53 protein-coding genes and 2 tRNA genes (2 of these 55 cut by a window edge) are annotated in these 55913 nt (G+C 72.1%); 28 read left to right on the top strand and 27 right to left on the bottom strand.

The window, feature by feature from the left end:
• On the top strand, positions 1-1478 hold the 3' portion of the coding sequence (gene malQ, locus D1350_RS06020) for a 4-alpha-glucanotransferase (RefSeq protein WP_240643917.1). It extends 832 nt beyond the left edge of the window; the window shows 1478 of its 2310 coding nt (coding positions 833-2310); its start codon lies off the left edge, out of view; it ends in the stop codon at positions 1476-1478.
• 61 nt (positions 1479-1539) lie between these two features.
• Here the strand turns inward: malQ and pepN are convergent, their stop codons facing one another.
• On the bottom strand, positions 1540-4101 hold the full coding sequence (gene pepN / locus D1350_RS06025; protein ID WP_125774946.1) for an aminopeptidase N: 2562 nt from the start codon (positions 4099-4101) through the stop codon (positions 1540-1542).
• A 299-nt stretch (positions 4102-4400) separates the two neighbouring features.
• Between pepN and D1350_RS06030 the strand changes: the two genes are divergently transcribed.
• Entirely contained in the window at positions 4401-5552 is a 1152-nt protein-coding gene (locus D1350_RS06030) for a hypothetical protein (RefSeq protein WP_125774948.1), read from the top strand.
• 82 nt (positions 5553-5634) lie between these two features.
• Here D1350_RS06030 and D1350_RS06035 read toward each other — a convergent pair whose 3' ends face one another.
• Entirely contained in the window at positions 5635-7635 is a 2001-nt protein-coding gene (locus D1350_RS06035; RefSeq protein WP_125774950.1) for a M13 family metallopeptidase, read from the bottom strand.
• A gap of 58 nt (positions 7636-7693) precedes the next feature.
• On the opposite strand from D1350_RS06035, the gene D1350_RS06040 reads away from it, so the two are divergent.
• Together D1350_RS06040 and D1350_RS06045 are read left to right on the top strand one after the other, a co-directional pair.
• Positions 7694-8149: a ribose-5-phosphate isomerase gene (locus D1350_RS06040; protein ID WP_125774952.1), complete on the top strand. Its 456-nt coding sequence runs from the start codon at positions 7694-7696 to the stop codon at positions 8147-8149.
• Positions 8150-9196 (top strand): Fpg/Nei family DNA glycosylase, encoded by a 1047-nt coding sequence (locus tag D1350_RS06045; RefSeq protein ID WP_125774954.1) that lies wholly within the window; start codon positions 8150-8152, stop codon positions 9194-9196.
• Between the two features lie 81 nt (positions 9197-9277).
• On the opposite strand, the gene D1350_RS06050 is transcribed toward D1350_RS06045, so the two are convergent.
• The 5 genes from D1350_RS06050 to D1350_RS06070 all read right to left on the bottom strand — a co-directional run bounded on the left by D1350_RS06050 (position 9278) and on the right by D1350_RS06070 (position 13561).
• Positions 9278-10570, bottom strand: a complete 1293-nt coding sequence (locus D1350_RS06050; protein WP_125774956.1) for a GNAT family N-acetyltransferase — start codon at positions 10568-10570, stop codon at positions 9278-9280.
• A gap of 40 nt (positions 10571-10610) precedes the next feature.
• Positions 10611-11012: an MGMT family protein gene (locus D1350_RS06055; RefSeq protein ID WP_125774958.1), complete on the bottom strand. Its 402-nt coding sequence runs from the start codon at positions 11010-11012 to the stop codon at positions 10611-10613.
• A 12-nt stretch (positions 11013-11024) separates the two neighbouring features.
• The gene (locus D1350_RS06060; protein ID WP_125774960.1) at positions 11025-12140 is read right to left on the bottom strand and encodes an LLM class F420-dependent oxidoreductase; all 1116 of its coding nucleotides are present in this window, start codon (positions 12138-12140) and stop codon (positions 11025-11027) included.
• Positions 12141-12212: 72 nt separating this feature from the next.
• The gene (locus D1350_RS06065) at positions 12213-13208 is read right to left on the bottom strand and encodes a DUF1648 domain-containing protein (protein WP_125774962.1); all 996 of its coding nucleotides are present in this window, start codon (positions 13206-13208) and stop codon (positions 12213-12215) included.
• Entirely contained in the window at positions 13205-13561 is a 357-nt protein-coding gene (locus tag D1350_RS06070; RefSeq protein ID WP_125774964.1) for a GntR family transcriptional regulator, read from the bottom strand. Before D1350_RS06070 ends, D1350_RS06065 begins: the two co-directional genes overlap by 4 nt.
• 109 nt (positions 13562-13670) lie before the next feature.
• On the opposite strand from D1350_RS06070, the gene D1350_RS06075 reads away from it, so the two are divergent.
• On the top strand, positions 13671-14096 hold the full coding sequence (locus D1350_RS06075) for a DUF4383 domain-containing protein (protein WP_125774966.1): 426 nt from the start codon (positions 13671-13673) through the stop codon (positions 14094-14096).
• Positions 14097-14164: 68 nt separating this feature from the next.
• Here the strand turns inward: D1350_RS06075 and epsC are convergent, their stop codons facing one another.
• Both epsC and cysK read right to left on the bottom strand, forming a co-directional pair.
• Positions 14165-14770 carry a serine O-acetyltransferase EpsC gene (gene epsC, locus D1350_RS06080; RefSeq protein ID WP_125774968.1) on the bottom strand — a complete coding sequence of 202 codons (606 nt, stop codon included), beginning with the start codon at positions 14768-14770 and terminating at the stop codon, positions 14165-14167.
• Positions 14770-15705 (bottom strand): cysteine synthase A, encoded by a 936-nt coding sequence (cysK, locus tag D1350_RS06085; RefSeq protein WP_125774970.1) that lies wholly within the window; start codon positions 15703-15705, stop codon positions 14770-14772. Before cysK ends, epsC begins: the two co-directional genes overlap by 1 nt.
• 459 nt (positions 15706-16164) lie before the next feature.
• Here cysK and D1350_RS06090 point away from each other — a divergent pair, with 459 nt between their 5' ends.
• Together D1350_RS06090 and D1350_RS06095 are read left to right on the top strand one after the other, a co-directional pair.
• A complete protein-coding gene (locus tag D1350_RS06090) occupies positions 16165-16923 on the top strand; it encodes a carbon-nitrogen hydrolase family protein (protein WP_125774972.1) in 759 nt (252 codons plus the stop codon).
• Entirely contained in the window at positions 16920-17639 is a 720-nt protein-coding gene (locus tag D1350_RS06095; protein ID WP_125774974.1) for a hypothetical protein, read from the top strand. The genes D1350_RS06090 and D1350_RS06095 overlap by 4 nt, the downstream gene beginning before the upstream one ends.
• A gap of 7 nt (positions 17640-17646) precedes the next feature.
• On the opposite strand, the gene D1350_RS06100 is transcribed toward D1350_RS06095, so the two are convergent.
• Positions 17647-18897 carry an amidohydrolase gene (locus D1350_RS06100; protein ID WP_125775380.1) on the bottom strand — a complete coding sequence of 417 codons (1251 nt, stop codon included), beginning with the start codon at positions 18895-18897 and terminating at the stop codon, positions 17647-17649.
• 182 nt (positions 18898-19079) lie between these two features.
• Here D1350_RS06100 and D1350_RS06105 point away from each other — a divergent pair, with 182 nt between their 5' ends.
• Positions 19080-19484 carry a RidA family protein gene (locus D1350_RS06105; RefSeq protein ID WP_125774976.1) on the top strand — a complete coding sequence of 135 codons (405 nt, stop codon included), beginning with the start codon at positions 19080-19082 and terminating at the stop codon, positions 19482-19484.
• 17 nt (positions 19485-19501) lie between these two features.
• The gene (locus tag D1350_RS06110; RefSeq protein WP_125774979.1) at positions 19502-19951 is read left to right on the top strand and encodes an Ig-like domain-containing protein; all 450 of its coding nucleotides are present in this window, start codon (positions 19502-19504) and stop codon (positions 19949-19951) included.
• Between the two features lie 89 nt (positions 19952-20040).
• Here D1350_RS06110 and D1350_RS06115 read toward each other — a convergent pair whose 3' ends face one another.
• Positions 20041-20862, bottom strand: coding sequence for a hypothetical protein (locus D1350_RS06115; RefSeq protein ID WP_125774981.1), 822 nt, complete (start codon positions 20860-20862; stop codon positions 20041-20043).
• Positions 20863-21016: 154 nt separating this feature from the next.
• Here D1350_RS06115 and D1350_RS06120 point away from each other — a divergent pair, with 154 nt between their 5' ends.
• The 4 genes from D1350_RS06120 (at position 21017) to D1350_RS06135 (ending at position 22695) form a co-directional block, all read left to right on the top strand.
• A complete protein-coding gene (locus D1350_RS06120) occupies positions 21017-21256 on the top strand; it encodes a FitA-like ribbon-helix-helix domain-containing protein (RefSeq protein ID WP_125774983.1) in 240 nt (79 codons plus the stop codon).
• Positions 21253-21654: a type II toxin-antitoxin system VapC family toxin gene (locus tag D1350_RS06125; RefSeq protein ID WP_125774985.1), complete on the top strand. Its 402-nt coding sequence runs from the start codon at positions 21253-21255 to the stop codon at positions 21652-21654. The genes D1350_RS06120 and D1350_RS06125 overlap by 4 nt, the downstream gene beginning before the upstream one ends.
• Before the next feature lie 28 nt (positions 21655-21682).
• A complete protein-coding gene (locus tag D1350_RS06130; RefSeq protein ID WP_125774987.1) occupies positions 21683-22243 on the top strand; it encodes a maltokinase N-terminal cap-like domain-containing protein in 561 nt (186 codons plus the stop codon).
• Between the two features lie 158 nt (positions 22244-22401).
• Positions 22402-22695 carry a hypothetical protein gene (locus D1350_RS06135; RefSeq protein WP_125774990.1) on the top strand — a complete coding sequence of 98 codons (294 nt, stop codon included), beginning with the start codon at positions 22402-22404 and terminating at the stop codon, positions 22693-22695.
• A gap of 74 nt (positions 22696-22769) precedes the next feature.
• On the opposite strand, the gene D1350_RS06140 is transcribed toward D1350_RS06135, so the two are convergent.
• Both D1350_RS06140 and D1350_RS06145 read right to left on the bottom strand, forming a co-directional pair.
• Entirely contained in the window at positions 22770-23789 is a 1020-nt protein-coding gene (locus tag D1350_RS06140) for a PQQ-binding-like beta-propeller repeat protein (protein WP_164545048.1), read from the bottom strand.
• Between the two features lie 71 nt (positions 23790-23860).
• The gene (locus D1350_RS06145) at positions 23861-24271 is read right to left on the bottom strand and encodes a Rid family hydrolase (protein WP_125774995.1); all 411 of its coding nucleotides are present in this window, start codon (positions 24269-24271) and stop codon (positions 23861-23863) included.
• A 77-nt stretch (positions 24272-24348) separates the two neighbouring features.
• On the opposite strand from D1350_RS06145, the gene D1350_RS06150 reads away from it, so the two are divergent.
• Positions 24349-24714 carry a winged helix-turn-helix transcriptional regulator gene (locus D1350_RS06150; RefSeq protein WP_125774997.1) on the top strand — a complete coding sequence of 122 codons (366 nt, stop codon included), beginning with the start codon at positions 24349-24351 and terminating at the stop codon, positions 24712-24714.
• Positions 24715-24782: 68 nt separating this feature from the next.
• Here the strand turns inward: D1350_RS06150 and D1350_RS06155 are convergent.
• Positions 24783-24853: transfer RNA gene (locus D1350_RS06155), tRNA-Gly, on the bottom strand.
• 167 nt (positions 24854-25020) lie between these two features.
• Between D1350_RS06155 and D1350_RS06160 the strand changes: the two genes are divergently transcribed.
• Both D1350_RS06160 and D1350_RS06165 read left to right on the top strand, forming a co-directional pair.
• Positions 25021-25094 (top strand) — tRNA-Pro (locus tag D1350_RS06160).
• Between the two features lie 365 nt (positions 25095-25459).
• A complete protein-coding gene (locus tag D1350_RS06165; RefSeq protein ID WP_125774999.1) occupies positions 25460-25792 on the top strand; it encodes a hypothetical protein in 333 nt (110 codons plus the stop codon).
• 618 nt (positions 25793-26410) lie between these two features.
• Here D1350_RS06165 and dnaN read toward each other — a convergent pair.
• The 6 genes from dnaN to D1350_RS06195 form a co-directional block, all read right to left on the bottom strand.
• Positions 26411-27541 (bottom strand): DNA polymerase III subunit beta, encoded by a 1131-nt coding sequence (dnaN, locus tag D1350_RS06170; protein WP_125775001.1) that lies wholly within the window; start codon positions 27539-27541, stop codon positions 26411-26413.
• A 115-nt stretch (positions 27542-27656) separates the two neighbouring features.
• Positions 27657-28151, bottom strand: a complete 495-nt coding sequence (locus D1350_RS06175; protein ID WP_125775003.1) for a GNAT family N-acetyltransferase — start codon at positions 28149-28151, stop codon at positions 27657-27659.
• A gap of 40 nt (positions 28152-28191) precedes the next feature.
• A complete protein-coding gene (locus D1350_RS06180; RefSeq protein WP_125775005.1) occupies positions 28192-28545 on the bottom strand; it encodes a GntR family transcriptional regulator in 354 nt (117 codons plus the stop codon).
• Positions 28546-28576: 31 nt separating this feature from the next.
• The gene (locus D1350_RS06185) at positions 28577-28981 is read right to left on the bottom strand and encodes a RidA family protein (RefSeq protein WP_125775007.1); all 405 of its coding nucleotides are present in this window, start codon (positions 28979-28981) and stop codon (positions 28577-28579) included.
• 51 nt (positions 28982-29032) lie between these two features.
• Complete coding sequence (locus D1350_RS06190) at positions 29033-29992, bottom strand: aldo/keto reductase (RefSeq protein ID WP_125775009.1); 960 nt, start codon at positions 29990-29992, stop codon at positions 29033-29035.
• A gap of 92 nt (positions 29993-30084) precedes the next feature.
• Positions 30085-30951, bottom strand: a complete 867-nt coding sequence (locus D1350_RS06195) for a carbohydrate kinase family protein (protein WP_240643918.1) — start codon at positions 30949-30951, stop codon at positions 30085-30087.
• A 269-nt stretch (positions 30952-31220) separates the two neighbouring features.
• Between D1350_RS06195 and D1350_RS06200 the strand changes: the two genes are divergently transcribed.
• Entirely contained in the window at positions 31221-31922 is a 702-nt protein-coding gene (locus tag D1350_RS06200) for a hypothetical protein (RefSeq protein ID WP_125775013.1), read from the top strand.
• 21 nt (positions 31923-31943) lie between these two features.
• On the opposite strand, the gene D1350_RS06205 is transcribed toward D1350_RS06200, so the two are convergent.
• Positions 31944-32351: a hypothetical protein gene (locus D1350_RS06205; protein WP_125775015.1), complete on the bottom strand. Its 408-nt coding sequence runs from the start codon at positions 32349-32351 to the stop codon at positions 31944-31946.
• A gap of 160 nt (positions 32352-32511) precedes the next feature.
• Here D1350_RS06205 and D1350_RS06210 point away from each other — a divergent pair, with 160 nt between their 5' ends.
• The 5 genes from D1350_RS06210 to clpX all read left to right on the top strand — a co-directional run bounded on the left by D1350_RS06210 (position 32512) and on the right by clpX (position 38154).
• Complete coding sequence (locus tag D1350_RS06210) at positions 32512-33417, top strand: hypothetical protein (protein WP_125775017.1); 906 nt, start codon at positions 32512-32514, stop codon at positions 33415-33417.
• Between the two features lie 178 nt (positions 33418-33595).
• Positions 33596-34963 (top strand): trigger factor, encoded by a 1368-nt coding sequence (gene tig, locus D1350_RS06215; RefSeq protein ID WP_125775019.1) that lies wholly within the window; start codon positions 33596-33598, stop codon positions 34961-34963.
• A 237-nt stretch (positions 34964-35200) separates the two neighbouring features.
• Positions 35201-35839, top strand: a complete 639-nt coding sequence (locus D1350_RS06220) for an ATP-dependent Clp protease proteolytic subunit (RefSeq protein ID WP_276313710.1) — start codon at positions 35201-35203, stop codon at positions 35837-35839.
• Positions 35840-35884: 45 nt separating this feature from the next.
• On the top strand, positions 35885-36610 hold the full coding sequence (locus D1350_RS06225) for an ATP-dependent Clp protease proteolytic subunit (protein ID WP_125775022.1): 726 nt from the start codon (positions 35885-35887) through the stop codon (positions 36608-36610).
• Between the two features lie 251 nt (positions 36611-36861).
• The gene (clpX, locus tag D1350_RS06230; RefSeq protein WP_125775024.1) at positions 36862-38154 is read left to right on the top strand and encodes an ATP-dependent Clp protease ATP-binding subunit ClpX; all 1293 of its coding nucleotides are present in this window, start codon (positions 36862-36864) and stop codon (positions 38152-38154) included.
• An 81-nt stretch (positions 38155-38235) separates the two neighbouring features.
• On the opposite strand, the gene D1350_RS06235 is transcribed toward clpX, so the two are convergent.
• Entirely contained in the window at positions 38236-40086 is a 1851-nt protein-coding gene (locus tag D1350_RS06235) for an AMP-dependent synthetase/ligase (RefSeq protein WP_125775026.1), read from the bottom strand.
• A gap of 150 nt (positions 40087-40236) precedes the next feature.
• On the opposite strand from D1350_RS06235, the gene D1350_RS06240 reads away from it, so the two are divergent.
• Together D1350_RS06240 and D1350_RS06245 are read left to right on the top strand one after the other, a co-directional pair.
• Positions 40237-40572: a chorismate mutase gene (locus tag D1350_RS06240; protein WP_125775028.1), complete on the top strand. Its 336-nt coding sequence runs from the start codon at positions 40237-40239 to the stop codon at positions 40570-40572.
• Positions 40573-40757: 185 nt separating this feature from the next.
• Positions 40758-41957 (top strand): baeRF2 domain-containing protein, encoded by a 1200-nt coding sequence (locus tag D1350_RS06245; RefSeq protein WP_125775382.1) that lies wholly within the window; start codon positions 40758-40760, stop codon positions 41955-41957.
• Positions 41958-42089: 132 nt separating this feature from the next.
• Here D1350_RS06245 and valS read toward each other — a convergent pair whose 3' ends face one another.
• Positions 42090-44846: a valine--tRNA ligase gene (valS, locus tag D1350_RS06250; RefSeq protein ID WP_125775030.1), complete on the bottom strand. Its 2757-nt coding sequence runs from the start codon at positions 44844-44846 to the stop codon at positions 42090-42092.
• Between the two features lie 132 nt (positions 44847-44978).
• On the opposite strand from valS, the gene D1350_RS06255 reads away from it, so the two are divergent.
• Positions 44979-45458 carry an RrF2 family transcriptional regulator gene (locus D1350_RS06255; RefSeq protein WP_125775032.1) on the top strand — a complete coding sequence of 160 codons (480 nt, stop codon included), beginning with the start codon at positions 44979-44981 and terminating at the stop codon, positions 45456-45458.
• 124 nt (positions 45459-45582) lie between these two features.
• On the top strand, positions 45583-46887 hold the full coding sequence (locus D1350_RS06260) for an FAD-binding oxidoreductase (protein ID WP_125775034.1): 1305 nt from the start codon (positions 45583-45585) through the stop codon (positions 46885-46887).
• A gap of 33 nt (positions 46888-46920) precedes the next feature.
• On the opposite strand, the gene D1350_RS06265 is transcribed toward D1350_RS06260, so the two are convergent.
• The 3 genes from D1350_RS06265 to D1350_RS06275 all read right to left on the bottom strand — a co-directional run bounded on the left by D1350_RS06265 (position 46921) and on the right by D1350_RS06275 (position 51266).
• Positions 46921-47139, bottom strand: coding sequence for a helix-turn-helix domain-containing protein (locus D1350_RS06265; protein ID WP_125775036.1), 219 nt, complete (start codon positions 47137-47139; stop codon positions 46921-46923).
• The gene (locus D1350_RS06270) at positions 47139-47636 is read right to left on the bottom strand and encodes a DUF2975 domain-containing protein (RefSeq protein ID WP_125775038.1); all 498 of its coding nucleotides are present in this window, start codon (positions 47634-47636) and stop codon (positions 47139-47141) included. Before D1350_RS06270 ends, D1350_RS06265 begins: the two co-directional genes overlap by 1 nt.
• Before the next feature lie 63 nt (positions 47637-47699).
• Positions 47700-51266 carry an ATP-binding cassette domain-containing protein gene (locus D1350_RS06275; protein ID WP_125775040.1) on the bottom strand — a complete coding sequence of 1189 codons (3567 nt, stop codon included), beginning with the start codon at positions 51264-51266 and terminating at the stop codon, positions 47700-47702.
• 38 nt (positions 51267-51304) lie between these two features.
• On the opposite strand from D1350_RS06275, the gene D1350_RS06280 reads away from it, so the two are divergent.
• Together D1350_RS06280 and cofE are read left to right on the top strand one after the other, a co-directional pair.
• Positions 51305-52336: a TIGR03557 family F420-dependent LLM class oxidoreductase gene (locus D1350_RS06280; protein ID WP_125775042.1), complete on the top strand. Its 1032-nt coding sequence runs from the start codon at positions 51305-51307 to the stop codon at positions 52334-52336.
• Between the two features lie 19 nt (positions 52337-52355).
• The gene (gene cofE / locus D1350_RS06285) at positions 52356-53156 is read left to right on the top strand and encodes a coenzyme F420-0:L-glutamate ligase (protein ID WP_125775044.1); all 801 of its coding nucleotides are present in this window, start codon (positions 52356-52358) and stop codon (positions 53154-53156) included.
• Positions 53157-53222: 66 nt separating this feature from the next.
• Here the strand turns inward: cofE and D1350_RS06290 are convergent, their stop codons facing one another.
• A protein-coding gene (locus D1350_RS06290) for an ATP-binding protein (protein WP_125775046.1) crosses the window boundary here: on the bottom strand, positions 53223-55913 show its 3' portion. It continues 732 nt past the right edge of the window; 2691 of the gene's 3423 nt are visible here — the last part of the coding sequence; its start codon lies beyond the right edge, outside the window — the gene reads right to left on this strand; the stop codon is at positions 53223-53225.

Genomic DNA, 55913 nt, shown 5'->3' on the forward strand with positions numbered 1-55913 from the left:
CGGTGTCGCGCCGGTTCCTCAGCCCGCTCTACATCCGCGTCGAGGACATCCGGGAGACGGCGTACCTGTCCGCCGCCGACCGCTCGCTCGTCGAGTGGGCGGCGGAACCCGTGCGCGAGCTCGCCACCGACCTCGGCCCCATCGACCGCGACGCGGTCTGGGAGGCCAAGCGGGCGGCGCTCGAGGTCGTCTTCACGGCGCCGCGGTCGGCCGCGCGCCAGACCTCGCTCGACGAGTTCGTGCTGGAGCAGGGCCGCGGGCTCGCCGACTTCGCGACGTGGTGCGCCATCGCCGAGCACCTCGACGGCCGCGAGTGGCCGCCGGAGCTCACCGACCCCGGCTCCCACGCCGTGACGCTGCTCAGGCGTTCCCTCTCGGAGCGCGTCCAGTTCTACATCTGGGTGCAGTGGGTGGCCGACGAGCAGCTCCGGGCGGCCCACCGTGCCGGGCTCGACGCCGGCATGCGCGTCGGGCTCCTGAAGGACCTGCCGGTCGGGGTGCACCGCGAGGGAGCGGACGCCTGGGCGAACGCGTCCGTGCTCGCCCGCGGCGTCACCGTGGGCGCGCCGCCCGACATGTACAACCAGCAGGGTCAGAACTGGTCCCAGCCGCCCTGGCACCCGGTCGCCCTCGCGAAGTCGGGGTACGCGCCGTACCGCGACATGCTCCGGACGGTCCTGCGGCACGCGGGCGCCCTGCGCGTGGACCACGTGCTCGGCCTCTTCCGCCTGTGGTGGATCCCGGGCGGCGCGCGGGCGTCAGCCGGCGCGTACGTGCAGTACGACCACGAGGCGCTCATCGGCATCCTCTGCCTGGAGGCCCATCGAGCGGGCGCCATCGTCATCGGCGAGGATCTCGGCACCTTCGAGCCGTGGGTCCGCGACTACCTCACCTCCCGCGGGATCCTCGGCACGTCCGTGCTGCTCTTCGAGCGGGACGACGACGGCGCTCCCCGCGAGCCGGAGTCGTACCGGTCCCTCGCGCTCGCCACCGTGACCACCCACGACCTGCCGCCCACCGCCGGCTACCTCGCGGGCGAGCACGTGGACCTGCGCGAGCGGCTCGGCCTGCTCACGGAGGACGCCCAGGTGCTGCGCGGCAGGGCCCGGGCCGAGCGGGACGCCCTGGTCGACGCGCTGTCCCGCCGCGGTCTCACCACGTTCGACCCGTCGGAGCGCGAGCTCGTCGAGGGGCTGCACCGCTATCTGCGTGACACGCCGTCCGTGCTCGTGGGCGTGCACCTGACCGACGCGGTGGGCGAGCGCCGGGCGCAGAACCAGCCCGGGACGGACCAGGAGTACCCCAACTGGAAGGTGCCCCTGGCCGACTCGTCGGGCAACCTCGTCCTGCTCGAGGACCTGTTCGACAACGCCCGGCTGCGGTCGCTCGTCGCGGTGATGAACGAGGAGCCGCTGCCGGAGGACCTCCCGCGGCTGCCGGAGGACCTCCCGCGGCTGACGAAGAAGAAGACCCGCTAGCCCCCGCCGAGGTAGTGCCTTCGTCGGACGAAGGCACTACCTCGGCGGAGCGGGAGGTGGGTCAGGCGTCCGCCGCCTGCGCGGTCAGCGCGCGCTCCGTGCCCGCGAGCGCCTCGATCACCATCCGGCGCAGCGCGGGGGCTGCGTCGGGGTTCGCGTCGAGCCAGCCACGCGTGGCGTCGGCGAGCTCCTGGGACGCCAGCGGCGCCGGGTAGAAGCCCTCGATGATCTCCTCGGCGATGTGGTAGGTGCGCTCCTCCCAGACGCGCAGCAGCGCGTCCAGGTAGGGCTGCACCAGGCCGGCGAGCACCGACGGGTCGTTGACGTGGAGCACGCCGAGGCCCGTCTGGCGGATGATCGCGTTGGGCACGTCCGCAGTGTCGGCCACCGACGAGAACGCCGCCAGCTTGGCCTCGGTGCTCGGCTTCGTGGCGCGGACGCGGGCGGCCGACTGGCGGCCGGTCGCGGTGTCGTCGTCGGCGAGCGTGGCGTCGATCTCCGCGTCGCCCGCGGCGCCGTTCAGGACGAGCCCCTCGAGGAGCTCCCACCGCAGGTCCGTGTCGATCTCGAGGCCGTCGAGTGAGCCGGTCCCGTCGAGCAGCCCGCGCAGCGCGGCCACGTGCGCCTCGGTGGAGGCGAGGTGCGCGAAGAACTTGACCAGCTGGAACTGGAGGTCCGACCCGGCGGCCGCGTCCTGGGCGAGTGCCCAGAGCGTGTCGCCGGCCTCGGCCAGGACGGCCGCCCGGCGCTCGGGCACGACGTACTGCTTGGCGGCCAGGGCGAGCTGGCCCAGCGTGGTACGGATGGTGGTGGACTCGGTCTCCGAGGCGATGTTGCCGAGGACGAGCCGGACGTAGTCGCTGGCGGGGGTCTCGCCGTCACGGACCGCGTCCCAGACCGAGCCCCAGACGAGCGAGCGGGCCAGCGGGTCGGAGATCTGGGCGAGGTGCTCGATCGCGACGGAGAGCGACCTCGTGTCGAGACGGATCTTGGCGTACGCCAGGTCGTCGTCGTTGAGCAGGACGAGCGCCGGGCGGTCGAGCGCGAGGACGTCGTCGACGTCCGTGCGTGCGCCGTCCACGTCGACCTCGACGCGGTGCGTGCGCACCAGGGCGCCGTCCACCAGGCTGTAGAACCCGATGCCGAGGCGGTGCGGGCGCAGCGTGGGCCACTCGGTGGGCGCGCTCTGCAGCACCGTGAACGAGGTGATGCGGCCCTTGTCGTCGACCTCGACCTGGGGGCGCAGCGTGTTGACGCCGGCGGTCTCGAGCCAGAGGGACGACCAGGAGCTCAGGTCGCGCCCGCTGGTGGCCTCGAGCTCGGTCAGGAGGTCGACCAGCTCGGTGTTGCCCCACGCGTGCTTGCGGAAGTAGGCCGACACGCCCGCGATGAACGCGTCACGGCCCACCCAGGCCACGAGCTGCTTGAGCACGGAGGCGCCCTTGGCGTAGGTGATGCCGTCGAAGTTGACCTGGACGTCCTCCAGGTCGTTGATGGTCGCGACGATCGGGTGGGTGGACGGCAGCTGGTCCTGGCGGTAGGCCCACGCCTTCTCCATCGAGGCGAACGTGGTCCACGCGGCCTCCCACTCGGTGGCCTCGGCGGTCGCCAGGGTGGAGGCGTACTCCGCGAACGACTCGTTGAGCCAGAGGTCGTTCCACCACTTCATGGTCACGAGGTCGCCGAACCACATGTGGGCGAGCTCGTGCAGGATCGTGACGACGCGGCGCTCCCGCACGGCGTCGGTGACCTTGGAGCGGAAGACGTACGACTCGGTGAACGTGACGCAGCCCGCGTTCTCCATGGCGCCCATGTTGTACTCGGGCACGAAGAGCTGGTCGTACTTCGTGAACGGGTACGGCACCCCGAACGTGGACTCGTAGAAGGCGAAGCCCTGACGGGTCTTCTCGAAGATGTAGTCGGCGTCGAGGTGCTCGGCGAGCGACTTGCGCGCGAAGGCGCCCAGCGGGATCTCGCGGCCGTCCGACGAGGTGAGCGACGAGCGCTCGACCGAGTACGGGCCGGCGACCAGGGCCGTGATGTACGACGAGATGCGGGGCGTGGGCGCGAACGTCCACGTCGCGGCCTCGACCGACGGGTCGGTGGAGTGCTGCGCCGGCGCGGGCTCGGGCGTGGGCTCGTTGCTCACGACCTCCCAGTACGCCGGGGCCGTGACCGTGAACTGGAACGTGGCCTTGAGGTCGGGCTGCTCGAACACGGCGAACACGCGCCGGGAGTCGGGGACCTCGAACTGCGTGTAGAGGTACACCTCGCCGTCGACCGGGTCGACGAACCGGTGCAGGCCCTCGCCGGTGTTGGTGTAGGCGCAGTCGGCCACGACGACCAGCTCGTTGTGGGCGGCCAGGCCGTCCAGCGCGATCCGCGAGTCGGCGAAGACGGCCGCCGGGTCGAGCTCCCGGCCGTTCAGCACGATCGAGCGCACGGTCGGCGCCACGAGGTCGACGAACGTCGCCGCCCCCTCGGTCGCCGTGAAGCGCACGGTCGTGCTCGACCCGAAGGTGGTGGGCCCCCCGGTCAGGTCCAGCGCGATCTGGTACGACTCGACAGACACCACGCCGGCGCGCTCGGACGCCTCGGCACGGGTCAGGTTCTCTCCGGGCACGAACTCTCCACTCGTCACGGGCGATGACCGCCCTGTGAGACAAATCAGAGTTGATCATGCCACGGACGGGTGACGCTCCCGGGTGCGACGATGTGGTGGCGCCTCTGTGATCACTTCGTGCCGTCCACGTCCGCTTTCCTCCAGATCAGGCGGAAAACGTCGGATCCTGGTTCGACCTCGCGGCCCCTGACGTGAGACCCTGCCGGGTGGCCTTGGCGCGACTCGTGCGCCTGCCTCGGCTGCCATCCATCGTCGGGATGGTCGCGGCGACCCGCCCGACCGAGAACCAGGGAGACGAGATGTCCGGCACTGTGCCGCCTCCGCCGCCCCCGCCTGGGGGCCCGTCGTACGAGCCGTACGGTGGCGCCGGCGACGAGCCCCGCGCGCCCACCGCACCCACCCAGGAGCAGTCGGCAGTCGCGCCCCAGGCCTACGGCCAGGCGGCGCAGCCGAACGGTGCCGCGCCGGGCCAGCACGCCCCCGTGCCGCCGGCCCCCGCCGCTCACCAGCCTGCCCCTTACGCCCCGGCGCCGCCGGTGCAGCGCGTGTCCACCTCGACGCGCATGCCTCCGGCGATCTCGCCGGGTGCTCAGTTCGCGCAGGCCGTCACCCCGGCCCCGGCCAGGCCCGGCCAGCCCGTGGTGCACTCGGTCCAGGGTCACGGGCACAACCACGCGGGCCAGCCGCAGGGCCAGCCTCCGCAGGACGCGAGCCTGCAGCAGTACTTCCCGGAGCAGTACGGCGACCAGCAGGGCTACCCGCCGGCGCAGTACCCGCCGGCGGCCCCGTACGCGCCGCAGGGGTACGCAGGTCAGTACGACCAGGGACAGCCTGCTCAGTACGCCCCGGGCCAGTACGACCCGCAGTACGCCGCGCAGCCGGCGTACGCCGGCGGCGCGGGTGGTGGCGGGGGGCGTGGCGGGCTGATGTCCCGCCTCACGCCCGGCTGGATCGCGTTCATCGCGTTCGACATCGCGCTCGTGGTCGCGGCGGTCATCTTCGCGGTGAGCCTCTTCGGTGAGGACGAGCCCGAGGACGCGTCCCCGGGCTCGTCGGTCAGCGCGAGCGCGACCCCGGACGCCCCCGCCGGCCCCGCGGCCGACGCAGTGACCTTCAAGTCCCCGACCGGGAACATCACCTGTTCCGTCACGCCCGACGCCGCCCGCTGCGGCATCGCGACGCTGAACAACCAGCCCGTCCCGGCAGAGAGCTGCGACGGCACCATCGGGTACGTGGTGACGGTCGACGACGCCGGCCAGGTGGCGCAGCCGTGCGTCGCGCACGCGGACCAGCCCGTGAAGGCGAGCCCCGACATCCCGTCCCTGGAGTACGGCCAGGAGCAGAAGGCCCACGGCTTCACGTGCACCAGCTCCGACGTCGGCATGAAGTGCGTCTCCGACGCCACCGGAACCGGCTTCTCCATCGCGAAGGCGGGCATCGGCGCCGCCTGACGCGCCACGCCCCGGGCAGACGACGGCGCCCCGGTCACCTTCCGTACGGAAGGTGACCGGGGCGCCGTCGTCGGGCAGCCTGCTACCAGATGCGCACGCGCTCCGCGGGCGGGAGGTACAGCGCGTCGTCGGGGGTGACGCCGAACGCGTCGTAGAACTCGTCCACGTTGCGCACCACGCCGTTGCAGCGGAACTCGTTGGGCGCGTGGGGGTCCGTCGCCAGGCGGCGCAGCACCTCCTCGTCGCGGCCCTTCGACTGCCACACCTGCGCCCAGCCGAGGAAGATGCGCTCGAGGGCGGTGCGGCCGTCGACCACCGGGGCCTCGTCCAGCGGCTTGCCCAGCGCGATCCGGTACGCCTTGATGGCGATCGACAGGCCGCCCAGGTCGCCGATGTTCTCGCCGACCGTGAGGCTGCCGTTGACGGTGGGGCCGTCCTCGGGGAGCTGGGCGGGCCGGAAGGCGTCGTACTGGGCGATCAGGGCGGCGGTCCGCTTCTCGAACTCGGCGCGGTCCGCGTCGCTCCACCAGTCCTCGAGGCGCCCGTCGCCGTCGTACTTGGAGCCCTGGTCGTCGAAGCCGTGGCCGATCTCGTGCCCGATCACACCGCCGATGCCGCCGAAGTTCACCGCGTCGTCGGCCTCCGGGTCGAAGAACGGCGGCTGCAGGATCGCGGCGGGGAACACGATCTCGTTCATGCCGGGGTTGTAGTAGGCGTTGACGGTCTGCGGGGTCATGAACCACTCGTCGCGGTCCAGCGGCCTGCCGATCTTGCCGAGCTCGCGGTCCTGCTCGAACCCGTTCGCCCGCCGGACGTTGCCCACCAGGTCGGTCACGTCCACGACGAGGGCCGAGTAGTCGCGCCACTTGACCGGGTAGCCCACCTTGGGCGTGAACCGCTCGAGCTTGGCCAGGGCCTTCGCCTTGGTCTCGGCAGTCATCCAGTCGAGACCCTCGATGGACTCCCGGTACGCGGCGACCAGCGCCTCGACCAGCACGTCCATGCGCTCCTTGTGCGACGGCGGGAAGTGACGCGCCACGTACTCCTGGCCCACGGCCTCGCCCAGCGCTCCCTCGACGAGGGACACGCCGCGCTTCCAGCGGTCGCGCACCTCCTGGGCGCCGGTGAGGATGCGGCCGTAGAAGTCGAAGTTGGCCTCGACGATCTCCTCCATGAGGTACGGCGCGCGGGCCGTCACCACGTGGTACGTGAGCCAGGCGGTCCAGTCGCCGAGCGCCTGCGACTCCCAGAGGGCCGCGAAGCCGTCGGCGAACTCGGGCTGACGCACCACGAGCTGGTCGAGGGAGCCCGCCGGCGCGCCGAGCGCCTCGGCCCAGGTGTTCCAGTCGAAGCCGGTCGCGCGGGCCGCGAGGTCGGCCAGGGTGGTGGGGTTGTACGTGAGGCCCGCGTCCCGGCTGCGGACCCGGTCCCAGTGGTGGCTCGCGAGCTGCGTCTCCAGCGCGACGACCCGCTCGGCCGCCGCCTGCGGGTCCGCGACCCCGGCGAGCCCGAGCATCCGTGCCACGTGCGGCACGTAGGCGGAACGCACCGTGGCGTACTGGTCGTCGCGGTAGTAGGCCTCGTCGGGCAGGCCGAGGCCGGCCTGCGTGAGGTACACCACGTACCGCTCGGGGTCCTTCGCGTCGTTGTCCACCCAGAAGCCGACGGCGGCCGCGCCGCCCGTGCGCTGAAGGGCACCGAGGGCCCGGGTCAGCGAAGCCTTGTCCGTCGCGCCCGCGATCAGCGCGAGGTCCTCGGCGAGCGGCTGGACGCCGAGCGACTCGATGCGCTCGGTGTCCATGAAGCTCGCGAAGAGGGCGCCCACCTTGGCCTGCGTGCTGGCCGGGTCCGCCCCGGGAGCGCCGGCCGTCGCGGCGGCGTCGCGGATGATCTCGCGGACGTGCTCCTCTGCCGCGTCGTGCAGGGCGCGGAAGGCGCCGTCCATGGCGCGGTCCGCGGGGATGTCGTGGCCGGCGATCCAGCGCCCGTTGACGTGGAGGTAGAGGTCGTCCTGCGGCCGGACGGCCGGGTCGAGGGCGTCGAGGTCGATACCCGACGTGGGGACGGTGGCGTCGGTGGTCATGGCGCCCAGACTACGGCCAGCCCGGCGAGGCACCGCAGGTATGGGAGAAGATGGGGTCATGCGCCTGCACATCGCCGCCGACCACGCCGGGTACGAGCTCAAGGTCCACCTCGTCGAGCACCTGCGTGCCAACGGTCACGACGTCGTGGACCACGGGGCCCACGAGTACGACGCCCTGGACGACTACCCCTCCTTCTGCATCTCCGCCGGTGAGGCCGTCGTGGCTGAGCCCGGGTCCCTCGGGGTCGTGATCGGCGGCTCCGGCAACGGGGAGCAGATCGCCGCCAACAAGGTGGACGGCGTGCGCGCCGTCCTCGCCTGGTCCCTCGAGACCGCGACGCTCGGCCGCCAGCACAACGACGCCAACGTGATCGCCGTGGGCGGCCGCATGCACCCCGTCGACGAGGCCGTGGCGTTCGTCGACGCCTTCGTCGCGGAGCCCTTCTCCGGCGACGAGCGCCACGCCCGCCGCATCGGGCAGCTCGCCGACTACGAGAAGTCGCGCGGGGCCTGAGTGCCCGAGGGACACACCGTCCATCGCCTCGCCCGCACGTTCGGGTCGCTGTTCGGCGACTCGCCGCTGGAGGTGACCAGCCCGCAGGGCAGGTTCGCCGACGGCGCCGCGGTGCTCTCGGGCCGACGGCTCGAGGCAGCCGAGGCCTGGGGCAAGCAGCTCTTCCTCGGGTTCTCCGGCGACCTGTGGCTCCGGACGCACCTCGGCCTGTACGGGGCGTGGACGTTTGCGGGCGACGGGTCCGCCGTGGTGGCGCACGCCATCGGGGCGCCGCGCAAGCGGGTGGGGGAGCGGGAGACGATCGTCGCGCCCCCCTCCGGGTTGCCAGAAGCTCCCCGGGGTGTAGACCGGGGAGGTTCTGACAGCTCGCCCGGTCCGTGGGTGGCGCCGGAGCCTCGGGGCGCCGTGCGCGTGCGCCTGCTCGGCGAGCACGCCGTCGCCGACCTCACGGGACCCGCCGCGTGCGAGGTGATCACGGCGGCCGAGAAGGCCGCCGTCGAGGCACGCCTCGGGCCCGACCCGATCCGGGCGGGCGCCGACCCCGGCCCGTTCCTCGAGCGGGTGGGCCGGTCCCGCACCACCGTGGGCCAGCTCCTCATGGACCAGGCCGTCGTGGCCGGCGTGGGCAACATCTACCGCGCCGAGGTGCTGTTCCGCGCCGGGGTGGACCCGCTGCGGGCCGGGCGCGACGTGCCGCGTGCCGTGGTGCGGGCGATCTGGGACGACCTCGTCGACCTCATGGCCGACGGCGCCCGAACCGGCGCCATCGTGGCGACCCGGCCGGCTGATCGGCCGGGTGATCGGCCGGGTGCGCGCCAGACCGCTTCCAGGCCCGCCAAGGACCTGATAGGCGCGCCTGGAAGCAGTCTGGCGCGTACACAGCGGACCCGGCAGAACACCGACGGGACGCCCGGCGCCGTCGCGGCCGAGGACGCGTTCTACGTCTACCACCGCGACGGGTTGCCCTGCCGGGTCTGCGGCACGCCGGTGCTGGTCAAGGAGCTGGCGGGCCGCAACCTGTTCTGGTGCGGCGTCTGCCAGACGTGACACCCCGCGCACCTCGTCGCCGGTTCGGCAGGTCGACCTGCCGAACCGACGACGAGGTGCCGAGGCGATGTGCGCGGCCGGTCAGAAGATCCAGCTGCAGACCGGCGCCACCGGCCAGCCGAACGCCGCGCTCGCCCGGGCCAGCGCGCCGGGCGTGCGCTCCGTGACGAACCCGGCCGTCGCCATCGCCGCGAGCGACCTGCCGCCGAGGTAGGCGGCGCCGAGCTCCCGCACGTCCAGCGACAGGTCGCCGGGACCGTCGGTGCGCTCGACCGTCGACTGGCCGAACGCCGTCGCGCGCAGCCGATAGGTCCCGGCGTTCTGCGGCAGCCGGGCGTCCGTGACCGCCAGCGTCACGTCCACGTCTGCGGCGTACTGCCGCCCGGCCAGGGCTGCGGCCACGTCGACGATCCTGACCCAGACGTTGTCCGTGGTACGCGGGACCGCAGCGCGCGGGTTCACCAGGAGCTGCATGAGGACGTCGTCGACGGGGAGGACGAACGGCGCGACGTTGCTCATCAGGTCGAGGTCGAGGAGCGTGCCCCAGAGGACGCGGGCGGCGCCGGGGTCGAGCGCCACCGCCTCGCCCACGGAGACCGTGCCGGTCGGGCCGGCGGGCTCCCAGTCGAGCTTGCGGCGGAACGTCGCGTAGGCGCGAGGCTCCCCGTCGCGCTCCACCACGACGATGCGGCGCGACTCCCGGCCGCCGCGGTACGCCGCAGGGTCCGACCAGTAGTTCGCCTGCAGGCCCTCGGTCTCGCGGGTGGCCCAACCGGGCCGGTTGAGGCCCAGGACGCCGGTGGGCGCGGCCCCCGCGGCGCGGTGCACCTGGTCCACGAGCGCGCCGTGCTGCTCCCGGCTCGCGCGCTCGATCCGCACGGTGAGCCCGTCGGCGCCCGCGACCGGGCGCAGGGCAGCGCCGCGCGGCACCGTCATCCGCAGGTCGTTCGTCGCCAGGCCGTAGCCGAACCGGCCGTAGATCGCCGCCTCCGCGGCGAACAGCGCCGAGAGCGGCTCGCCCCGCTCGACGCAGCGGGCGAGGTGCAGGTCGATCATGGCGTTGAGCAGGCCGCGGCGCCGGTGCTGCGGATGGACGCCCACCCACGTGAGGCCCGCCGTCGGCAGCGCCCCGCCCGGCACGGGAAACTCGGCGAACTCGTACGACGAGTGGAGGCCGGCCAGGCCCTCGTGACCGTCGGCCTCGATGCCGACCGTGCGTTCCCAGTCGAGCGGCGACGGGTGCTGGAGGGCGTCGTCGACCTCGACCGAGGACGGGAAGGCCCAGAAGTCGAGCTCGAGCCGGGCGCGGTGGTCGTCGTCGGTCAGCGGGCGGAACCGGTAGCCGGCCGGCAGGGGGACGTCGGGAAAGGTCATGGGACCGATCGTCACCCGCGCCGGTGGCGCCCGCCAGGGATTAACCCGCTCCGCCCGCCGGGGGGAACCAGACGGCGCGCTTGAGGTCCACCCGTCGGCCGTCCTTGCTGAGCGGGCAGGCCTCGGCGCGCAGCGCGTCGAGGGCTGCCGTCAGGTGGTGGGCGGGAGGCGACCCGGCCGCGTTCACCACCCGCCACCACGGCAGGTCGAACGAGTCCTGCGCCGGTCCCACCACGACCGCGTCGTCGGGGAGCAGGTGCGCGTACCGGTCTGCCGAGCCGGAGAGCACGCTGCCGACCTGCCGGGGGCCTCCCCGGTGGAGCGTCTCGGCGACGATCTCGGCGATCAGGCCATAGGTCATCGCACGCCCCGGCGGGATCCGGCGCACCAGGTCCAGCACGGCGGCAGCGTACTCCTCGGCGCCCGTCAGGTCGTCGGCCATGGCGGCATCGTGTCAGACCTTGCGGGGCGCCACCCGGCTCAGCGCCGAGCCGGCGGCCGCGCGGACCCGGCCGGCCGTCGTCGTCGAGTCCTGTGCCGCGGCGAGCACGGTGAGCATGGATGCCGGATCGCCCTGCACGAGCATCGTGTTCAACGCGGTGGACTCCCACCGGGCCAGGTCGCGACGCACCTTCGACGCGGGCCCCACGAGCGCGATCTCCTCGACGAGCGACGTGGGCACGGCAGCCGCCGCGTCGTCCTTGCGACCCTCGAGGTACAGCGCCTGCACCTCGTCCATCGCGTCCTTGTAGCCGAGCCGGTCCAGCGACGCCTTGTGGAAGTTGGCCTCCTTCGAGCCCATCCCGCCTGCGTACAGGGCGATGTGAGGACGGATGACGTCGGCAGCCTGCTCCACGTCGTCGCGCACCACGACCGGGACCGTGGCCATGACCTCGAACGAGCTCGCCGGGGAGCGCTCCTCGGAGCGCGCCGCGAAGCCCTCGCTGAGGAGCGCCCGGAACTCGTCGTCCATGCGCGGGGCGTAGAAGCCGGCCATCCAGCCGTCCGCGATCTCCGCGGCGAGCGCCACGTTCTTGGGTCCCTGGGCTGCGAGCACGATCGGGATCTCGCGCCGGAACGGGTGGACCGTGGGCTTGAGCGCCTTGCCCAGGCCCGTCGCGCCAAGGGCGTCGGCGGGCAGGGGCAGCCGGTAGAACTCGCCGTCGATCGACACGGGGCGCTCGCGCGCCATCACCTGCCGCACCACGTCGACGAACTCCCGCGTGCGGGCCAGCGGCTTGCGGTAGGGCTGGCCGTACCAGCCCTCGACCACCTGCGGCCCGGAGGCGCCGAGACCCAGCACGAACCGGCCCTTGGACAGGTGGTCCAGCGTGATGGCCTGCATCGCCGTGGCGGTGGGCGTGCGGGCAGCCATCTGGGCGATGCCGGTGCCGAGGCGGACACGGCGGGTGCGCGAGCCCCACCAGGCGAGCGGCGTGAACGCGTCGGACCCGTAGGCCTCGGCGGTCCAGACGGAGTCCAGGCCGAGCTGTTCCGCGGCGACGATCGCCTGCTGGATGCCCGCCGGGGGCCTGCGTGACCAGTAGCCGGTCTGGATGCCGATGCGCATGGGGTGTCCTCGTCGTCGAGCGGGCGGGAGGTTTATCCGAGACGCACGGTCCCGGATAACGCTGGCCACACCCTATCGCCCGGGCGTGCGTGCGCGCTCCGCCATCGTGTTGAGCAGGGCGGCGGCGTCCCTGGCGTCGTCCACCGTCACCACGAGGGACCGCCCGCCGGTCTGCTCCACCCGGAGACCTTGCCCGCCACGGAGGACCACGCCGACCTGTCCCGCGAGCCCGACCCGCCAGCCCCAGCCGCCGAACTGGCGGAGCGGGTGGACGTCGACCACGTCCGCCCGGACCACCTCGTCCGCCGGGACGTGCGTCCCGGGCCAGCCGAGCGCCGAGCGGACCGTGAGCCCTTCCGTGTCCACCCGGACGACGAACACGAACGTCGCCACGGTGGCCGGCAGCAGGAGGGCAGGCACGGCCAGCAGCGCCCACGTTCCGGTGACCACGGCGATCACCGTCGTCAGCGCGATCGCCCCGCCGCCGACCACCAGCCCGGAGCCGCCCGTAGCGCGGGCGAACCACACGGCTCGCTCGTCCTGGCTGAGCCCCAGCCGCAGGGCGTCGGCCGGTACGGCGGCCTCCGCGGGTACCGCCCGGTCGCGGGGGACCAGCAGCGCGGCGACGACCCCTGGCACGGCCGGCACGAGCATCGCCAGCACGAGGTCGCTCCCCGAGAACGGGGTCTGCGCTGCGTCCGCCAGCCCGCGCTGCGCCGAGAGGCTGATCAGCGTCATCGCAGAGAGCATGCCGGAGATCCAGACGGTGAGCCCGGCCGCCAGGCGCAAGGTGCTCGCGGACCGGCCGAGAAGCAGCCCGATCGCGCCGAGCACGGCGATGCACAGCGCGCCGGTCCCGAGCATCACGCCCGCGAACGCCTCCACAGGCATGAACTCGTCCGGCGCGCCTCCCGGCCCCCAGTGCGATGCGACCTGGTCGGGAAGCTCGGCTCGCCAGGAGAGGGCGATCGCGAGGCCCGCGAGCAGGATCGCCAGGCCGGCGAGCGCCGACCAGGCAGTGACGCGCCGGGCACGCGGCTTCCAGACGTCAGCAAGGGTGTGAGTCATCGCTTCATTGCCTCCTTCAGGAGTGTCGTCGTGGCCTCCGGGGAGAGGCGTGCCTCCCGGGCGGCCTGAACGAGGGTCTCGAGCGCGCGCTCCACGGCGCTCAGGTCGGCCTTCGCAGGTCCTGTGACCACTGCACCGCGTCCGCGCCGGAGCTCGATCAGCCCCTCGTCGCGCAGCACCTGGTAGGCGTGCAGCACCGTGTGGACGTTCATGTCCAGGGCGGTGCCGAGCTCGCGGGCCGGTGGCAGGCGCTCACCGGCGCGAAGCTCACCTCGGGCGATACCGAGCCGTACCCGTGAGACGAGCTGCTCGAAGAGCGGCTCGTCGCTCGCGGTGTCGATGCGGAAGATCACGTGGCCAACACTACTTGATCTATGGCAACTAGAACAAGTCCCAGATGCTCGGACGACTCGGGCACGGCGCGCCCGGGGCGTACCGCGGGGAGCGCTAGCGTGGCGGCTCGTGGCAACTGTTGCGCCCCCGGCGCGGAACGTCCGGCTCTTCCGCCTCTACTGCCGAGTCGCGGCGTTCCTGTTCGCGGGGTTCACGGTGTACCCGGTGATCACCAAGCTGGTCGACCACCGGCTCGCCCACGACTGGGTGCACAGCGCCCTGCACCTGCTGTTCTGCCTGCTCGCGGTATACGCCGGCTGGTTCGCCCGGGACGTGTGGGCGGCGAGGTGGTTCACCGTGACGGTGGGCGCCGCCTACGGGGTGCTCGGCGTGGTCGGCTGGTTCGTGCCCGGTCTGCTGCTCGGCACCCCGGTGGCGATCCCGCTCGACCCGGTGGCCAACGTCTTCCATCTGGTGCTGGCCGTGCCGGCGATCCTTCTCGTCGCGGCATCGGGCGGCCGCGCCCGGGACGAGAGAACGCCGCCACGGGGCTGATGCCCCATGGCGGCGTCCCGGACGGGCTCCGCCGCGTCGGATCACTGCCTCGTCGGATCACTGCCGCGTCAGATCACGTACTCGATGAGCTCCGACGGGTCCTCGACGTGCGGGCTCTTCGGCTCGCGGGCCTCGGGGAGCCGGATCCTGGCGGGCACGCCCACGGCGACCGCCTTGTTCGGCACGTCCTTGACCACCACGGCGTTGGCACCGACCTGCGCGTCGTCGCCGATCCAGACCGGCCCGAGGATCTTGGCCCCCGCACCCACGAGGACGCGGTCCCCCAGGGTGGGGTGGCGCTTGCCACGGCGCATGGACCGGCCGCCGAGGGTCACGCCGTGGAAGAGCATCACGTCGTCGCCCACCTGCGCGGTCTCGCCGATGACGATCCCCATGCCGTGGTCGATGAACAGCCGGTGCCCGATCCGGGCGCCCGGGTGGATCTCGATGCCGGTGGCGGCTCGCGACACCTGCGAGATCAGGCGCGCCAGGAGGCGCAGCGGTGGGATGCGCCACAGCCGGTGCGCGACCCGGTGGGACCACACGGCGTGCACGCCGGGGTAGAGCAGCGCTACCTCCAGGCGGGAGCGGGCCGCGGGGTCGTGGGTGCGCGCGGCCTCCAGGTCCTCGGCGAGGACCCGGCCGAACGCGCGCACCCTGGAGAGAGAGGGCATTAGTCGAGCAGGTCCTGGTAGAGGATCGTCGACAGGTAGCGCTCGCCGAAGTCCGGCACGATCGTCACGATCAGCTTGCCGGCGTTCTCGGGGCGGCGGGCCAGCTCGAGCGCGGCAGCGATGGCGGCGCCGGACGAGATCCCCACCAGGAGGCCCTCCTCCTTGGCGGCGCGGCGCGCGTAGTCCACGGCGGTCTCGGCGTCGACGTCGATGACCTCGTCGTAGACCTTGGTGTCGAGGATCTCGGGCACGAAGTTGGCGCCGATGCCCTGGATCTTGTGGGGGCCGGGGGCGCCGCCGTTGAGGATCGGCGACTCCTTGGGCTCGACGGCGACGATCGTGATCGCCGGCTTGCGCTCCTTGAGCACCTGGCCCACGCCGGTGATGGTGCCGCCCGTGCCGATGCCGGCCACGACGATGTCGACGGCGCCGTCGGTGTCGGCCCAGATCTCCTCGGCCGTGGTGCGGCGGTGGATCTCGGCGTTGGCCTCGTTGGCGAACTGGCGGGCCAGGATGGCTCCCGGACGCTCCGCGGCGATCTTCTCGGCGGCGGCGACAGCGCCCTTCATGCCCTCGGACCCGGGCGTGAGGACCAGCTCCGCGCCGTAGGCCCGCAGCAGCGCGCGGCGCTCCTTGGACATGGTCTCCGGCATGGCGAGCACGACGTTGTAACCACGGGCCGCGCCGACCCAGGCCAGGGCGATGCCGGTGTTGCCCGACGTCCCCTCGACGATGGTCCCGCCCGGCTGCAGCTCACCGGACGCCTCGGCGGCATCGATGATCGCCACGCCGATGCGGTCCTTGACGGAGTTCGCCGGGTTGTAGAACTCGAGCTTGGCCACGACGGTGGCCTCGAGCCCCTCGGTGAGGGCGTTCAGACGGACGAGAGGCGTGTTGCCGATGAGCTTGGTCGCGTCGTCGTAGATGCGGGCCATGGGTCTTCCTTCGGGTGGGTGCTTGCGGGACGGGCGGTACGCCGTGCTCGTCGGCCCCTCGAGGAGCCGGCCGCCGGGCACGAGGTACCTGGGTGGTGCGGGTCAGGTGAGGGCCGGAGCGCCGCGCGAGCGCTGCGGCCACGGGGCGCCGGCGGCGCTCGGTGTGGTCAGGCGTGTCGCGGACGCTCTACCGACAGCATCGACAGCACAGCGCGGACGCGCAGGCCGACGACGTCCCGGCCGGCCGGGAAGGCGTGCGGGGGAGTGCGGGGCGCGAGCTGCGCATGGCTTCCTCCCGATTCGCGTGACGGCCTTCCCTACGTGGTGCGAGCCGACACGAAGTCGGCTCGCGAGACGAGATTATCCAGGCTGCGGACTCTTCGACAAGCCCTGTCTCACCGATCGATCGATTCGATGGACGGGTGAACGCGTCCGTGTCCGTTTCGCTACCGTTCCAGCATGATTCCCGAGGACCGGCTCACCGTCGCCGCCGTGCAGTCCGTCCCCGTCCGGGACATCCGGACGAACGTCGCGGACGCGGCTCTCGCTGCCCGCGAGGCGGCCGACGCCGGGGCACGGCTCGTGCTCTTCCCCGAGCTCTCGCTCACCGGCTACGACTTGTCGGACCTCGACCGGCCCGATGCCTGGTTCACGCCCGGTGACCTGCGCCTCGAGCCGGTCCGCGACGTGGCCGCCGCCAGCGGCGCGACGGTCGTGGTCGGCGCTCCGGTCGAGCACGGCGGCGCGCGGTACATCGCGGCGCTCGCCGTGACCGGTACCCAGCCCGACGTCGTCGCGGCCAAGACGCACCTGCACGGTGCCGAGGTCGGCGTCGTCGTGCCCGGCCGTGGACCGGTGGTGGTCGAGGTGGCCGGCTGGCGCGTCGCCCTGGCCGTGTGCTTCGACACGGCCTTCCCCGCGCACGCCGCCTCGGCGCGCGACGCCGGGGCGGACGTCTACGCGGCCTCCGTCCTCTACACCGAGGGGGAGGAGCGCACGCTGGACGTGCGCCTGGCCGCCCGGGCGATCGACCACCGCCTCTACACGGTCGCGGCAAACCTCGGCGGGCACCCGCTCGGAAGGCGCTCGGCGGGCGGCTCGGGTGTCTGGTCGCCCGACGGCGCCTCGGTCGCCACCGCCCGGAGCCGTGACGGGGAGACGGTGCTCGCCACCCTCGACCCCGCCCGGGTGCGCGCCTCGCTACCATTCGCCCCGTGATCAACCCGGACATGACGGACAGCACCGCGGGCGGCGAGCCCGCCTTCTCGCCCGACGCCCACCGGCTCGACCTCGGTCGTACCAACCTGATCGCGGTGATCGTCGGAGTGGCCGTGACGGCGCCGCTCGCCTGGCTCTGTCTCACGGTGGTCTTCGACCCGACGGCGGGCGCCGCCCGCTGGGTCGGTGTCTTCTTCGCCCTGCTCTTCGGCGGACTGACGGCCATGTGCCTCGTGGCCGCGCGCGCTGCGACCAGGCCGCGGGGGATCGTCGTCGACCTGGCAGGGATCTGGTTCTGGCACGGAAAGGACTGGGACCTCGTCGCATGGAGCCAGATGGCTCGCGCGGGCGTCTCGTTCGAGCTGCCGCCGAGCATGCCTGTGCTCTCCCTCCAGGCCAAGGTGAGCGGCTGGGTCACCGACAAGGCGATGGAGGCGATCCGCGTCACCGACAAGCGGCGCACCGCCCTGGAGATCGTGCCGCTGCGGGAGGAGGACTTCCCGACGGTGCCGCGTCTGCTCCTGTACCGCAAGCCCGACAAGCACCCGACCCCCGGGCTTCTCGCCGTCCGCTGGTACGTGCCGGTCGTCCCGGGCTACCACTCGTGGAAGGACCTGATGGCGGCCGGCGAACGGTTCGGCGGCCAGACCTGGGTGGGCTTCTTCCAGCGCCCGTGGGGCAGCATCGGGACCGGCCGGGTCCAGCCGCGCGGCTGACGGCGACTCAGGCGGTGAGCGAGGCCACGCCGTCGTCGGCAGGAGAGCCCAGATACGCCATGGCTGCCACGACGAGCGCCTCGACGCCCACCTCCAGCGTGGGGTGCGGCACGGGTGCGAACCGCGGCGAGTGGTTCGACGGGATGTCCTGGTCGAGCGTGCCGGCACGCTCCGCAGCGAGGAACGCGTCCGGGTCCCAGCCGCCGAGCAGCCAGTAGACGATCGGAGCGCCCGCGGCGGTCGCGAACACGCTCACGTCCTCACTGCCAGAGACCGGCCCAGGGTCGATCACCCGCTCCGCACCGAAGTGCGCGGCGAGGAGGGCACGGGTGCGGTCGGTCTCCTGGGGGTCGTTCACGACGGGTGGGAAGCTCTCGACAACCGTGATCCGGGGCGGCAGCGGAGCTCCCGCGGCGGCGACCTCACCTCGGACGATCCGCTCCACCGCTGCGACGACCCGGGCGCGTACCGCCTTGTCGAACGTGCGCACGTTCACCCCGAGGTACGCCTCGACGGGAATGATGTTGTCCTTGGTGCCCGCATGGAGGGCACCGACCGTGAGCACCGCGGCCTCGGTGGCCGCCACCTCCCGCGAGACGATGGTCTGGAGACGCATCACCGTCGACGCCGCCATGACCACCGGGTCGACGGTGGTCTCCGGCCGCGACCCGTGGCCTCCGCGACCGACGAGCCGGATGTCGAAGGTGTCGGTGCCGGCGAACGCCGGGCCGCCGTGGAGCCCCAGCCATCCCGCGGGATACGGCGCGACGTGCTGACCCAGCACGATGTCAGGGAGCGGTACCAGCTCGTAGAGACCGTCGTCGATCATCGCCTGGGCACCGCGCCCGAGCTCCTCGGCGGGCTGGAACACGACCACGAGGGTCCCCGACCACCCGGACCTGCCGTGGGCGAGCAGCTCGGCCGCACCGAGCAGCGCGGTGACGTGGACGTCGTGACCGCACGCGTGCATCAGCCCAGACTCGATGCCGTCGGCTGTGGTGCCGCGTGCCGTGCTCGCGTACGAGAGCCCGGTCTCCTCGGTGACCGGGAGGGCGTCCATGTCGGCCCGGAGCAGGACGCACGGGCCGGGGCCCGCGTCGAGCACCCCGACGACGCCGGTCCCCCCGATGCCGGTGTGGACGGTGAACCCCAGGGCGCTGAGCCGGTCCGAGACCAGCGCCGCGGTGCGGGTCTCCTGGAAGGAGAGCTCCGGGTTCGCGTGGAGATCGACGTACGTCTCGAGGAGGCGCGGCAGCATCGCGTCGAGCGGCCGCAGGACGGCGCCGACGTCGACAGGTACCCCAGACATCGTCATGGGGCTCACGATGCCACCGGAACCGCGGTTGCGCCCCGGGTCCGGGTGCGTCAGCGACCGCCGTCGACCCCGGCGCACGTGCCTACCGGACAGCGGCTGACCTGTACCCGTTCTAGGTTGACGGGATGGATGAGATCGAGCTGCTACAGCCGGAAGGGCTCGTCAGGAGCCCCGCCTTCAGCCACGTCGCCGTCGTCCCGCCCGGGGCGACGACGATCCACGTCGGCGGCCAGAACGCCGTCGACCGCACCGGACAGCTCGTCGGGGGCGACGACGTCGCGGAACAGACCCGCCAGGTCATGTCCAACCTGACCACCGCGCTCGCTGCGGCAGGTGCCGGGATCGAGCACCTGGTCAGCGTGACCGTGCTGCTCGTCGAAGGCGTCGACATCAACGCCGCCTACGGCGCGGCAGCCGCGGCGCTCGCCGCCGCGCCGAAGCCTCCGCTCGTGACGGCGGCGGTCGTCCGCGGGCTGGGAGTCCCGGGCGCGCTGGTGGAGGTGTCTGCGCTGGCGGCCGTGGTGCGTTGAGTAGACGAGCCCTGCGAGTGAGACGACCCATCGCCGCCCTGCTCGTCCTGCCTGCCCTTCTCGCCCTGGTCGCGGGGTGCGCGGCAGGCGGTGGTCAGGGATGCCAGGAGGTCACGATCGAGGTCCGGGCCGTCGCGACCGTGAGCGCGGAGGACCCGGTCCCGCTGACCGCCACGATCCAGGCCGACGGCGCCCCGGTTCCCGGAGCCGACGTCGCTTTCTACGTCTACCACGAGAGCACTGCCGGCGAGGACGAGGGCGGCGCGGTCACCGCGAACGCGGAGACGGACGCGGAGGGCGTCGCGACCGTGACGTACACCGGGTCGGCCGACCTGCCGGCGTTCAGCGACCAGGTCGTCACCGGCTACAGCGCCGCGCTCGTGAGCAGCGAGGGCACGTACTGCCGGTCACGTAGCGAGGTCGCGAGCCTCGACGTCCCCTGCGCGGGCTTCGCCTGCACCGGGTAGCGACCAGCCCGCAACGGCTGGTGACCCGCCCCGACGGGCCGCGAGAAGGCCGCCGACCCCACGGGTCGGCGGCCTTCTCGCTCACGTCCCTACCGGGCGCAGCCCAGCCGGTCGGTGTCGAACGCGATGTCGTCCATCAGGACGTCGAAGTGATCGGGGGTCGGGCCGCCCTGGTAGAGCTGCCAGCCCACCTTGATGGTGTCCGCCGTCGGCAGGACGAAGTCGGTGTCCGCCCCGCCGTGGTTGGTCGTGGAGACCTCCAGGTCGGGCTGCTCGACGCCGTCGAACCACACCGAGACCCGGTTCTCAGGGCCGGACCACTGGAACTCGACGCACTGCCAGCGGTCCTCGACGGTGGGAGCCGACTCGCGCCAGTTCGTCCAGTCGCCGGTGGGACCGCCGTCGGCCCCCACGCCCCAGAACGTCGCGTCCGGGCCGACCGTCGGGGCGAACTGCCCGCCGAGCGGCCGGACGACCTCGGGGCTGCCCGAACCGGTCGCCTCGACGAGGGTGAAGTGGGCCCAGTCCGGTGCGGTCGGGAAGTCGTCGACCTTGAGCCGCAGGCGGCCGTAGAAGCTGTTCCCCGGCGCGGAGAAGTCGACGACCTTGAGGAACGCCATCCCGTTGCCCTCGGTGTGCACGTGCAGCACCTTGCCGGCGCGCCCGGCCCTCTCGACCTGGAGCGTCCCGTGCCGGGTGTCGATGCCCCAGTCGAGGCTGGCCGCCCCGCCCACCGGCAACGACTCGAAGTCCTCGCAGAAGAGGGCGTCGGTGCGCGAGCACACCGCGGAGGGCGAGCCGCCGCCGTGCGCTGCGACAGAGGCCGCGGCCAGCCCTGTGCCCGACGCCGCGCCCGACGCCGCCGCGGGTACCGCGGCCAGCGCCGAGGCGGCCAGGAGCCCTACGGTCATCAACGCTTTGATCTTCTTCACGCGTGCACCAGCCGTTTCTTCGGGGAGCGAGGACGACCGGACGCTAGGTGCCGGGGCAGGGCGGCGGACAGGGACTGAAACGATTGGCCTGTGCGCGTTGCACCCCGCATGACCCGTGGTGCAGAATGCATGCATGGTTGCCCTGCAAATCCGAGACGTGCCTGAGGCTGTCCGCGACACCCTGACCGAGCGGGCGCGGGCCAGGGGGCAGAGCCTGCAGTCCTACCTGCGTGAGGTAGTGCTGCGGGAGGCGGCGTTCGCCAACAACCTGGCGGTGCTCGACAGCGTCGCGACGTGGAACGAGGGGTCCGGTGCCTCCCTCGAGGACGTGCTGGCCGCGCGTGACGCGGGCCGCGAGGACCCGCGCGCATGATCGTGGCAGACGCCTCGGCGGTCGCGCTCACGTTCATGGACCCTGTCCATGACCCCCGGGTCGCCGAGGCTCACAGGATCCTGCGCACGGACCCCGCGTGGACGGTGCCGTCGCACTGGCACACCGAGGTGCTCAGCACGATCCGTGGGCTGTGGCTCGGCGGCAAGCTGGACATCGAGAGAGCGGACAAGGCGTTCGTGGCGCTCACGGCCATGACTGTCGCGGTCGCCCCGACCGGTCCGCTCCTGCCCCGGATGTGGGACTTGCGTGCCAACCTGTCGGTCTACGACGCCGCGTACGTCGCGGTCGCCGAGTCGCACGACCTCACGCTCGTCACGGCCGATGCCCGGATCGCCAAGGCCGGCGTCGCACGCTGTGCCGTGCGGGTCATCGGCTGAGCCTTGCGTCCGGCGTAGGGTCGATTCCATGGCGATCCTGCACAAAGCGACTCTTGTTCCGAGCAAGCGCGAGGTCCTTGCGGGCTGGCTTCCCGCCCAGCCGTGGTACCCCGGTGGCGGCTTCCAGCTTGTCGGCGGATTCCGGCTCGACGACCCCGCCGGAGAGGTCGGTATCGAGCTCAGCCTCCTGCGGACCGATGACGGCACCGTCGTCCACGTCCCCTGTACCTACAGGGGCGCCGAGGCGCCCGAGCTCGCCCACGCCCTGATGGGCACCTCGGAGCACTCCGTCCTCGGCACCCGCTGGTTCTACGACGCCGACGCGGACCCGGTGTACCAGGCGGTCGTGCGGCAGGCGATCCTCACCGGGGCGACGCAGGCGCCCGAAGAGGTGCACCACCCGGACGGGACGGTCGTCCCGCGGGCGAGCCTGGTCGAGGCACGGGGCCTCCCCGGCGAGGGGGCCGACGACGCAGCGGCGGTGCAGACGGTCCGGCTGCCGCACGCACTTGAGCCGGGAGTCCCGGTGCTGGTCGCGACCTGGGAGGGTCAGGACGAGCCGCTCGTGGTGGTGGTCCTCGCAGGCTGAGCGCGGTTCAGCACGACACGGCGCACGCCTAGGACGACCCCGGGCAGGCAGTTTTGTCCGCCGCAGGGTCTTGTCGGATTCGGCGTGCCTCACGCCCCTGCTAAGTTCCCCCCACCCGCACGCCGTGTGCGCACGTCCCACCGATGAAGGAGTCCGTGTTGGCCGCTCAGTTGCCTCCGCCCCCGTCCGAACAGCCCCCGCAGTGGAACCAGCCGCCGGCGCAGTCGTCGTCGAACACGCTGTCGATCATCTCGTTCCCGCTCGCGGCGATCGCGCTGTTGTTCGTCCCGATCCTGTTCGGGGGTGCGGCGATCGCCCTGGCGGCGGTCGGCAAGTTCTCCAAGAAGGAGAAGCTCGGGACGGTCGCCTTCGTGGTCGCGCTCGTCGCGACCGTGGTTGGCATGGTCATCGGCGCGATCGTCGGTGCGAGCGCGACGCTCGAGACCCTCTGACCGGCTTCCCGTGACGCGTGAGCGCAGGCCGGAGGCACACTCTGACCTGCGCTCACGTATCCGGTAGGGCGCATTCACCCGTGGAGGGTCCCGGCGCTCAGGGTGCCCTTTCCGAAGAGGAGCGTGCCGGCTGTCTCGTGCTGGTACAGGCCGGCGGTCTGCCGGTCGATGACCAGTCGGCCGCGGATCTTGCCTTCGTGGTCGATGCCAGTAAGAACGCCTGTGCGGTGCGCTGCCACGAATCCGAAGTCTGTTTCGACCAACCCCACCAACCGGTTGTCGAGGCGTACCCGATGACGTACGCCGCCTGTGTCGGGGTCGACTGCGACAAGTCCATCGGCGGCAGGCAGCCAGACGAGGCCGCCCACGACGAGGGCCGCCCTCGGCAGTCCCGCTCCGGCCGTTGAAAACCTGCGGGCGCCTGATGTCGCAGGATCGATCTGCCACTGGGCTCCCGACGCGCCCGCAATGAGCAGCCGTCCCGCGTCGAGGGTCGCGAACGCGGTTCGGGAATCGTCGCCGACCAACGGTTCCGGCACTGGCCATGCGTTGACCGGGTTGCCGTCGCGGGGGTCGATCAGCCGGAGGTCGCCGGTCGTCGGGTCAGCAAGCAGCACCTGCTCCCCGACAGCCACCGGTGCCACGGTCGTGACCGGGCGGGGGGAGTGCCAGAGCGGCGCCCCGTCGCGCAGGTCGAACGCCATCAGCGGCGTGTAGCCTCGCCAGCCGCCCGCCAGCACGACGCCTCCGGCGCAGACGAGATGGCCGGTGAACCCGGGAAGGTCGGCGCTCCACACCCGCTGACCGGACGACAGGTCGAAACACACCAGCTGGGCGATGTTCTGCGCGATTCCCACGCACCAGTCGCCGGATACCACGACCGCCCGGGGCCACGTTCCGAACGGGACGTCCCAGACAGTCGTGCCATCACGCGGATCGACACCAACCAGCCGGGTGGAACGCTCATGCACGACAATCAGGTCGCGTCCCGCCGCCCAGCCTCCGGTCGCGCTGGACCCACCGTGCTGGTGCAGCTGCCGCCGCCATCGCGCTTCGAAGATCACCTCGGGAGCGAACCAGAAGCTCAGGCCCACCGCAATGTTGATTCGGAGAGCCGATGAGCGAGCGAGAGGGCGGTCACCGTCGGGGCCACCGCCCTCTCTGCTCAGTCCAGGATCGCGTACGCCTCGACCTCGACGAGCACGTCCGGCTCGAAGAGGTAGTCGACGCCGATCGCCGAGAGCGGGGGCAGGGGCTGGGGGAGGCCCAGCTCGTCGGCGACCTGCTCGATGCCGGCGGCGAAGTCGCCGTACTTCTCCGGGCTCCAGCCCGTCACGTAGAACCGGAGGCGGACGACGTCGGAGAACGTCGCCCCGGCTCCGGCCAGCCCGCGCGCCGTGCTCCGCAGGGCGTGCGCCACCTGGCCCGCGAGGTCACCACCTGCGACGGGGCTGCCGTCGGCGTCCCGTGCGATCTGCCCGGCGATGTGCACGTGGCGGGTCCCCGTGCTCACGGAGACGTGGTGGTAGGGGACGGGCTGGAACATGCCGTCCGGGGTGAGGAGGTCGACTGTCATGGGATACCTTTCGTCGGTCGAGCAGGTATCCAATGTCTACCTTGTATCCGAAGGGAACTTCAACGAGACTAGGTGACATGAAGGAAACCGCCGCCCTCGATCAGGCCCCGCTGAGCGCGGAACATCGCGAGCTCCTCGATCAGATCCTCGACAAGTGGTCGCTCCAGGTCCTCGACGTGCTGTGCGAGCGCCCCCGCAGGTTCAACGAGCTGCGGCGTGCGATCCCTGTGGTGACGCAGAAGTCGCTCACGGCAACGCTCCGCCGGCTGGAGCGGAACGGGATGGTCGAGCGAGTGGTTGTCGACACCAGGCCGGTGGCCATCGAGTACCGCATTGCGCCGCTCGGCAAGACGCTTCAGGACCTCATCGACGCGCTGCTGGGCTGGGCGTCTGCCCACCTGCCTGAGGTCCGGGGTGCGCGCGAGAGGTTCGACGACCTCTGAGGGGAACGTCCGGAGACGCGAAGAGCGCAGGTCAGAAGCTGCTTCTGACCTGCGCTCCACGCGGTGAGAGCGGGCGACGGGAATCGAACCCGCGTAGCCAGTTTGGAAGACTGGGGCTCTACCATTGAGCTACGCCCGCACAAGGTGGCCGACGACGCCTCGCGCACCCTCGCGAGTCACCTCACCAGGGCGCGGACCCGTCGTGCAGACCGCGGCCATCACCCTAGCAAACCTGATGGCCCACGCGTACACGGTGTGACCGGGCACTACACTGGCGGCGGTGCTCGCCGCGGTCGCGGCGTGCCACGGGCTGTAGCGCAGGTTGGTAGCGCGTCCGCTTTGGGAGCGGAAGGTCGCAGGTTCGAATCCTGTCAGCCCGACTTGAAGGCCGCGGAAACTCAACGTTTCCGCGGCCTTTGGAGTTGAGGGACTTGACCGTCCGTCCAAGAACCGTCCAGAAACCCCGTCCACGAACCCTCCCGCGGGTGGCTCGTGCTGCGCTGCCCGGAATGTCTCACCGAGCGCTACCGGACGTCTCGGAGCGTTGCGCGCACCTGAGGGGTATGGACGCAAAGAACACCCGCGGCTCGGGTCTCGAGCAGATCTCCTTCTTCTTCACCAAGGTCCGCGGACGTCTGCGGCTGACCATCGTGGGAGTTTGCCCGGTATGCGGGACGCATGCCTACCTTCTCGTTTCGATTCAAACGTGGTCCCCGCTGGCCAGAAACCTGGGAGGATTGCTGTGATGATGCGCTGGACGAGACGGCATGGGCCCAAGCTTCTCCCGATTGTCGGTGCGCTCGTCGCGTTGACGATGACGGGGGGGTCGCTCGAAGCTAGCGACGGGCGGCTCGCCGCGTACTACCTGACGACGTTGCCCTGGGGCTCGCTCTTGACGGTTGTGGCGGGCGGCGCCAGCGCAGTGCTCGGCTCAGACCTGCCGCCCGTGCTCGACCCGATTCTCATCGCTGTTGCCGGCGCCATGCAGGGTGTGGTACTCGCTGTCGTTGTGTACGGCGTATTGCGCTATCGCAGAGCCAAGGAGTCCAGCACGGGGCCGGGACCCGAAGGGTCCTGAGCGCACGTCGCGGCCGTTGCGACGGCAGCCCTGCTCACGCACGGAGAGGGCTGCCGCCGTGTATCGCGCGTCGGCCGTTGCCCGCGTTGCGTGGTTTGAGAGACCTTCTCGCGGAGGGGTCACGGGGGTCACGCCTTGTCGCCCTGCGGTGCCAACGCCACACCGTGCGCCTCTACGTCGACTCCGACGACGAGGCGCTGGAGGCGCTGGAGCTCGATCTGGGGCGCGCTTGAACAGGTCGGCCTGCCCGTCGGGACCGACAGCGCGCTGCTGTGCCGCCTGGACGCGGGTGGTCCGCTCACTGCGGAAGATTCGATACCCGTCCATCTACCGTCCAGAAATGAGCGGGGATCTTCGGTAGCACGCAGATTCAATCGGCAACGTCAGGCCGGGCACGCCCCGGCGAAACCCCAGGAAGCATGGGTTTCCGCAGACCAGCGAGCGAACACGCGAGAGCGGAAATGCGTTCGCTGTGCTCCCGGAAGGTCGCAGGTTCGAATCCTGTCAGCCCGACCGTGTGATGTCGCAGGACATCGGAATGGCCTGAACCTACGATTCGTAGGTTCAGGCCATTCGTCGCTTTCGGGTGGGGCCGGGTGGCGGCCGGGGCCACGGCTGTCAGGCGAAGCGGATGGGGACCACCAGGTAGCGGTAGCTCGAGTCGTCCTCGCCGTCCAGGGAGTCCTGGCCGGTGAACTCGACGGGCTTCTTCGGGTGGGAGAAGGACAGCCGGACGAAGTCCGTGTTCAGCGCACCCAGACCGTCCAGGAGGAACTGAGGGTTGAACGCTAGGGAGATGTCCTCACCCTTGAGCACGGCCTCGAGCGCCTCGGAGGCCTGCGCGTCGTCCCCGGCGCCGGCGTCCAGTACGACCTGGCCCTCGGTGAACGACAAGCGGATCGACGTGTTGCGCTCGGCCACCAGGCTCACGCGCTTGACGGCATCGATGAGTGGGGCTGACGCGACGACGGCATGGATGGGGCTGCTGTCGGCGAAGAGCCGGCGCACGGGCGGGTAGTCGCCGTCGACCAGCTGCGACGTCGTGCGTCGACCGCCGGCCTCGAAACCCACGAGATCCATACCAGCGCCTGTGGACAACCCGATGTTCACCGGCCCGCCGCTCGCGCCCAGGGACCGGGCGACGTCGTTCAGGGTCCGGGCTCGGATCAGAGCCACGGAGGAGAACCCGGGACTCGTCGGCGTCCAGGTCAGCTCGCGCAGCGCGAGGCGGTAGCGGTCCGTGGCAAGGAGCGTGATCTTCTCCCCGTCGATCTCCACCCGGACACCTGTGAGCAGCGGCAGGGTGTCGTCGCGGCTCGCAGCCACGGTCACCTGTGCGATCGCGGCGGCCAGCACCTCGCCCGGCACCGTGCCGCTGAGATCCGGCATCGACGGCAGCGTGGGGTACTCGTCGACCGGCATCGTCAGCAGGGTGAACCGGCTGGTACCGCACGTGAGGACGACCTTGCTGCCCTCCAGCGTCACGTCCACCGGCTTGTTGGGGAGGGCGCGGGAGATCTCGGCGAGCAGCCGGCCGGAGACGAGGACCGTGCCCGGCTCGGCCACCTCGGCTGGGACCTCCGAGCGGGCGGAGGTCTCGTAGTCGAAGCTGGCAAGGTTGAGGATGCCTGACGCGTCCGCCTCCATGCGGACACCGGCCAGGACGGGCGCGGGCGGGCGTGTCGGGAGAGTGCGAGCCGTCCACGTCACGGCCTCCGCCAGCACGTCACGTTCAACTGTGAACTTCACGTCGCGCCTACTCTCTCGAGTCCTCGTTCCGAACCCGCCAGAGCCTACGCGAGCCGGCTGCGCAGACGCACTCCGAACCTGCCGCTGGCCAGCAGCGACACGATCAGAGGAGGAGTCAGAGCTCTCGGTAGTAGTGCACGACGGGGAGCGCGGTGAAGCCGCTTGCCTCGTACATCGCGCGCGCAGGGGCATGCCCGTCGTCGCCACCGGTCCAGACGTTGACGTACGCGCAGCCGGCGTCGCGCATCAGGTCGAGGGCCGCGTCCATCAGCTGCCGCCCGGCTCCCTGGCGTTGAGCCGCCGGGTCGACGGCGATCATCTCCAGGTCGCCGGGGAGCGTCCCGTCGTCGTCCGGGGTGCCTATGACGACGACGGCGAATCCCACGACCGTGCTGTCAGCCTCCGCGACGATCGTTCGCTCCGCGTGCTGAGCGCAGGAGGTCCGCACGGTCTCGGCCTGGCTCTGCCGCCAGTCGGGGTAGGTGAGACCGAAGAGCCGGGGCCCGAGGATGGAACGCCAGGCCCGAAAGGCCGGCTCCCATGCCCGGAGGGAGAGGTCGACCAGAACGTCGACGTCGTCGGGACGAAAGGTGCGAACGAGAGCAGGCACGGCCGCTACGGTAGGGGCCTCCCGAGGGCAGGCCCAGGGATTATGCCCGCAGCGTGGCCTCTACGATCCGCAGCGCCTCGTCCGCGTCGATGCCGAGCGCGTGCACCGTCGCCGCGTACGTCGCCGCGGCGCGGTGCGCCTCCTCGCGGGACCGGTCGCCCGCCGCGCTGACGAACGTGCCCTGCCGACCACGCGTCTCGACGAGCCCGGCCGCCTCGAGCTCCTTGTAGGAGCGCGCGACGGTGTTCACCGCCAGGCCGAGCTCGGACGCGAGCGCCCGCACCGTCGGCAGCCGGGTCCCGACAGGGAGCGTCCCGTCGCCGACCTGGCGCGCGATGCCGAGGCGGACCTGCTCGAACGGCGGGACGGGGGAGTCGGCGTCGATGGTGATCACGTGGCCCACGGTAGGCCGTCGGGCGCGACGGTCAGTCGCGCAGCGCCGCGGTGAGGTCCACCTCGACGAGCTGCCCGGGAAACCCGAGGCAGGTGACGCCGAGGAGGGTGCTCGCGGTGGTGAACGCCTCGCCGATGACCGACCCGGTCAGCCGGTCCCACACCGTCACGAGGTCGGCACGGTCGGTGGTCGCGACGTAGACGACGGACCGCACCACGTCGGCCGGCCGGGCTCCGACGGCGGCCAGCGCGGCCAGGGCGTTCTCGGCGACCTGGTCGGCCTGCGCCGCCAGGTCGTCCGGGCCGACGACGGCGCCCGCCGCGTCGAGCGGGCACTGACCGGCGAGGTGGGCGGTCCGCCCTGCCTCCGAGATGGCGACGTGGTGGTACGTCGGGGTCGCGTGCAGGCCCTCCGGGTGGATCCTGGTGATCGTCATGGCACCACTCTTCCGTCACGAAGCCGGCCGCCACCAGCAGATATCGGCCGCTCAGGCCGCGTCCAGCAGCGCCCGCAGGTCGTCGGGCAGCTCGAGGCGCATGGCGTCCAGCGCGGCCTGGAGCTGGTCCGGCTTGCTCCCGCCGAGGATGGGCCGGATCGTCGGCGTCGATCCGGCGAGCCAGGCGAGTACCACCTGCCCGCGCGTCGCGCCGAGCTCGGCCGCCACCTTGTCGAGCGCCGCGAGCCGCCGGAACGTCCCGGGGTGGCCGTGGGCCCCCGGCAGCGGCTTGGCCGGGTTGTCGTACGCCCCGCTGAGCAGCGGCGTGTAGGCCCACGTCTCGAGCCCCTCCACGGCGGCGAGATCCAGGTGCTCGTCCGTCAGCATGCCGAAGCGGTGCCCTTGGCCGTCGGGAAGCTCGAACGGGCGCGGGTGCACGTAGCTGAACGAGTGCTGCAGCGCCGTCCACGGCGTCCGGCCCTGGCCGATCGCGTGCCGGCGCGCCCGCTCCACCAGCCAGGCGGGGTGGTTGGACGCCCCGATCCGGAGGGCCAGGCCCTCCTCCACGAGCTCGGCCATGGCGTCCGCCGTCTCCTCCACGGGGACGGCGCGGTCCTCCACGTGCGCCCAGGCGAGGTCGACGCGGTCGGTCCCGAGCCGCCGCAGGCTGCCCTCGAGCTGGGCCCGGATGGCGTCCCGGCTCAGCCCGGTGCCCGACGACGGCTCGGCCGCGTCGACCGGCTCCGCCCCGAACTTGGTGGAGATGAGCACACGGTCGCGCATGCCGGGGCGTGCCGCGAGCCACCGGCCGAGCACGGTCTCGCTCTGTCCGCCGTAGCCGGTGTCCGACAGCCAGAAGCTGTAGCAGTCGGCGGTGTCGAGCCAGCGGCCTCCGGCGTCGACGAACTGGTCGAGCAGGGCGAACGACGCGGCCTCGTCGACCAGGGTGCCGAACACCATGGTGCCGAGCACGAGACGTTCGGTGGGGGTGGGGGTGGGGGTCGTGGACATGGTTCCTCCGTGCGTAGGGGTGTGATCCCACGCTAGGAGGCGATCGGTCTGGTGCCACGGTCCAATCCGACGGGCCGGGACCAGACCGATCGTCAGTCCAGGAGCGGGCTCAGGTGGACGGAACCCAGCGCCCGGACGGCCTGGCGCGCGCCCGCCCGCAGGCAGCGGGACGTGTCCTCACCCTGGAGGTGCGCCGCCAGGAACCCGGCGAAGAAGGCGTCGCCGGCCCCGTTGGTGTCCACCACCTCGGCGGGCTCGGCCGGGCACTCGGACCAGCCGTCCCGGGTCAGCGCCACCGCGCCCCGGGCGCCCAGCGTGCAGACCACCGTCGTAGCTCCCCGCTCCAGGAGCGAGGTCATGAGCGCGCGGTGGTCGGGCGTGCCGTCGTCGTTCAGGAAGACGAACGAGCACGCGTCCGCGAAGGGCTGGTGGAACTCGGACGCGCCGTCGTAGTCGTGGAGGTCGGTCCAGAGGGTGGCGCCGCTCGCCCGGGCCGCGGGAAGGGCGTCGAGCCCGGCCTGGCTCAGGTCGAGAACGACGTGGCTCGCGCCCGCGAGGACGGCACCGACCGCGGGGACCACCGGGTCGCCGTCAGGCACGGGGGCGGGCACGGAGAGGTAGATCGAGACGCGCTCGCCGGCGTCGGTCATGAGGTTGAGGTGCTGCTCGGACGGGCCCTCCGCCCGACGGGCGAGCACCTCGAGGCCGCCCGCGCGGCCCAGCGCGCCGAGGATCTGGTCGGCTTCCGGGTCCGACCCCACGCTGGTCACCAGCGTCGTGGCGACGCCCAGGTCTGCCAGGTGCAGCGCCTTGCCGGCGCTGGTCCCCCCTAGGGTCCGCACGGTCCCGCGGGCGAAGACCATGTGGGGGCGAGGGTCGGGCAGGTGGTCGAGCCGGACGAGAGTGTTCCAGGACGCGGGTCCGACGACGACGACGTCGGAGGTCTGAGAGGTCTCCACGGGGCAACTCTTCCACCTGGCGCGCTCGGGCCGGATGGGCTCGCTCAGGGCCGGTTGTTGCATGTAGGCAACAGATGGGCGGAGGAGATCGCCGGAAGTGCTGTTTCGCCGCGCTGGGGGGCGATGTTGCATCTAGGCTCGCCTAGAGGCGTTGCCGGGAGTGCGAGAGCGCGGAACTGGTCCGGGAAAGACGTAACCCCGGCGATTTAGCCCGAAGGCTAGGGATCGTTCCGGGGTCTTCGAGACCAAACCTACAGGAGTTGAGAGGCGTGTCAAACGTTCGGGCGAGCCGGGGCATCCGGAGCCGAAACTGGGACTACGAGGCGGTCCGGGACTGCATCACCGTCGAGCGGTTGCGGTCGTACCTCGTCGCATCGGGAGAGGACCTCGAAGGCGCTTTCGAATGGTATGAGTGGAACATCAAGGCGTCGACATCTGTCATGGGCCTCGTTTCGGTCGTCGAGGTTGTTGTCCGCAACGCACTGGATCGGGAGATGCGCCAGTGGTGTAACAAGCTTCACGGAACCGAGTGCTGGTTTGACCACGTTCGGCTCGATGCGCGAGGCGCCGCTGATCTGGCTGCGGCGAGGGCGCGGGCGAGAGGCGGTGGCACCAGGGCAGAGGTTCACGGCAAGGTGATCGCTGAGTTGTCGCTCGGCTTCTGGCGCTATCTCGTGGAGTCCCGCTATTACGCGTCGATCTGGGTACCCGCAGCACACAAGGCGTTCCCGGGAGGTGCGAGCGACCTGCGGCAGCGGCAGCGCCGCGTCGCCAAGCACCTCCAGCAGCTCCAGTTCGTCCGCAACCGCGCTGCGCACCATGAGCCCATCCACCGACGCGACTTTCGGCGTGACCTCCAGGCCGCCGCCGAGCTGACGCTCTGGGTGTCACCGCACGCGCAGGGATGGATGGAGTCTGTCTGCACGCTACGGCGGGTCGTGGCGAGCAGGCCGGTCGGCCTGCGCAACTGATGGAACAGCGCCCGCAGAGGCTCAGGCCGCAGCCGTTCCCGTCCTGGCCATGAGTCCGGCGACCAGCAGCCGCTCGGCAAGCTCGTCCACCGTCACCACGGGGACGCCGGCCGGGGCGAGCGACGCCTCGTGGCGGGCGGCGTCGCCGTCCGTGGCGAAGCAGACGACGGCGGCGCCCGTCGCGCGCAGGCAGGTGACGAGGAGGAGGACGTCGACGTCCTCGGCCGGCGGGATCTCGACGGCGACGGCCTCGAGGGGCCCGGTCAGGTGCAGCAGGGAGCCCACCGTCGTGGCGGTGCCGGCGACGTCGAGCCGCTGCTCGGCGCCCAGGGCGGCCCCGACCCGCGCGGCGGCGCCCAGGTCTCGGGCGACGACGCCGACCATCACCGTGCGTGGGCGCGCTCCGGCGTCGGTCTGCTGCACGGCCACACCACCCCTCCGATCGATACCACACGTGGCGATACAGAGGTACCTCACGCGCGTGGTTTCACCTATGGTGATCGCCAAGGCTACGGTCGCTATGTCGCACGGCGGTCGCACGGACGGGTCGCGGCACGGCTCGCACGGTCGATCGCACAAGGGGGACAGCTTGGCGGACGAGGCACACGAGGCCGCGCGCTATCTCTCCGAGCTCCTTGCGCAGCCGGGCCCCTACCGGCGCCTGTGGCAGTCGCGTGCGACGCGGCTGCGCGGCGAGGAGATCAACCACCGCGCGGTCTGCCGGGTGCTCGCCCCCGTCGTCTGGGCCGAGGGCCATGAGATCTCGGAGGACTCGCTCAAGGACCGGGTCTCCCGCGCCCTGCGCGGCGAGGTGCTGAGCACGCAGACGCTGACCTGGTTCGTCGAGGCGTTCGGCTTCGCCCGGCACGAGGCGGAGAAGCTGTGGGCCCTGTACCTCGGGGCTGCGCCGAGCCGCCGCGTGGTCGCGGGACGGGCGCGCGCGCCGCGGGGCAACCCGGAGCTCACCGGGGTCGAGCGGTACCGGTCGGTGACCGTGCACGAGACGCACCGGGTCGGTGCGGACGGGATCCCGCTGGACCACCGCACGAGCCAGGTGATCGAGGCGCTCGTCGACGGCACCGACCGCTACCTCTTCCGGTTCGACACCACGGACGTGGTGATCCGGGTGCTGCGCGGCGGGACCGCGAGCGAGCTCTACCGGCTCGACGAGCACTTCCACGCCGTCGACATCCTGCTGCGACGGCCGCTCGCCGCCGGAGAGACGGCCTCGCTCGAGTACGTCACGTCGTTCCGCTACCCGGAGGCGCCCCCGCCGGTGTATCGCCGGGCTGTGTTCCGGCGGCTGGAGAGCCTGCGCATGCAGGTGGAGTTCCATCCCGAACGTGTGCCCGGCCGGGTGTGGTGGGCGGAGTGGGACGACCTGGAGGGCGACCCGGTGAGCCTCGAGGAGGTCGAGCTCGACGACGACCTCACCGCCCACCGCTTCCTCTCGGTGACGGAACAGGCGATCGTCGGGTTCACCTGGACCTGGTGACCGGTCCCGGGGCTCGGACGTGGCCACCGTTCGGCGCATCCGGGCGCTGGGCGTACCATGGACGGGTTGCCCGTACGCCCGTCGTACGCACTCACATCCGCGCCGCCCCGGTGATCCCGGCCTCCGCCGCTACTGCCACGAAGCGTGCGCACCATCGACCATTCTGGAGACCATCGAAGTGAAGAGCGCCGTCGAGACCCTGGACCCCACCAAGGTCAAGCTGACCGTCGAGGTGGAGTACGACGAGCTCAAGCCGAGCATCGACCACGCCTACAAGCACATCGCGGAGCAGGTGAACGTCCCTGGCTTCCGCAAGGGCAAGGTCCCGCCGCGCATCGTCGAGCAGCGAGTCGGCTGGGGCGCCATCATCGAGCACGCCGTGAACGACGGGCTGTCGGGGTTCTACCGCCAGGCCGCGTCCGAAGCGAGCCTGCGCCCGCTGGGCCAGCCCGAGGTCGAGGTCACGGAGATCCCGGCGAAGGCCGGCGAGGGCCAGCTGAAGTTCACGGCCGAGGTCGAGGTGCGCCCGGAGATCGAGATCCCCGAGCTCTCGGGTCTCGACGTGTCCGTCGACTCCACCGCGGTGACCGAGGAGGACGTGAACGAGCGCCTCGAGGCGCTGCGTGAGCGCTTCGGCACGCTGGTCGGCGTGGACCGGCCGGCCGTCGAGGGCGACTACATCGTCATCGACCTGAAGGCCGTCATCGGCGAGGACGAGGTCGACTCCGTCTCCGGCGTCTCCTACCAGATCGGCTCGGGCAACATGCTCGAGGGCCTGGACGAGGCGCTGACCGGCCTGTCGGCCGGCGAGACCGCCACGTTCACGGCACCCCTGGCCGGCGGCGAGCACGAGGGCCAGGACGCTGACGTCACCGTCACGGCCACCTCGGTCAAGCAGCGCGACCTGCCGGAGGCGGACGACGACTTCGCTCAGCTGGCCTCCGAGTTCGACACGCTCGCCGAGCTCACGGACGACCTGCGTACGCAGGTGGCTTCCGCCAAGACCTCGAACCAGGCCGTGCTGGCCCGGGACGCGCTCCTGGAGAAGCTCCTCTCCTCCGTCGAGATCCCCGTCCCGTCGGGCGTGGTCGAGGCCGAGGTGCACCGTCACCTCGAGTCCGAGGGCCGCCTGGAGGACGACGAGCACCGCGCCGAGGTCACCGTCGACGCGACCAAGGCCGTCCAGAACCAGATCCTGCTGGACACCCTGGCCGAGAAGCTCGAGGTCAAGGTCGCCCAGGGCGAGCTCATCGAGTACCTGGTGAGCGCCTCCCGCCAGTACGGCATGGAGCCGGGCGAGTTCATCTCGACCCTGGACAAGAACGGCCAGATCCCGGCCATGGTCGGCGAGGTCGCTCGTTCCAAGGCGCTGGCCGTCGCGCTGCGCAAGGTCGACGTGAAGGACGCCGACGGCAACGTCGTCGACCTGAGCGAGTTCATCGGCTCGGACGAGGACGACCAGGCCGCGGAGGCCCTCGAGGCCGCCGTCGCCGAGGCCTCGAACGCCGCCGAGGCGGAGGCCGGTACCGAGGCCGCCAAGGCCTGAGGGACGCCTCCCGCAGGGTCAAGGCCGATCGGGGCCGGCGGAAGCCAAGAAGACCCTGACGCACCTGTCTGACCGTCGGACGCCCGCCTTCTCCGGAGGGCGGGCGTCCGGCGTTTTTCGCCCAGGGCAGCGCTGATGCGCTGTCGGCGAAAAGAAGGTGTACCGAGGAGTTCCGGCAGTGCCCTGCACGTTAGGGTCGAGCGAAACACAAAGACTGAACAAGCCTGAACCGAGGAGATGGACGTGAACGATCTGCTGCGGATGGACGCCGGGCCGGTGGCGCGGGCCGATGGGCCTGCCTTCGGACTCAACGACTCCATCTACAACCGGCTCCTCAAGGAGCGCATCATCTGGCTCGGGTCCGAGGTGCGTGACGAGAACGCCAACGCCATCTGCGCGCAGATGATGCTTCTCGCCGCCGAGGACCCCGACAAGGACATCTACCTGTACATCAACTCGCCGGGCGGGTCGATCACGGCGGGCATGGCGATCTACGACACCATGCAGTACATCCAGCCGGACGTCGCGACCGTGGCGATGGGCATGGCGGCGTCGATGGGCCAGTTCCTGCTGTCGTCCGGCGCCAAGGGCAAGCGGTACGCCACGCCCCACGCCCGCGTCATGATGCACCAGCCCTCGGGCGGCATCGGCGGCACCGCGACCGACGTGCGCATCAACGCGCAGCTCATCATGCACATGAAGCAGGTGCTCGCCCAGCTGACGGCCGAGCAGACCGGGCAGCCGCTCGAGAAGATCCTCAAGGACAACGACCGGGACAGCTGGTTCACGGCTCCCGAGGCCCTCGAGTACGGGTTCATCGACAACGTCGTCACCAACGCCTCGTCGGTTGCGGGCGGCGGCGGCACGGGGTCCTGACCGGTACCGGATCGCAGACATCACCAGATCTTCCGAGGAGAAACCGTGAGCCCTGAAGCCCAGTTCGTCGCCGCCGCGCAGCGCCTTGCCGGCAACTATGCCCGCCCGGGTGGTGGTTATGGCATGCCGTACTCCGGCGCCGCAGCCCCGTCCAGCCGTTACGTGCTGCCTCAGTTCGAGGAGCGCACCGCCTACGGCTTCAAGCGGCAGGACCCGTACACCAAGCTGTTCGAGGACCGCATCATCTTCCTGGGTGTCCAGGTCGACGACGCGTCCGCGGACGACGTGATGGCCCAGCTGCTGGTCCTGGAGAGCCAGGACCCGGACCGCGACATCATCCTGTACATCAACTCGCCCGGTGGCTCGTTCACGGCCATGACGGCGCTGTACGACACGATGATGTTCATCAAGCCGCAGGTGCAGACCGTGTGCCTCGGCCAGGCGGCCTCCGCCGCCGCGGTGCTGCTCGCCGCAGGTCAGCCGGGCAAGCGTCTGGCTCTGCCGAACGCGCGCGTGCTGATCCACCAGCCGGCGATGGAGGGTGGCGGCTACGCGCAGGCGTCCGACATCGAGATCCACGCCAACGAGCTCATCCGCATGCGCGAGTGGCTCGAGGACACGCTTGCCAGCCACTCCGGCCGTACGGTGGACCAGGTGCGCGACGACATCGAGCGCGACAAGATCCTCACCGCCGCACAGGCCAAGGACTACGGCCTGGTCGACCAGGTGCTGGAGAGCCGTAAGGCAGCGGTCCCGGTCGTTCCCCGCTGAGCGGTCCGACGGTCCGTCTGCTGGTCGCAGGAGCGCCGGAGCCCGCCCCCGACGAGGTGGTGTGCTCCGGCGCCCTGCTTCCAGGGTGCGGGGATCCCGACAAAGTGCTGTGATGTGGGGGAAAACAGACGTGAGCGACCCACCGGGGCGTCCTACTGACAACGGGCCCGCCGTGGTGTGGAATGGATGGTGGGACCGTCCACCGGCGGCGCGAGCGCATCCGGTCGGGCACTGAGGCGAGGAGACGGGTAGTGGCGCGAATCGGTGACGGCGCGGACCTGCTGAAGTGCAACTTCTGCGGCAAGTCGCAGAAGCAGGTCAAGAAGCTCATCGCCGGCCCAGGCGTGTACATCTGTGACGAGTGCATCGAGCTGTGCAACGAGATCATCGAGGAGGAGCTCAGCGAGGCCGCCGAGCTCGGCCTCACCGATCTCCCCAAGCCGCGCGAGATCTTCGACTTCCTCGAGCAGTACATCATCGGCCAGGACTCGGCGAAGAAGGCCCTGTCAGTGGCCGTCTACAACCACTACAAGCGCATCCAGGCCGGCGAGCTCGCCCGGCCTGCGGGCCCAGGGTCCGACGACGGGGACCACGTCGAGATCGCCAAGTCGAACATCCTGCTCATCGGCCCCACGGGGACGGGCAAGACGTATCTGGCGCAGACCCTGGCGAAGATGCTCAACGTGCCGTTCGCGATCGCCGACGCCACGGCGCTGACCGAGGCGGGCTACGTGGGCGAGGACGTCGAGAACATCCTCCTCAAGCTCATCCAGGCGGCCGACTACGACGTCAAGAAGGCCGAGACGGGCATCATCTACATCGACGAGGTCGACAAGGTGGCCCGCAAGGCGGAGAACCCGTCGATCACCCGTGACGTCTCGGGGGAGGGCGTCCAGCAGGCGCTTCTTAAGATCATCGAGGGCACCACGGCGTCGGTGCCGCCCCAGGGCGGGCGCAAGCACCCGCACCAGGAGTTCATCCAGATCGACACCACGAACGTGCTGTTCATCGTGGCGGGTGCGTTCGCGGGCCTGGACGACATCGTGGCGGCGCGCTCGCGCAAGCGCGGCGTCGGTTTCAGCGCCCCGATGGAGACGGGCGGCACGGAGAACCTGTTCGCCGAGGTCCGTCCGGAGGACCTGCAGAAGTACGGCCTCATCCCGGAGTTCATCGGCCGCCTCCCCGTCATCGCGTCGGTGGCTCAGCTGGACCGGGGAGCGCTCGTGCAGATCCTCACGGAACCCCGCAACGCGCTCGTCAAGCAGTATCAGCGCATGTTCCAGATCGACGGTGTCGACCTGGAGTTCGACGAGGGCGCTGTCGACGCCATCGCCGAGCAGGCCCTGCTCCGCGGCACTGGCGCACGCGGCCTGCGCGCGATCATGGAAGAGGTGCTGCAACAGGTCATGTTCGACGTGCCGAGCCGTGACGACGTCGAGCGGGTGGTCATCAATCGCGAGGTCGTCCTCGAGAACGTCAACCCCACCATCGTGCCGCGGACGAGCCCCGTGCGGGGCCGCCACCCGCGCGAGAAGAGCGCCTGACGCCGGGTCGGGACGCGCGGACAGACACACGCAGAAGGAGGCCCGGGCGACATCGCCCGGGCCTCCTGCGTACGGCTGGACCTACCGCGAGCCGACGGCGGAGAACGGGCTGGTCGTCGGAGCCGCCGGACCGCCGCCGTACAGGGCCTCGATGGTGGGCGCGAAGTCGGCGATCACCTTGGCGCGCTTCACCTTGATCGATGGCGTGAGGTAGCCGTTCGCCTCGGTGAAGTCGCCCTCCAGCACGGCGATCTTGCGGATCGACTCGGCCTTGGAGACGGCCTCGTTGGCCTGGTTCACGGCCTGGTCGATCGAGGCCAGGACCGTCGGGTGCATGCGGGCCTCCGCCACGGTCAGCGCCGGAAGGCCGTTGGTGGCGCACCACCCAGGCAGCATCTCGGCGTCGAGGGTCACGAGCGCGCCGATGAACGGGCGCTGGTCGCCCACGACGACGACCTGGCTGATGATCGGGTGGGCGCGGAGCCGGTCCTCGAGCTGGGCGGGCGCCACGTTCTTGCCGCCCGCCGTCACGATGATCTCCTTCTTGCGGCCGGTGATCCGCAGGTTGCCCCGCTCGTCCAGGGTGCCGAGGTCGCCGGTCCGGAACCAGCCGCCGTCGAGAGCCTCGGCCGTCAGCTCCGGCTGGTTGAGATACCCGTGGAAGATGTGCGGGCCGGCGAGCAGGATCTCGCCGTCGTCGGCGATCCGGACGGCCGTGCCGAAGAACGCGGGGCCCACAGTGCCGATGGCGACCCGCCCCGGCAGGTTCACGGCGGTCGGTGCCGTGGTCTCGGTGAGCCCGTAGCCCTCGAGGATCGTCACGCCGACGCCCCGGAAGAAGTGGCCCAGGCGCTCGCCGAGCGGCGCGCCGCCCGACACGGCCCACTTCAGGTTGCCGCCGAGGGCAGCCCGCAGGTTCGAGAAGACGAGGCGGTCGGCGACCCCGTGCCGGGTGCGGAGCCACCAGCGGGGGCCCGACGCGGAGTCGAGGGCGCGGGAGTAGTCCCCGGCCACCCCGGCGGCCCAGGTGAAGATGCGGTTCTTCACGCCCGAGCCGGCCTTCTGCTCGGCGCTGTTGTAGACCTTCTCGAAGACGCGGGGGACGGCCAGGAGGAACGTGGGCCGGAACGACCCCAGGTCCGGCACGAGGTTCTTCACGTCGGGGGAGTGGCCCAGCACGGCGCTGCCGCCGATGACGGAGACCTCGACGAAGCGTGCGAACACGTGCGCGAGCGGCAGGAAGAGCAGCGTGCGGGCGCCCGGCGCGCTGACCAGCTCGGGGATGCCGACGGCGGCGTTCATCACCAGGTGCGCGAAGTTGCCGTGCGAGAGGACCGCGCCCTTCGGGCGGCCCGTGGAGCCCGACGTGTAGATGATCGTGGCGATGTCGTCGCGCTGGACGGCGTCGCGGCGTTCCGAGACGGCCATGGGGGAGAGGTGCGTGCCGCGGTCGCGCAGGTGGGTCAGCGCGTCGTCGTCGATCAGCAGGACGTCCTCGAGCATGGGGAGGCCGTGCTGCCACGCCTGGTTCACGACCTCGGCGTGCTGAGCGGTCTCGACCACGGCGAGGCGGACGCCCGCGTCACCGAGGATCCAGTGCACCTGCTCGGCCGACGACGTCTCGTACACCGGCACGGGGATGCCGCCGACAGCCCAGATCGCGAAGTCGAGGAGCGTCCACTCGTAGCGCGTGCGGGACATGATGGCGATGCGGTCGCCCTGGTTGACCCCACGAGCCACCAGGCCGCGGGCGAGGCCGAACACCTCTTCCTCGAACGCGCGGGCCGTGACGGGGATCCACGGACCGGTCGGGCTGTCTCGGCGCTCGATGAGGACCTGCTCGCCTGACCGGGCGACGCGTTCCCGCAGGATCGTGTTGATGCTGGTGCTCTCGGGCACCTCCACGAGGGCCGGCGAGGAGGCGAAGGTCATGTGGGTGGTCTCCCGTGGTGTCGTACGTCCGTTGTACGGCGCCCTTCGGCAAAGCCGGTCCCCTGCGCGCCAGTGAGGACTGTACCCCGGACAATGGTGTCCACCTGGAATCCGGCGGCTCACCGCAGGCGGTCGGGATAGCCTCGGAGCATGACCAAGCCCGGCACCGTGCCGCCCGAGATCCACCGACTGCGCGCCAGCATCGACAACATCGACGCCGCCCTGATGCACCTCCTGGCGGAGCGCTTCAAGCTCACGCGCGAGGTCGGCGAGCTCAAGGCCGTAGGGGGGCTCCCGCCGGCCGACCCGGCCCGCGACCAGCAGCAGATCGACCGTCTCACGAGCATCGCGGCCGACGCGGGGCTGGACCCGGAGTTCGCGATCCAGTTCCGCCAGTTCATCGTGAGCGAGGTCATCCGCCGCCACGAGCTGATCGCCCGCGAGCACGCGGACGGCAACCTGCCTCCGCTCGACACGTATGCATGAAGAGAATGATTTCTAGAGTGGCCACCGCGAGAGCGGCTTTACCTGTGTGAGGCGAGTCACTGCCGTCACGCAATAGATCTCCCACGAACCCACACGCACAGGGGTGGCGTCACGCCGCGATCCGTTCGACCCTGGAGGGACACCCCGGGGCCGGTGGCCCCGGTGGAAGCAGACCGGAGGTGCGTATGAAGATCGACTGGCTGCACCCGCTCATCGGCCATCCGGGCCCGTTCGCGACCCTCTTCCTGGACGCCACGCCGGCGGCCGAGGCGGGGGACCGGGACGTTGCCAACAGGTGGCGAGCCGTGCGCAAGTCCCTCGCCCAGCAGGGCGCACCCGAGGACGTCCTCGGCGCCATCGAGGAGGTGGTGCTGCGGCCACTGTGGCCGCGGGGCCTCCACGGAAGGGTCGTCATCGCAGACGGCACGGGGGTTCTCGTGGACCGGCCCGTCAAGAGTCCGCCGGCCGTCGCGTCGAGCACCTGGGGGCCGGTGCCGGCTCTCCTCCAGGCAGCGCTGGCTGCCGACGAGTCCGTCGAGCTGCTGTGCGTGTCCGTCGACCGGCAGGGCGCCGACTTCGTGCGCTCCGGCGTGGCCGGCAAGGACCGGTGGTCGTACGAGGCGCCCCACGACGAGATCGTCAAGTCCAGCTCGCCAGGCTCCAGCCGCTCAAACATCGAGGCTCGCGCCGAGGACTCCTGGGAGCGCAACGCCGAGGCGATGGCGGCGGAGATCGAGCGTCAGGTCGCCGCGACCCGGCCCGAGCTGGTGGTGCTCACCGGCGACGTGCGCGCCGTGAACCTCGTGCGCGCCGAGCTGTCCCGGACTGTGGCCGACCGCGTGGTCGAGGTCGCCGGCGGCGGCCGCAACGAGGGGGTGCGCGCCGGGTCGTTCGAGGAGCACCTGGACGACGCGCTCGACAGCTACCGGGAGCGGCGGCGGGAGCAGGTGCTCGCCGAGCTGCGGCAGGGCCTCGGCCGCGAGTCCGGTGCCGTCACCTCGGTGGACGACGTCGTCGCCGTCCTGGCTCGCGGCCAGGTCAAGGAGCTGGTGCTCGCCGAGGAGTTCGGCAGCGCGGAGCTCGGGGCCGACGTCGCAGGGGACGGGCGGCTCAACGGCCGCACCCTGTGGATCGGGCCCGACCCCTTGCACATCGCGGGCACCCGCGGAGAGCTGGAGGACCTCGGCGTGACCCAGGGGCTGGAGGAGCTCCCCGCCGCGATCGCCCTCGTCCGGGCGGCGGTCGGTGAGGACGCCGGGCTGACGTTCGCCCCGGAGGGGTCCGTGGACCTCATCGACGGCGTGGGCGCCACCCTGCGCTGGCACGACGAGGGAACGCCGAACGAGGCGCTGCTCTCCATGTCGGGCGACGACCAGAGGAAGTAGCCCGCCCCGCCCGCCGAGGTAGTGCCTTCGTCGGACGGGGTCACTATCTCGGCGGCCTGGGGGGTGCACGACGACGCCCGGGTCACCTTCCGTGGGGAAGGTGACCCGGGCGTCGTCGTCGGCGGGCCGCTGTCAACCCTTCTTGCGGGCCTCCGGCTCGCCCAGCTCGCTGCTCGTCACCACGATGCCGCCCTGGACCGCGGCGTCGCCCTGGCCCTCGGCCGCCTCGGCGAGCGTGAGCTCACCGGTGACGCGGCCGGCAGCCTTGACGTCCTCGATCGCGGTGGTCACCCCGGGGAGGGCGGTGGCCGGGACGGCCAGCTCCGCGCCGAGGATCGGGGTGCGCATCGAGACCTTGGCCTCCGACTTCACCTTGCGCAGCGCGGCCAGCGCGTGGCCCGCGGCCGTGAGGTCGCCTGCGTAGGCGTCGCCCGCGACGGCACGCAGGGGCAGCGGGTCCGGCCACGGAGCCCGGTGGACCGAGCCCTCGCGCCACCAGGACCAGACTTCTTCGGTGGCGAACGGGATGAACGGCGCCAGGAGGCGGAGCATCACGTCGAGTGCGACGGCCAGGGCCGTGCGGGCCGACTCCGTCTCGGCGGACACCTCGGCAGAGTCCGCACCAGCACCGTAGGCGCGGTCCTTGACGAGCTCCAGGTAATCGTCGCAGAACGTCCAGAAGAACGTCTCGGTGACCTCGAGGGCGCGGGTGTGGTCGTACGTCTCCAGCGCCTGCGTCGCCTGCTCCACGACGGCTGCCAGGCCGGCGAGCATCGCCCGGTCGAGCGGCTGGGTCACTTTGGTGCCGTCCAGCTCGATGACCGAGCCCGCCCCGCCGCCGAACGACAGCGCGAACTTGGACGCGTTGAGGACCTTGATCGCGAGGCGGCGGCCGATCTTCATCTGGCCCACCTCGAAGGCGGCGTCCGTGCCGAGGCGTGCCGCGGCTGCCCAGTAGCGCACCGCGTCGGAGCCGTGCTCCACGAGCAGGTCCATGGGCGTCACCACGTTGCCCTTGGACTTCGACATCTTCTTGCGGTCCGGGTCCAGGATCCAGCCGCTGATCGCGGCGTTCTTCCAGGGCAGCACCCCGCTCTCGAGGTGCGCGCGCACCACCGTGGCGAAGAGCCACGTGCGGATGATGTCCTGGCCCTGGGGGCGCAGGTCCATCGGGAAGACGCGCTCGAACAGGTCCGCGTCCCGCTCCCAGCCGCCGACGATCTGCGGCGTGAGGGACGACGTGGCCCACGTGTCCATGACGTCCGCGTCGCCCACGAACCCGCCCGGCACGCCGCGCTGGTCCTCGGTGTAGCCGGCCGGTGCCTGCGACGTGGGGTCGACCGGCAGCTCCGCCTCGGAGGGCGCGATGGGGTTGTCGTGGTCCACCTCGCCGGACGGCAGCACCGGGTACCAGAGCGGGATCGCGACGCCGAAGAAGCGCTGGCGGCTGATCAGCCAGTCGCCGTTGAGGCCACCCACCCAGTTCTCGTAGCGCACGCGCATGAAGTCGGGGTGGAAGTCGAGCTCCTTGCCCCGGGCCAGCAGCTCGTCGCGCAGGGTCGCGTCGCGGCCGCCGTTCCGTATGTACCACTGGCGCGACGTGACGATCTCGAGGGGCTTGTCGCCCTTCTCGTAGAAGTTGGCCTTGCGCTGCGTGGACACGGGCTCCCCGTCGAGGTCGCCCGCCTCCCGCAGCGCGTCCACGATCGCGGTGCGCGCGGAGAACGTGGTCTTCCCTGCCACGGACTCCTCGAACAGGGCGCGGCCGGGGGAGTCGGCCAGCCACTCCGGCGTCTCTGCGGTGATGCGGCCGTCGCGCTGGACCACGGAGCGCGTGGGCAGCTGCAGCTCGCGCCACCACTGCACGTCCGTGAGGTCGCCGAAGGTGCAGCACATCGCGATGCCCGCGCCCTTGTCGGGCTCGGCCGCCGTGTGGGCGACCACCGGGATCTCGATCCCGAAGAGGGGCGACGTCACGGTGGTCCCGAAGAGGTGCCGGTACCGCTCGTCGTCCGGGTGCGCGATCAGGGCCACCGCGGCAGGGATGAGCTCCGGCCGGGTGGTCTCGATGTAGACCTTCTCGCCGTCGGGACGGTGGAACGCCACCTTGTGGAAGAAGCCCGGGTAGTCGCGCGCCTCGAGCTCCGCCTGCGCCACCGCCGTCTGGAACGTCACGTCCCACAGACCAGGCGCCTCCGCCTGGTAGGCCTCGCCGCGCGCGAGGTTGCGCAGGAAGGCGCGCTGGGCCGTGGCCCGCGAGGTGGCGTCGATGGTCTGGTACGTCTGGGCCCAGTCGACCGAGAGGCCGAGCCGGCGCCACAGCTCCTCGAAGAGCCGCTCGTCGTCCGCCGTGAGGCGCTCGCACAGCTCGATGAAGTTGCGGCGGCTGATCGGCACCTGGTCACCCGGCTTGACGTTCTTGCCGTCCGTGCCCTGGTGCGGCGGCTCGAAGCCCTCCGTGTAGGGCAGCGACGGGTCGCAGCGCACGCCGAAGTAGTTCTGGACGCGGCGCTCGGTGGGCAGCCCGTTGTCGTCCCAGCCCATGGGGTAGAACACCTCGAGGCCGCGCATGCGCTTGTAGCGCGCCACCACGTCGGTGTGCGTGTAGCTGAAGACGTGACCCACGTGCAGGGAGCCGGAGACCGTCGGCGGCGGGGTGTCGATCGAGAAGACCTGCTCACGCGTCTTGGACCGGTCGAACGCGAACGTCCCGTCCTGCGTCCAGCGCTCGTCGTAGCGCTCCTCGAGCCCGTCCAGGCTGACCTTCTCGGGTACCTCCCGGACCACCGCACGCACGACGTCGGCACCCGCTACAGAGGGCGCGGGAGGGTTCGTGGCGGAGGTGGCCGTCGGGGCGTCCGCGGGCCCCGGAGAGGTGGGAGTGCTCATGGGTCCAAGTGTCCCAGATCAGCGCAACCTCGGGGTCCGCTTTTCCACAGCCAGGACGGGACACATCGTCCAGCCGTTGACGGGGCCGATCAAACCTGGATAAGTTCTGTCCAGGTTACGACGGAGGTCGCCATGAAGATGAGCGAGGGCGTCGAGTGGGCGGCGCACGTGTGCATCCTGCTGCACTGGCTCCAGGCCGACGACGCCACCCCCGTCCCGGCCGCCCGCCTCGCCGAGGCCTACGACCTGCCCGCCCCCTACCTGGTGAAGCAGGTCCAGGCCCTCACCCGTGCGGGCATCACCGAGTCGGTCTCCGGCGTCCGCGGCGGCCTGCGGCTGGCGCGGCCCGCGGGGGAGATCACCCTCATGGACGTCGTCACCGCCGTCGAGGGCGGCGCGGAGGCATTTGCGTGCACCGAGATCCGCAAGCAGGGCATGAACGCCGAGCGCCCCGCGAGCGACTTCCGCGGGCCCTGCGGGATCGCGCACGCCATGCGCCAGGCGGAGCTCGCCTGGCGCCGCCACCTGGCCTCCGTCACCATTGCCGCCCTCGCGGACGCCACCCCGTCGAGCGTCCCGCACGACGCGCGGCGGCACTTCTCCCGAGCCTGACCCTCCTGAGCCTGACCCTCCCGAGCCTGACCCCGCCGGGCCGGGCGACGAGCGTGGAGCCGGGCGCGCGGCGTCGTCGGGCCCCAAACCTGGATATCGGATGTCCATGACAGAAGGAGCGACCATGACCACTCTCGACACCCTGCGACCGCAGCTCGCCGGCGCGGTCCACCTGCCGGGCGACGACACCTTCGACGAGCGGCGGCGACCGTGGAACCTCGCCGTCGACCAGCCGATCCTGGCGGTCGCCGAGCCCGCGACCGCCACCGACGTGGCCGCCCTGGTCCAGGACGCCCGCGACTCCGGGCGCACGCTGACCCTCCAGGCGAGCGGGCACGGCGCGTCGGGCGGCACGGAAGGGACGATCCTCGTCCGGACGCATCACCTCGACGAGATCGACGTGCGGCCCGCCGAGCGCCTCGTCCGGGTGGGGGCGGGCGCCCGCTGGGGCGACGTCCAGGCCGCCGTCGCCCGGCACGGCCTCACGGGCCTGCCCGGCAGCTCGCCGGTCGTCACGGTGGCGGGCTACACCCTCGGCGGCGGCCTGAGCTGGTTCGGGCGGGCGCACGGCTGGGCGGCCGACGCCGTCGTCGCGCTGGACGTCGTGGGGGCCGACGGCGAGGCCCGGCGCGTCACCGCCGACTCCGACCCGGACCTGTTCTGGGCGCTGCGCGGCGGAGGCGGTGACTTCGCGGCCGTGACGAGCCTGGAGCTGCGGCTCCACCCGGCGCCCGAGGTGTTCGGAGGGCGCATGCTGTGGCCCGCGGACCGGGCGCCCGACGTCCTCGCCGCGTTCCGCGAGGTCGTGGCCACCGCGCCGGACGAGCTGACCGTCTGGTTCGAGCTGCTGCACTTCCCCGGGTCGGACCCGATGGTGGCCGTCGACAGCGTGCACCTGGGCGGCGAGGACGAGGCGCGCCGCCTCCTCGAGCCGCTGGACGCGATCACCGGGCGGTTCTCCGACACGCGCCGCCCCCTGCGCGTCGACGAGCTCGGGGCCATCACCAACGAGCCGACCGACCCCGGCGCGGGCTGCTCGCGTGCCGAGCTCCTCACGGACCTCGACGACGCCGTGGCGCAGGTGCTGCTCGCCGGCCCGCACGACCCGCTCCTCGCCGTCCAGGTGCGCCACCTCGGCGGGGCGCTGGCCCGGCCCTCCGACAGCCCGCACGGGGCGCTCGCGGAACCCTTCGCCCTGTACCTCTTCGGGGTGCCCTTCACGCCGGAGGTCGGAGAGGCGGTCCGGGCCCGGCAGGCGGCGATCGTCGCGGCGCTCGGCGACCGGGTGAGCGGCCGCAAGCCGTTCACGTTCCTCGCCCCGGAGGAGTCGGCGGCCGCCGCCTTCGGCCCGGAGGCGCTCGCCCGGCTGCGGGCCATCAAGGCCGAGCGCGACCCTCACGGCGTCTTCCGCAGCAGCTACCCGGTCTGACCCGAGGCGGCCTGTGGCCGGCCCGGAGACCCCTCACTCGGACACACCGTCCGGCTCCCAGCGCAGGAGGTCCCCGGGCTGGCAGTCCAGCACCTCGCACAGGGCCGCGAGGGTGGTGAAGCGGACCGCCTTGGCGCGGCCGTTCTTCAGCACGGCGAGGTTGGCCGGGGTGATCCCCACGCGGTCCGCGAGGTCGCCCACGGACATCTTCCGCCGGGCGAGCATGACGTCGACGTCGACGACGATCGGCATCAGATCACCTCGTCGAGCTCGGCCTTGAGCTGCGACGCCTCCACGTCGCGGTCGACCGCCTGCTTGAGCAGCGCACGCAGCACCAGGACCACGAGGGCGACGCCCAGCACCGCGAGGGAGGCGATGCAGATCAGCAGGACGAGGCCGGGTGCTGCGGCCTCGCCCGGCGCCAGGACCACGGCGAACGCGAAGATCAGGCCCGCGGCGGCGACGACTGCGCCGATGATGACGTCCACGTAGCGGAACGCGGCGTGGGAGAACACTGTGCCCGCCTTCACCATGGTGGTCAGCCGCCACACGCAGAACAGCACCACCTCCACGGCCACCATGCCCAGCACGATGATCGTCAGGACCGGCACGCGCAGATAGGCGTAGTCCGGGTTCAGCTCGTTCATGTCGGTCCTGATCAACGGCACCATCACGACGTGGATGAACACGGCGCCCAGGAAGAGGGCGGCGAGGACGATCCGCAGCGCCAGCACTGTCAGCTTTCCCATCGGGTCTCCTTCGATCGAGTCACGAGAGGAATCTATCGAAAAACGATAGGCATAGCAAGCGGGTCACCCAGCGAGGTGGGACCACTCGCTGCGCAGCTCCGTCCAGGGACCTACGGCGGCGACCCGGCCCCCGTCCAGGACGACCACCCGGTCGGCGGCGGCGAGGGTGGCGGCTCGGGAGGTCGATCCCACCACCGTGGCGCCCGAGGCGCGCAACCCCGCCCAGACCAGCGCCTCGGTGGCGGCGTCGAGGGCGGACGACACGTCGTCGACGACGAGGACGTCGGACCCGGTCGCCAGTGCCCGGGCCAGACCGAGGCGCTGGACCTGCCCGCCGGAGAGCCGCACCCCACGGTGCCCCACCACGGTGCCGAGCCCGCCCGCAGCCTCGACATCCGGCCCGAGCGCGGCGTCGCGCACGGGCTGCGCGACCGGTCGGTAGGCGTGGTCGAGGCGGACGTTCTCCTCGAACGTGCCGGACATGACCCGGGGCACCTGGGCCACATAGGCCACGTGCGGGGGGCGGAGGAATCCTTCCCTCTCGGCCGCGAGCACCTCGACGTCGTTCCACCTCAGGGAGCCATGGAGGTCGACGAGCCCCGCCAGCCCGGCAAGCAGCGACGACTTGCCCGACCCGACCCGTCCGGTGACGAGCACCAGCTCCCCGCGCCGGAGCTCCAGGTCCACCCCGGCCACGCCGACGGTCCCGTCGTCGTGCACCGCGGACACGCCGCGCAGGGTCACCCGTTCGAGCCGTGCCGCGCGGCGTACCGGCGCTGCGGGCGGGTCCGCCGTGCCCGCGTAGAGGTCCAGGTCCGCCGGGCGCCGTCCGAGCCGGTCCGTCCCGGCGACGCGCGCCGCGACCTCGAGCCACCGCCGGGCCACCGGCGCCTGGGCCGCCATCCAGCCCAGGTCGTTGCCGATCCAGCCGAACCGGCCGATCGCCGTCGTCACGACCAGCGTGGTGAAGAGGGACCAGGACCCCGACACGTGCAGGGCCCACGCGACGACCGTGAGCACCTGGGTCACCACGCGTGGCGACAAGGAGATCGCGAACGTGGTGAGGTCTTCGTGGAGCGCGGCGCGGACGCGGCGCGCGTCGACGTCCGCGACCCGGCCGAGCACGGCGGGGACCGCGGCGGCGAGCTTGACGGTGCGCACCGCGTCGAAGGCCGAGCCCAGCAGGCGGCCGAGCTCCGCGCGGGCGTCGCCCGCCTCTCGCGCCGAGCGGGCCACGGCACGCCGTCCGACGACGGCCGCGACGAACGTCACGACCACCGCCGCCGCGCCGAGCGCCGTCGCCATGGCACTGTCCGTGGTGGCCGCGAGCACGGCGACGGAGAGGGGCAGCAGGACGAGCTCGGCCCAGTCCCAGGAGTGCGACAGGAGCCGCCCGTCCTCCTGCGCCCGTGCCGTGATCTCGCCCGGGGCGTCGCGAGGGTTGCGCACCTGGGCGGTCTGGCCGCGCAGCAGGTCGAGGCGCAAGCGCGCGCGTGACTCCGACCACCATCGGACGTTGAGCTTGCGCATCGCGGCGGGCAGCAGCGAGTTGGTCAGGATCGCCGCCACGATGCCGGTGGCGAGGAGCCAGGGGGCACCGCCGTCGTCGAGCGAGGTGACCAGGGACGCCCACAACCAGCCGGTGACCAGGCCGCCGGTCGCCAGGTAGGTGACCGGTCCCCAGAGCACGAGCATCCCGAGCACCCACGGCCAGCGTGCTCGCAGGACCTCACCCACCGCGCGTGCCAGGGACGGCCGGGCGGCGGCCGTCCGGTCCGTGCGCGGCCCTGGACTCGCGGCGGCCCTGCTGCCAGACGCCGGCGGCCCGGCCCCGTCCTGGGTCGCCACGGCGTCCGGCACCGCCTCCGGTGCGTGGTCCGCGTCAGCCTCCCTGTCCCGGTGGAGGCTGTCGAGACCAGCAGCAGCGAGCAGCCGGGCGAAGTGCCCGTCGGCCGTCGCCAGCGTGGCCCACGGCCCCTGCTCCACCACGTGACCGTCGTCGAGCACCACGACCAGGTCCGCGTGCCGCACGGTCGACAGCCGGTGCGCCACGACCACGGACGTGCGGCCCGCGAGCAGGGTCCGCGTCGCCCGCGCGACCCGCTCGCCGGTGGCCGGGTCCATCCGTGCGGTGGCCTCGTCGAGGACCACGACGGACACGTCCCGGACGAGCAGGCGGGCGCACGCCACCAGCTGTTCCTCCCCGGCGGAGAGCGTGACGCCGTCGGGTCCGAGGCGTGTGTCGAGGCCGTCGGGCAGCTCGTCGGCCCAGGCTCGTAGCCCGAGCGCGTCGAGCGCCGCCTCGACCCGGGCTCGCGGCACGGCCGTGTACAGGGTGACGTTCTCCAGGAGGGTCCCGGCGAGCAGCTCGGTCCGCTGCCCGACGACGCCCACGTGCCGCCGCAGGTCCTGCAGGTCGAGGTCGAGCACGTCCACGCCGTCGATCAGCACGGTTCCCGAGGGCGGCTCGACGGCCCGGGAGAGCAGCTTCGCCAGCGTGGACTTCCCCGAACCGGTGCGGCCCACGAGCGCGCAGGTGGCCCCCGCCGGGAGGCGCAGCGACACCGGGCCGAGCGCGAACCCGCCGTCGTACGCGAACGTCGTGCCCCGGAGCTCGACGTCGACGCCCGTGCCGTCCACGGCCACCGGGAACGACAGCCCGCCCGCCGGCTCCCGCTCGGCCTCGCGCAGCGAGCGGACCCTCTGCAGCGTGCCGAGGGCCTGCTCGATCGCGGGCATCATCCCGGCGAGCGAGTCGACCCGGCCGGTGAACCCGGTGACCAGCACCCAGACGGTGACGAGCTGGGCCACGTCGAGCCGGCCCCCCACCACCGCCCACGTGCCACCCACCACGACCGCCCCCACCAGGGCGTCGAGGGGCAGCTCGATCCGCAGCCGGACGCCACCGAACACCTCGGCCCAGCGGTCGCGCAGGGCCAGCGCGCGGCGGGCCAGCTCCGCGTACCGGCGTAGCGCGAACGGCTGCCCGAGGGCGGTCCGCAGGTCGTCGCGCGCGGCGATCGCCTCCTCGAGGTGCGAGACGTGATCGGACTGGGCCGCCTCGGACTCCTGCTGGATCGACTTCAACGGGCCGGAGGCGCGGCGCGCCAGCAGGATGACGACAGCCGCCACGAACGGGAAGGCGATCCAGGCGGGCCACCACGTCGCTCCGGCCACCACCCACGACACGACGGCCACGAGCACGGCCCGCCCGGCGTCGACTCCGAGCCACGCGATGCTCGACGTGAGCGTCGCCGGGTCGTCGTCGACCCGGTCCAGGAGCTCGCCCACCCCCTGGTCCTCGAGGGCGGTGAGGGGCTGCGACAGCACCGTGGTCACGAGCTCGGCCCGCAGCGCGGTCTCGGCGCGCGCCGCCGCGCGCTGGACGAGCAGGGTCGTCACGGCGTCGGCCGCGATCGCCACGACCGTGACCACCGCGAACGCGGCCAGGGCAGCCCGCGACGGCGCGGCCGCGAGCCGGCCCGTCAGCACCGCGAGGAACGACGACGCACCGGCGCTCAGCAACGCTGCCGGGAGCACCACCGCGGCGGTCCGGACGACGAGCGGCCGCCAGCCGGGCCGCGGCCGGCCCGGCCGGGGCGCGCGCGACGTGCGAGAGGTGTGCGGCATGCCACACACCTTCCCAGCCGTCACCCACACGCCCGAGGATGCACGGTCCAGGCGCTTCCCGGCTTAGGGTCGACCTCGTGGTGACCATCGGCTACGCCGCGATGCTCGAGCAGTTCCATCCCCGGGAGGCGGTGGAGCTCGCGGCACTCGCCGAGGCGAACGGTTTCAGCGGCGTGATGGCCGCGGACCGCTTCCAGCCCTCCGTGCCCCAGCAGGGGCAGGCCGGCTTCGTGTGGGACGTGCTCGGCGCCCTCGGCGAACGCACCCGGGGTGACCTGGGCGTCGTCACGGCGCCCACGTTCCGGTGGCACCCCGCCCTGGTGGCGCAGGCGTCGGCCACGCTCGCCGCGATGAACCCCGGACGGCACTGGCTCGGCGTGAGCAGCGGCGACGCGCTCGACGAGCACGTCGTCGGCGGCTACTGGCCCGAGGCCCCCGAGCGGATCAACCGCATGTTCGAGGCGGTCGAGATCGTCCGCAAGCTCTTCACCGGGTCCCTCGCCGGGCGCGACGTGAAGCACGCCGGGCAGTTCTACCGCCTCGAGTCCACCCGCCTGTGGACCATGCCGGAGGCGGCGCCCGAGATCCTCGTCGCCACCGCGGGACCCGTCACCGCCCGCCGCGCGGGGCGCCAGGCGGACGGGTTGATCACGATGGGCGCCCCGTCCGACCGGGTCGAGCTGCTCTTCGCCCGGCTGGCCGACGGCGCCCGCGAGGCCGGCCGTGACCCTTCGACACTCACGCGCGTGCTCCAGCTCCACCTCTCGTGGGCCGCGACCCACGAGGAGGCGCTCGCGAACGCCCTGACGGAATGGCCGAACGGCGGGATGCGGTTCAACCGGTCGGACATCCGCTCGCCGCACGACCTGGCGCAGCTCGCGCGGCACGTGCGGGCTGAGGACTTCGAGGGCCGGCTCCTGGTCAGCGCAGACCCGGACGAGCACCGGGCGGCGGTCCAGGGCTACCTCGACCTGGGCTTCGACAAGGTGTTCCTGCACAACGTGGGCCGCAACCAGCGGGAATGGATCGAGACGTTCGGGCGCGAGGTTCTCCCGAAGCTGGTCAAGTAGCACGACGAGAGGCGAGACGGTGCAGGTAGGTGCGGGTACGGCGTCCAGCAGGCTGACGATCTGGGCGCCGGACGGGCTGGGCGAGGTGAGTCCCGGCGACGACCTGGGCGTCCTTGTCGGCGACCTCCTCGCGAAGGAGGGCCTCGAGGACGGCGACGTCGTCGTGGTGACGTCCAAGATCGTGTCCAAGGCTGAAGGCCGGGTCGTGGCCGCCGACGACCGCGAGGACGCCATCACCGCCGAGACCGTCCGCGTCGTCGCCACGCGCGAGCGGCCCGGCCTGCCGCCGCTGCGCATCGTCGAGAACCGGCTCGGCCTGGTGATGGCGGCTGCCGGCGTGGACGCCTCGAACACGCCGGAGGGCACGGTGCTGCTCCTGCCCGAGGATCCCGACGCGTCGGCCCGCGCCATCCGTGCCGCTCTGCACGAGCGGTTCGGGCTGCGCCGCCTCGGCGTCGTCGTCACCGACACCGCCGGACGGGCCTGGCGCGACGCCCTGGTCGACATCGCGATCGGCGCAGCGGGCGTGCGCGTCGTGGACGACCTGCGCGGCGGGGTCGACAGCCACGGCAGGCCCCTGTCGGTCACCGTGACGAGCGTGGTCGACGAGATCGCGTCCGCCAGCGAGCTGGTGCGCGGCAAGGCCACGGGGCGCGCGATCGCCGTCGTGCGCGGGCTTGCCCACCACGTGACGGACGACGACGGGCCGGGCGCCCGCGTGCTGGTCCGCCCCAGCGCGGACGACCTCTTCCGGGAGGGCTCGGCCGAGGCCTACGCCCGCGGGTACGCCGACGGCGCGGCGGCCACCCCGCCGAGGTAGTGCCTCCGTCGGACGGAGGCACTACCTCGGCAGGGAAGCTCCGCCGAGACAGTGCCTTCGGAGGCACTACCTCGCGACGTCGGCGTCCGCGTCGTCCCACGGCGGGAGCACGGCCTCGTCGTCGGTGGCGGACGGCGCCCCTGCGGCCGGGCGCGCGGCCGGGCGCTCGGCGGTCCCAGCAGCCCCGCCCACCGGTGCGAGCTCCACCACGTCGATCCGCGAGTCCCGGAAGTCCCGGCACGTCGCGAGGCCCACCCCGCCCACGTAGTCCTCGAGCGTCTGCAGCAGCTTGAGCGGCGTCGCGAGGATCATGTGGAACCCGAACGCCCGGAACACGTCCATGGCGGTGCGCGTGAACTCGGTGTCGGCCTTGTCGAACGCCTCGTCGAGGATCACGGACCCGTACGCGGGCACGTCGTCCTCGCCCGGCGCGAGCTGGTAGCGCAGGGCCGCGGCCAGGCAGAACACGACGAGCTTCTGGCGCTGCCCGCCGGAGAGGCCCGCGGACGAGTCGTGCACGTCGAGGACCATGCCCTGCCCGTTGACCTCCACGCCGGTGAACCGGACGTGCCGTCGCGTGTCGAGGCAGAGGGTGCGCCACGCACGGTCGGCGGGCTCGGCCGAGCCGAGCCGGCGCATGAGCCGCTCCAGCACAGCGAAGGATCGCTCCGCGGCGTCCATGTCGTCGAGCGCCCAGGGCACGGACAGCGCGTCGAGCTCCGTGAGGAACCGGTCGACGACGGCGGGCCGCCGCTCCTTCACCCGGATCTGGAGGTAGCGCCCGGCGTCGAACGGCGACCGCAGGAGCGACGCGTTGACGGGCGTGATGCGCTCACGGATCTCGGCACCCGCCCGGCGGACCTCGCCGGCGAGGCGCTCGAGGTCGCGCTGGGACTCGTTCGCGAGCAGCCCCAGGAACGTGGTCTCGAGGGCGGGCACGCGCTGCGTGCGGAGGGCCTCGAGAATGGCGAGGTAGCGGCTGCGGTCGTTGACCTGGTCGGTGAGGTCGCGAGCCACGGCCGGCCACCGTCGGCGGAACTCGCCGAGGAGGGCCACGATCTCGCGCTCGGCCGCACCGGCGCTGCGCAGCCCGGCCTCGCGCTCCGCGTCGATGCCGCGTGCCACGCGCAGGGACACGTCGTCGATGGTCTCGTGCGTGACGTCGGGAGCCAGGTCCTGGTACCGGCGCTCCAGCTCGGTGCGGTGCGTGAGAGGGAGGGGCTGGAGCGTCGCGCCGCCCAGCTCGGTGACGACCCGTTCCACGGCGCGGCGGTGCGCGCGGGCCTCGGCGAGCACGTCGGCGGCACCGGCGGCGGTGCGGCGGGTCTCGTCGAGCCACCGCTCGGCGTCGCCCACGTCCTTCGACGCGGAGGCGAGGTCCTGCGTGCCGTTGAGGAGCGCGTCGAGCTCGTGCTGCGCCTCGACGAGGAACCGCTCGGCGGTGTCGATGTCGACGTCGGGCCAGTTCCGCCGCTCCACCTGGCGCAGGGCGGTGCGGCGGCGCTGCTCGGTCCGCTCGGTCCGCTCGGCAGCGGCGAGGGTCTCCTCCGCCGCCTGGGCCTCTGCCTCGACCTCGGCGGCGACGGTGAGGAGGTGGTCGAGCTTGTCCTCGCCGTCCCAGCCGAGCACCCAGGTGGCCGGGTCGCCCACGACGGTCGTGTCGTCCTTCACGAGGCGGTCCCCGCCCGCGACGAGGCCCTCGAGGGTGACCGTGGGACCGTCCAGGTCGAACCCGGTCAGCGAGGCGACGCACCGGTAGTCGTACTGGTCGGACAGCCGCCGGTGCAGCCAGCCGGCCATCGGCCCGTCCTTGACCTCCACCTTGTGGATGAGGGAGTCGGCGGCGGCGGGGCGCGGGGCGTCGACCCGCACGCCCACCACCTCGACCTCCAGCCGCGTCCCGAGGTCGGTCGCGTCGAGCGCCGCCGCCACCGCGTCGCGTTGCGCCGCCGGGACGAGCAGCGTCGTCGCCAGGGGACGCAGCACCCGCTCCGCGGCACCCTGCCACTCGGCGTCGAACGAGCGGACGCGCAGCAGCTCGCCGGCGAACGGGAGCGCGGCCGTGCTGAGGCCCGTCGCCTCGCACACCTGTGCCCGCGCGGCGAGCAGGGCGGCCCCCATCGCGGTCCCGCCGTCCCGCAGCGCGGCCAGCTCGGCGGAGAGAGCGTCCTTCCGCTGCCCGACGACGGCACGCGCCTCGTGCGCCCGTCGCACCTCGCGCCGCGCGTCCTCGAGCGTGAAGTCCCCGCCGGAGAGCACGCGACGTGCGGTGGCGCGCAGGGCGGCGAAGTCCTCGAACGACGCCGGGAAGTCGAGGCCGGCGTCGGCGAGGTCCTCCGCGAGCTCGGCGCGGCGGTTGCGGACGAGCGCCGCGACCTCCCCGGCGCGGGCGAGCCGGTCGCCCTGGGTGGCGAGGGCCTGCCCGCCGCGGGTCTGGAGCACGAGCAGCGCCTGCTGGTGCGCGTTGCTCGCCTGGAGCACCTCCGTGTCGGCGGCGTCACGCGAGTGGGCGGCGAGGTCCTCGGCCTGCCGCGCGTCGGCGAGGGCGGTGCGGGCGAGCTCGAGCTTCCACGTCTCCTTGAACGTCTCGAGCGACCCACGCAGCCCCGCGGCCTGGACCGCGGCGCTGGCACCCTCGTCATAGGCGCGGGCGAGGGGCACCAGCCGGGCGAGGTGCTTCTCCTGGCGCCGGGCCTCGAGCAGCTGGGCGTGCGCCTGCGCCAGGTCGCCGAACTGCTCCACGGCGGCCTCGGCCAG

Source organism: Antribacter gilvus (genome assembly GCF_003946865.1).
GTDB lineage: Bacteria > Actinomycetota > Actinomycetes > Actinomycetales > Cellulomonadaceae > Antribacter > Antribacter gilvus.

Excerpts from the sequence above, each read along its gene's own strand:
- D1350_RS06030 (WP_125774948.1), top strand. The coding sequence starts at position 4,401 with ATGTCCGGCACTGTGCCGCCTCCGCCGCCCCCGCCTGGGGGCCCGTCG.
- D1350_RS06035 (WP_125774950.1), bottom strand. The coding sequence starts at position 7,635 with ATGACCACCGACGCCACCGTCCCCACGTCGGGTATCGACCTCGACGCC.
- D1350_RS06040 (WP_125774952.1), top strand. The coding sequence starts at position 7,694 with ATGCGCCTGCACATCGCCGCCGACCACGCCGGGTACGAGCTCAAGGTC.
- D1350_RS06050 (WP_125774956.1), bottom strand. The coding sequence starts at position 10,570 with ATGACCTTTCCCGACGTCCCCCTGCCGGCCGGCTACCGGTTCCGCCCG.
- D1350_RS06055 (WP_125774958.1), bottom strand. The coding sequence starts at position 11,012 with ATGGCCGACGACCTGACGGGCGCCGAGGAGTACGCTGCCGCCGTGCTG.
- D1350_RS06060 (WP_125774960.1), bottom strand. The coding sequence starts at position 12,140 with ATGCGCATCGGCATCCAGACCGGCTACTGGTCACGCAGGCCCCCGGCG.
- D1350_RS06065 (WP_125774962.1), bottom strand. The coding sequence starts at position 13,208 with ATGACTCACACCCTTGCTGACGTCTGGAAGCCGCGTGCCCGGCGCGTC.
- epsC (WP_125774968.1), bottom strand. The coding sequence starts at position 14,770 with ATGCCCTCTCTCTCCAGGGTGCGCGCGTTCGGCCGGGTCCTCGCCGAG.
- cysK (WP_125774970.1), bottom strand. The coding sequence starts at position 15,705 with ATGGCCCGCATCTACGACGACGCGACCAAGCTCATCGGCAACACGCCT.
- D1350_RS06090 (WP_125774972.1), top strand. The coding sequence starts at position 16,165 with ATGATTCCCGAGGACCGGCTCACCGTCGCCGCCGTGCAGTCCGTCCCC.
- D1350_RS06100 (WP_125775380.1), bottom strand. The coding sequence starts at position 18,897 with ATGCTGCCGCGCCTCCTCGAGACGTACGTCGATCTCCACGCGAACCCG.
- D1350_RS06105 (WP_125774976.1), top strand. The coding sequence starts at position 19,080 with ATGGATGAGATCGAGCTGCTACAGCCGGAAGGGCTCGTCAGGAGCCCC.
- D1350_RS06115 (WP_125774981.1), bottom strand. The coding sequence starts at position 20,862 with ATGACCGTAGGGCTCCTGGCCGCCTCGGCGCTGGCCGCGGTACCCGCG.
- D1350_RS06120 (WP_125774983.1), top strand. The coding sequence starts at position 21,017 with ATGGTTGCCCTGCAAATCCGAGACGTGCCTGAGGCTGTCCGCGACACC.
- D1350_RS06125 (WP_125774985.1), top strand. The coding sequence starts at position 21,253 with ATGATCGTGGCAGACGCCTCGGCGGTCGCGCTCACGTTCATGGACCCT.
- D1350_RS06130 (WP_125774987.1), top strand. The coding sequence starts at position 21,683 with ATGGCGATCCTGCACAAAGCGACTCTTGTTCCGAGCAAGCGCGAGGTC.
- D1350_RS06145 (WP_125774995.1), bottom strand. The coding sequence starts at position 24,271 with ATGACAGTCGACCTCCTCACCCCGGACGGCATGTTCCAGCCCGTCCCC.
- D1350_RS06150 (WP_125774997.1), top strand. The coding sequence starts at position 24,349 with ATGAAGGAAACCGCCGCCCTCGATCAGGCCCCGCTGAGCGCGGAACAT.
- D1350_RS06165 (WP_125774999.1), top strand. The coding sequence starts at position 25,460 with ATGATGCGCTGGACGAGACGGCATGGGCCCAAGCTTCTCCCGATTGTC.
- D1350_RS06185 (WP_125775007.1), bottom strand. The coding sequence starts at position 28,981 with ATGACGATCACCAGGATCCACCCGGAGGGCCTGCACGCGACCCCGACG.
- D1350_RS06190 (WP_125775009.1), bottom strand. The coding sequence starts at position 29,992 with ATGTCCACGACCCCCACCCCCACCCCCACCGAACGTCTCGTGCTCGGC.
- D1350_RS06220 (WP_276313710.1), top strand. The coding sequence starts at position 35,201 with ATGGACGTGAACGATCTGCTGCGGATGGACGCCGGGCCGGTGGCGCGG.
- D1350_RS06235 (WP_125775026.1), bottom strand. The coding sequence starts at position 40,086 with ATGACCTTCGCCTCCTCGCCGGCCCTCGTGGAGGTGCCCGAGAGCACC.
- D1350_RS06240 (WP_125775028.1), top strand. The coding sequence starts at position 40,237 with ATGACCAAGCCCGGCACCGTGCCGCCCGAGATCCACCGACTGCGCGCC.
- D1350_RS06245 (WP_125775382.1), top strand. The coding sequence starts at position 40,758 with ATGAAGATCGACTGGCTGCACCCGCTCATCGGCCATCCGGGCCCGTTC.
- valS (WP_125775030.1), bottom strand. The coding sequence starts at position 44,846 with ATGAGCACTCCCACCTCTCCGGGGCCCGCGGACGCCCCGACGGCCACC.
- D1350_RS06255 (WP_125775032.1), top strand. The coding sequence starts at position 44,979 with ATGAAGATGAGCGAGGGCGTCGAGTGGGCGGCGCACGTGTGCATCCTG.
- D1350_RS06260 (WP_125775034.1), top strand. The coding sequence starts at position 45,583 with ATGACCACTCTCGACACCCTGCGACCGCAGCTCGCCGGCGCGGTCCAC.
- D1350_RS06265 (WP_125775036.1), bottom strand. The coding sequence starts at position 47,139 with ATGCCGATCGTCGTCGACGTCGACGTCATGCTCGCCCGGCGGAAGATG.
- D1350_RS06270 (WP_125775038.1), bottom strand. The coding sequence starts at position 47,636 with ATGGGAAAGCTGACAGTGCTGGCGCTGCGGATCGTCCTCGCCGCCCTC.
- D1350_RS06275 (WP_125775040.1), bottom strand. The coding sequence starts at position 51,266 with ATGCCGCACACCTCTCGCACGTCGCGCGCGCCCCGGCCGGGCCGGCCG.
- D1350_RS06280 (WP_125775042.1), top strand. The coding sequence starts at position 51,305 with ATGCACGGTCCAGGCGCTTCCCGGCTTAGGGTCGACCTCGTGGTGACC.